Genomic DNA, 53,556 nt, shown 5'->3' on the forward strand with positions numbered 1-53,556 from the left:
ACATGAAACTCAAGAGCCTTCTCATCGGCTCCGCAGCTCTCGCAGCTGCTGCCACCGGCGCAAAAGCAGCCGACCCGATTGTCGTTCCCGAGCCGGAGCCGATGGAATACGTTCGCGTTTGCGACGTCTACGGCGCAGGCTTCTTCTACATCCCGGGCACCGAAACCTGCCTGAAGATCGGCGGCATGGTCCGTTACCAGATCAACTGGAACGAGAACGACGACGGCTGGCGCAAGTACGCTCGCGGCGAGCTCAACATCGACGCCCGCTCCGAGACCGAATACGGCACGCTCGGCGGCTTCATCAAGCTGCGCGCAACGTCCACGACCGGTGCGACCGCTACGTTCCCGGCTGCTTGGGACGTCAACGACGGCAACGCCTACTCCACGGGTGTTGGCTCGACCGTTGGTCTGCAGCAGGCAATCATCTCGCTCGGCGGCCTCTCCATGGGTCTCTCCGACACGCTGTACGACGCATCCATCTCGGGTGAGTTCGACAATGGCGGTGGTGATCGCGTTCACTTCATCAACTACACCTTCGCAGCAGGCAACGGCTTCACCGCCACGCTCGCTCTCGAAGAGGCTGACAGCAACTACGACTACACGCCGAACTTCGTCGGTAAGGTTGGCGTTGCTCAGGGTTGGGGCACTGCAGACTTCTACGCTGCTTACGACGCAACTGCAGAAGAGTTCGCTCTTAAGGCAATCGTCAAGGCTGACCTGACCGAGCGTCTGTTTGCACAGGCAATGGCGATCTACGAAAGCGGCATCAACTTCTACTCGACCGATCCGTTCGATCTCGGCGGCTTCGGCACGCCGAACGTTGCTCGCTTCGGTTCGGAGTGGTCCGTTGGCGGCCTCATCGGCTACAAGTTCACGCCGAAGCTGAAGGCTTCTATCGGTGCTCAGTACTACGACGCCGTTGGTCATGACTTCATCTCGAACCTCGCAGGCGGCGACGTTGATGTCATCAACGCTGGTCTGACCGTGGATTACGAGATCGTCGAGAACTTCGACGCGAAGCTCGCAGTCAACTACACCAACATTGATGCGCCGGCTGGTACTCCGATCATGGACGACCACTGGAGCGGCTTCATCCGCTTCCAGCGCAACTTCTAATCAGAAGTTACGATGTTTTGGGAAAGGCCCGGCATTCGCCGGGCCTTTTTCATTTTGTAGAGCTTAGAATGCAACAGACCCAAAGGTTGTTCCTGTCACGATCGCTATTAAGTAGAAGCGCAAACACTCGCCCTCCCCTTATGCCAATTTTGATTTGTTGCAGTGGCATCAGATGTCCTGCTTGAGCTGAAGGGCGAATAGCGGGCACGTTGCATCTCCGATGGTGCCTCGTGTGTCTGTGTCACTTGCTGCATATTTGCTGCGGCTTCCATCCTGGGTGTCGGAACCGAAGCAGCCCGTGCGTCCTAGGGGGAGTCTAACAAGGAGACCATCCATGAACGCACTCAAAAACAAGCCTTCATCAGCCATTGTAGCGGTAAGCGACATCGATAGGGCGAGGCGCTTCTACAGTGACGTTCTGGGACTTGAACTCTATGACGAAGGCATGAAAAGTGTGCTGGTCTACAAGACAGGTGCGACGCACCTTGTCGTCTACCCTTCGGAATCTGCTGGCACCAACAAGGCCAATGCGGTGGTGTGGGACTGCGGAAAAGATATCGACGCCATAGCTACTGATCTGAGTGCCAAAGGTGTGACGTTCGAGCGCTATCAGATGGAGGGCGTATTATACAAGGACGGGATCCATGACGCGAACGGGTTCAAGATGGTCTGGTTCAAGGATCCTGACGGCAACATTCTCCATCTGAACAGTGCATGAGCGTTTCGTTGATGCAGGGAGCGGATGACATGACGCGCAACGATTTCGACGTTAATTCGGTCAGACCAAGCGAAAGCGCACCTGCGCAAGCAATCCTCTTCGATCCAGGTACTGAGGGCCCTTGGCGTGGCTCTTTGTCGGGTGAAGCGCTCGGAGCACCTGTGACCGTACTCACTTACGGCACCGACCGTACTGGTGAAGGCCCACGTCTTCACGTGCATCCCTATGACGAAGTGTTTGTAGTGATCGAAGGTCGGGCCCGCTTTTTCGTTGGAGACACGGTTCTCGACGCGACTGCCGGACAGGTAGTGTTCGGCCCGGCCGGCATCCCACACCGGTTCGAAAATCTGGGACCAGGACGCTTACAGACCATTGACGTCCACCATTCGCCGCGCTGGATCCAGACCGACCTCGACTAGATGAACCGGCGACGAAGCAAACCTATTTGCCTCAAGTTCGGCAGGCTTTGTCGGCCGTGAGCCACTCTGCGCCCGCGACCGCCTGCCGTAAGGAGATCGCCACGACGACAGCAAGGAAGAAGCGTCGCGCATGCTGGAGTGGGTCTATACGCTGTGCGTTAAGGACCGATAAGGCCAAGCACCTGACGTGCGGGGATCATACTTAAGCTCACCACCCGTCGCCATGTCCACGATGAACTTGGCAAGCTGGTTGGCGTCTCTGGGTCTCTTGGGCTTGTTTGTCATGATTGATTTTTCAAAACAGCCGTATGAAAGTCGCGGGTGCCTTTCCATCTGTAAAGTTCGCCGCCACAACCCGCGCAGCATAGAACCCCTTTGTCTCTCTCAGGGTAGTCTGTGTAGCTGACTACGTTCACCGCTCCGCAGTGTTCGCAGGTCATATCTGCTTTGCCTTGCTCCAACATGAAACCAAGATAGGGTCAACAAGATCGTGACGCAAACGGAACCTCGCAGGCGTGTGAGGACTAAGTTTCAAACTGCCCCACTACCCAAAAGAACGCTGACTACCACAAGGGCAGCCGGGCTTTCAAACGATGCCCTGCCACTCTGTTTCCATCAATCTTCAGTGCGCAGTCGCACGAATCGGCCTGCCCGGACGCGCCGTCTGATCCAACTCACCATCGCGAACAACAAAGCCTCCACCGACGATCAGATGACGGACACCAGCCGAATGCTGCCGTGGATCCTCGAATGTTGCCCTGTCGATGATGGTTTCGGGATCAAAGACAACGATGTCCGCGTCTGCACCCTCACGAATGCGGCCCTTGTTCTTCATGTCGGGCACGGTTTCCTCCAGCAGCCTTGCAGGAAGGAGGCTTGAACGACGGATGGCCTCGCTCAGGCTCATGAGCTGACGTTCACGGACGTAACGGCCCAGAACGCGCGCGAACGTGCCAACCGAGCGGGGATGGGATATGGCCTCTTCTGGCAGCGGCCAGACGGGATCAAGAAGCTCTTCGCCGTCCACTGTGAATGGCATGGCGTCGCTGGCTATGATGCCGTCGGGGAAGATGACGGCCTTGTCGATCAGCGTCGCATCTTCCTCTATGCCTTCGTCAAGGTAATGGATGATGGACAGTCCCATCGGATCTGTTTCCTGTATCTCGGTCAGGCGTTCGTCGCTCTCTGGACGCTCGCCTGTCTTGAGATAGACGATGCTGTCGTGTTCCAGCCCTACACGCTGAAGTTCGCGTGCGCGCAGGAAGGGCGCGGAAATCACCGTGGACCCGGCACCATAAGGATAGGATTCCGTCGTCACACGCAGCCCCTGTTCCTGCGCCTTCAGGATCATCCGGGAAACCTCCGGAATGAAACGGGTCGCTGAACTGCTGAGATGGCAGATATGCATTTGAGCACCCGTCGCTGCCGCTGCTGCAAGCACCTCGCCATAGCCCTCGATTGCGTGGCCGGGCTCGTCGTGGAACTTGCCACGCACGTGGGTAAAGGTGGGAACATTGTAGCGCGCGGCGAGCTTCGCCGCTTCATAATACTCGACCCGGTTTGTGTTCGGGACATAGCCTGGAAGAAGGCCGATGCCGATGCCCCCCTGTTTGAGCCCATCCTCAATGCGCTCAATCACCTGTTCTGAAACGTCTGAAGTCACCCTCTGGTCGAAGTTCTCCCCGAGGATCTCCATTCGGACATCGATCCAGCTGACGGCAAAGCCGTAATTCAGCGGCAGACCATTCTCTGCAACATTGTCGTAGGCCTGCTCCAGCGGCCATGCGCCCCGCTCCAGTTCCAGCGTGGTTGTCACACCATCGAAGGCCTGCATCCATGCGGACGGGATATTGAGGGCATGTGAATGAAGGTCGATAAAGCCGGGCGCGACGACCAGTCCCGTTGCATCGACTTCTTCTGCGCCGTCAAGCGGCTCTTCGGAGACGACCACCACCTTGCCGTCGACAATCCCGACATGCCGCGTTGCGTCCAGCGCCGATTCCGGGTCGATCACGCGGCCGTTGGCAATCACCAGATCATATACCGGCACGGCCTCCGCCCCCGCAATGTTCAGAGTGATGAGGGAGCAGCTTACGGCTGCCGCAGTGAGAAGAACGCTGTGTCTGGTTTTCATGACGTTTCCCTGTCTTTTGCCCGTCACAGGCTGCGCGTCCCTGTGCCTGGCCTGCGGATAACAGGCAGGCCGGAAACGCTGGGACGAATTTTAGAAGCTGATGGAGAGTGTCGCGTCGAGAGTGTGTCGCGCAGCGCCACGGGCAACCTGCCCCCCATAGGCTGCTCCGAGCTTGGCGGCATCGCTCAATGCAAACGAGAAGCCTGCCTCCAGAAGCAATGTGTCTGCCGCAATGGGCGCACCGGCAACGCTGAAGGCATCGCCTCCCGCCAGTGCATGGCGCGCCAGGGCCACTTCATTGTCAAATGCATGCTGCCAGCCGATCGCCCCGTGTAATGCGCCGCTGAAGACGTCGAGACTGACATCGCGCTCCATGCGCATTCCCAGCGTTGTGAATGTGACATTGCTGGTCTGCGCGAGCGCCTCCAGAGCTGCAGCGCCGCCCTCTTCCGCATAACCGCCAGACGAATGGGAGATGTGAGCAATCCCGGCAAAAGGTGTGACCGTCGCCACAGGCGTCTCTACCCGATAGCCCAGCTCTCCAAAGCCCTGCGCCGTTCCGGCGTCATACCCTGCAGACAGGGCATCGCTGAACCCCGCAAACGCGACCGAGCGGCGCACATCCACTTCATGTCGGGTATAGGCGAACCCGCCGCTGAACGTGAGCGCCTCCCACTGGCGTCCACCATAGATGCCGAGATGGTAGTTATCGCCGCTGCCAGCCGAAGCTCGATCTGCCGAGCGAAGGGATGAACGGCTGTACCCCGCCATGAGCCCCAAATTCCAGCCAGCGACCCCGGCGTCAGCCCCCAGCAACAGACCACGCGTATCATGCGTGTATTGCGCCGCGTTCCCATCGCTGGAAAAGTTCTGCCAGGAGCCGAAACCCATGCTCCAGAACTCCGGCGCAGATGCGGGCACCCCGATCCCGAATGCCCTCCGGACGCGCTCCGAAGCCGCGTCCCGCAAAAAGCTGCTGTCGGCGATGAAGCCGCTTCTGATCGATCCGTATATTTCTCCGGAGATCGCGTCGAATGCACCTGGCGCCTGAGCGTCACTCAGGCCAAGAATGGCGTCAAAAAGCTGATTGCCGCTCCCCAGTCCTTGCGCTCCAATGGCTGCAACACGCTGATTGTGTGTTTTTGCCAGTTCGGAAAAGTTCGTGTCATTGCGCGAAAGAGTGAGCAACACAGCGTCGGGATCGTAGGCAAGCGCGGCATCAAGGAAGGCGAAATTCTCCGTCACTCCACTGAACGCACCGCTCACACCGCCCGTTGCGGTGAGGATCGTGTAGGTTGTCGCGGGATCATAGGTGGAACCGTCGTCTGTCCCGTTTTCGGCGCGCACATTCACTGTTCCACCATTGATAAAGGCATGGCCCCAGACCGCCAGTCGATCGCCGCTTCCGGCGTTGTCCACTTCGACTTCAAAGAGTGAGCCGTTTTCGAAGGTCGCGTTTCCGGAAACGCTTTGCGTCCCGATGGAGTTGCCAGGTTTTAGAACACCACCTGAAGCCACGGTCAGCGCTCCCAGGTCGCCGGATCCGCCAAGCACCCCTCCATTGAGGACTTCAACCGCGCCACCCAAAGCGCCATTGCCGCCCACTCCGACGATCAGCGCACCATCGACAACCCTGGTTGTTCCGTCAAAGCCGGAGCCATCGCCCGTGTAAACAAGCGTTCCCGCCCCCTGTTTCTCAAACCCGCCGGTTCCTGAAATGCTGCTGGCGAGAACGGAGCTGTTGCCGCTTCCGCCGGTGAACAGCGTGTTGGCCTGCAGACTGATGTGCGCACCAGCAACACCGGCAAGTGACCCTATCGTTTCATCGTCATCAAGCCGAAGCACGCCGCCCTGAAGCTCGACCGCGCCCGTATCGGCAAGCGCGTCACCGCCCTTGAGAACAAGCGTTCCCGCCTCAACAATCGTGCCACCGGTATGAGTGTTCGCGCCGTGAAGCGTCAGAGACCCGTTGCCCTGCTTGATCAGGCCACCCGAACCGCCAAGAGCGTAAGCGCTGTGAACCGAGAAGCCCTGCGTGTCGATGTAAGCGCCACCCGCGGAGATTGTGACGTCACCCACCTCAAACCCGGCAAAAAGGTTGTACTGATTGGCAGTAAGCCGCAGAACTCCGCCATCGAAAATGAGGCTTCCTTCCCCGGACGTTTCGCTGACCTGCTCCGTTTCCAGAACGCCTCTCGCCCCCGCCGCGCCAGAAAGCCTCAGCGTACCAGACCCATTGCTGAACATGCCCAGCGCGACCCGGTCGGCAGAGACAAGCGCGCCCTCGGAAATTTCGAGCATCCCCTCACCGGCGCGGCCAACGACGAGGTTCCCGTCAACCTCCCAGTGCGTCCCGGCACCTGAAACCAAAGCCGTCCCACGACCGGTTGCGTTTGTCCCGAGAAATGCAGAGCCGGACTGTACGACGCCGCCATCCTCAATGGTCAGCGCGCCTTTGCCAGTTCGACCGACCTCCAGTCCGTCATCCAGACGCCAATTCGACCCAGCTCCGGAAACCAGCACCTCGCCAACTGCGCTCTGGGCGTATCCGATGCGCGCATCGCGGCTTTCGACAAGTCCACCATTTTCAATGGTGAGCCCACCCTTTCCGAAACGGCCAATCTCCAGCGTTCCGGCGCTGAGCCACGACGACCCGGCACCAGTGACGAGAGCCTTTCCGGTCGTCCCGGAACCCCACCCGATCTGACTGTTGTAGCCGCTGACTACGCCTCCATTGCTGATAATCAGGGACGCATCATCCCCGCCGGACGCAGCCACCACAACGTGCCCAGCCGTATGGGTAATGCTTCCGCCATCGACCGCAAGTACACCTTCATAAACGGTCGTTCCGGATTGATAGCGATTGTGTCCGGTGAGCGTCAGCGTGCCCGAGCCACGCTTGAGCAGACCGCCAACACCTTCGAGACCAACAGACGTCGCAACCGAGTGTTCCTGCGTGTCGATATAGGCATTCGAATAGCCGATTCTGATGTCACCATCGTCAAAGCCCGCAAAGAGGTCCGCCTCATCGCGCGTCAGGCGAAGAATGCCGCCGTCAAAACTGATCGTTCCGCCGCCCGCACCAACACTGACCTGACCGGTTTCAAGCACGCCGCGATCAGCTACCGATCCATGAAGCCAGAGCTGCCCCTCGCCCGAAGCCCTGTCTCCAAGCTGCACGTCGGTCGCAGACGCAAGGCCTCCGTTTTGCAGGATCAGCATTCCCGCACTCAGATCACCAAGGATAAGGCTACCAGGAAGCAGCCACGGGCTCGGTTTGGTTCCCGCGCCATCGCCATCCACGGTCTCCATGGAGCCATCGATGATTTCCTGCGCTTGACCGTGTCCCACCACCGCAACGACACTGAAGGCGACCAGGGCCGTGCTTGCCCACAGCCGCCTCTTTCTGATCGCCTCCGCGCCGCTGGAAACACGACCGCTCGATAGCGTTTTTAATTTCATGGGACGCCCTGACTTTCCGGTATTCGCAAATTACAAATTCGACCGGAAGCTACTGGCAGGCGTTTTATTTAGCTACATGAATTGATTATCACTTTCATGATGACTTATCATTTTCATTTCTGGTTTCAGACATTCAGCCAGCGCGCAGTTTTCCACGTTTTCAGGGGCAGAACGATCAATGCAGCAAAATGGAGATGCACCGGAATGGCGCATGGTCGGAGGCAATGCGATTGCCATTCCCGGTGCACATGGAAGGGTGGAGCGCCTGACATTCGACAATGGTGTCGCCATCTATCGGTCGGAGATCGAAGCCGAAGCGGACTGCCGTTTTACCGTGACAAACCGGTTGCCCCAGCCGTGGATCGGCTTCTCTGTCCAACTCGCCGGCGGCGCAGATTTCAGCACGCCCATCGGGACCACGGGCCCCATGGCCGAGAACACGCTGAGCCTCATGAGGGTTGGGCCGTCCGGCTTCATCCTGGATGTTCGCGCTGGAACGTTGATACGGCATACCGGCGTGGCCATCTCGCTACGCCTTCTCAAACGCCAGCTAAACGGAATTCAGCCGATGAGGCTTGCCCCCTTCATGGCGCGTGGCAAATCACTGGAGCGCCTTGAGAGCATTCCGCTTCCAGCCGGCGTCAAGACGCTGGCCACAGGCCTCTTCGGCCCCAGCATAGATGGCCCATTGCGGGCCATGACCATTGAAGGCCTGGGAAAGCAGCTTTTCAGCCAGGCGATGACCGCTTTCTGCGAATATGATCCTGACGGCGAGATGTTTACCGAATGGGAGCTTATGCGCTTCGATGAACTTGTCGCCCATGTGAAAGACAATCTGAACGACGGTGCGGCTGCACGAAACTTTGCAACGCGCGCAGGTCTCAAGATCGCGCGGGTGGAGCAGATGTTCAAGGTGTTGCGCGGCGTGAGCCTTGCCGCCTTTCTGCGCACCGAAAGACTGCGCACGGCCCGCCGCCTGCTGCTCGATGAAAAGTGCCAGGTCAGCGAAGTGGCCTACCGGTTGGGATACCGGCATGTTGCCAATTTCTCACGCGCCTACCGGGCTCAATTCGGAGAATCACCGGCAACGACACTGCACAGGCCGAGAAACAACCGTAACAGGTAAACAAGTCAACCTTGCGAAGACCTCGACCCTCCATTCACAGCCCGTGCCGTGTCACCTAAAGAGGCAATGGCTTCCTAACCACCTAGCCCAACAGCGTTGTCGAGCCCGTGCACAAGAAGGCGATGCCGGTCATCCTCACCACCGAGGACGAAATGACCGCTTGGCTTACAGAGCCATGGGAGGATGCGAAGAAGCTTCAACGCCCCTTATCCGACGACAAGCTTATGATCGTTGATGCACCGGAGGCACCCGAATGAATGCGTTGCCGTCGTGAGAGCTGCCGTTATTCTGAACAGGCCAACACTCGGCCAGCGGTGGTTAGCAGTTAGTCTGCTATTAGGACAGAATTTAGAAACTCTGACATCAAACAATCGCCCAATGACATCAATGCAGATTGTCTATTGCTTCACTTCGTTTAGGAAGGTCCGCATCGCCTTCCGAAACTGGAATAGTGCTTCAAAGCCTAATTGGAGCTGATCGCCATCGTTCGGAGGCGGATAGACGAAGGCCCTGATAACCTCGATTGACTTTCTGTTCCAACGACTACTCGCGTGGCACATGACATTTCGGGCAGCGATGAGTTCTAGACAGCCATGCTTGGCCCACTCGAACTTTGGATCAAGATGCGTCGCCAGCTTCTCAACTTTTGACTGCGGAAAACCCCCACCACGTTCACCTCGGGCCGCCAGGATGTCGTCCATCATGCCGTCGAGAATGACGACAAGATCTTGGATCAACATCTGGATTACTTGTCCGGCGATGCTCTCGAAGTGCTCGTTCGGATCTCGCCGGAAGATAACTGTCTTCTGCCCCATAGGTTGAGCAGCCAGGACCGAGTTGTATGACCACCCTGTGGGAAGCCATGTTTTAGCTTCTTTGATGCGATCAGCCAGAGTATCCAATTCACCGAAGCTCTGCTCCTTTGCAAGGCTCAGAGAGTGGATCAATGTATAGAGGGTATTCGTCCAAACGTTTACGCGATCCCAGTTCATCCCTTGCCCCTCTGTGCATCAAACAGGGTCTCGTGTATCCGATAGTTGCGCGCTGAGATAGTTGATCGTCCGCTATGGAGGTGAGGTTTTAGCTTAAAACGAATCAGAAACAGTGTCGAACTGAGAACAGCCAAGCAGACAACTGACTAGCGCCATTTGTTGCCTGAAGCTCTGCGGTGACTACCTTAGAAAATCCCCCACCAAGGGAGCACGGCGGTGACGTCCATCGGGTACTCCTTGCGGATCAAGGGGACACCACATTCACGAGCCACTTCGGGCAAGCCGTACCCGTCAAATTTGTCTGCAGTGGCATGACGTAGAACGGCCAGGAAACCTGCCTTGTCTGTTAGCGCGAGAGTTTGGTTCAACTCTTGAACGGACGCGAATACTACACGGCGCATGTCCTCATCCGTAATGTCTGGATCAACGCCCGCGAGTTCTTGAGCACGTGCCAACGCATTATCCCGGAGATCCTGCGCCATTTGCATCCAACCATCCATCGTGAGGACTACGCCTAATGCGTCCGGCGACACGGTATGGTCGACGTAGACCTTGCGCCTTACATGAGAAAAGAAGCGCCACAGCTGGAAAATCCCCTTTGCGATCTGCTCAAATCCCTTTGCGGCTGAGACTTCAGGGTTCTCGGCGAATTGTGCCTCAAAGGTCAATTTCGTGGTCTTGCACTCGATGGTGAGAACCACTGTTTCTCCATCTTTCACTAGGCAATCCGGCGGATCTATCCGCCGACCTTTGGGGCCATAAGCCTCTGCCTTCATCGCCTTCAGGTCAGGCAAGTAGCCTGTTACAAGAGATCGGATGTAGCCTTCGAACCGGGCGTTGGCTTCAGTCAGTAGATTAACGGGCCCCTGCTTGATATCATAATATAGCCCCGCTGTTGCTCGGTTCATGACCAGATCTGGCAACGGAGCAATGTAGGTGGGCCGCTTACTATCCACGCGGATAATCGGGTTCAGACGTAGGAGGCTTGGCATGTAGGCGACGCGCAATGGGCGCCCAAGGCGCTTGGCCGCATCCGTATTCAACTGAACCGCATATGCTCGAGCGTCCGGTAGTTGAATGCTCAGTAAGGCGATGACCCTTTCCATTTGGTCTTTAGTTAGGCCGATAGCCTTAGGGTCGGGCGCTTCCGTCCACGGCTTTCCTCGCAGAACACTGAAGAGGACAGTGCTCAGGCATAGGAAATCGGAGACCGACACTCCGTGAGTTTGCTCGAAGAATTCAGCACAGGCTCCCTGCCCATAAACGTATGCAAATCGATAGAGCTGCTCCGTGTTTGGCCCACGCTGCCACGAAAACTGACGCTGACCGATACGATACATTTCTTCCATGATATCTTCGGGACGGCTTCGCAGCACATACTCCGCACCTTCCATGTCACGAAGAGTATTCGTCAACATGGCGGCGGAGGCAAAACTGCTGCAGTTCGACACATGGTATCGGCCTTTACGGGGCCGGTCTTTCCGAGTGGTCATCAAAGAAGTGACGAAAGTTTCCAGTTCCCATGGGTAAATGGCGTACTCTCCCGAGATGGCGTCCGTTGCCGCCTCCTTAGGGTAGTTCAGGAAGCTGGCCGCAGCAGCTGCATTGCCTGACTGGAGAGCACGTACCGCCCAGATCATGGTCAGGCATGCGACGTCGTCAGCTCTCCCAAACCATTTGAGATAACGTTTACGCAGGGTGTAAAACTTGACTCGGGTTGCGGCACGCGATGGCTCCTTGCGCGTTTCGTAGCTATCCAACGGCTGAGTCCCTGTAAGGTCTGGTCCGGCGATCACGACACTAGCTAGGCAATGCCAGATCGTCCAGCGATGGCAACTTCGACGCGATACGTGAGATTGAGGAGTCAGTTGGAATCTTGATACCTCTGGCGGGTTGCCGGAACGCTACGCTACTCCGCGTAGTATCGCCAACGCCGACATCGGACTATTCCCCACGCGGATCGTCTGGATCGAGAGGCGGGGCAACGCCAGCCGCGGCTCCGGAAGTTTCTTCGCCGGTTCTCTGATGTATTTGGGCAAGAGCTCGAACCATCGATCATCATGAACCGAGAAGCCGCCCCGAATGATCTTAGCGGGACATCACCAATGGCCGACGGCAAAACCGGATAGACTGTTTGAGATCCAAAATCTCCCTGCAAAATAATCATTCCTTTAGGATCGCCGCAGCATGTTCCTTTCGCCCGAAAGGGCCACGGGTGCGGCATTGATCCTCTGGTGTGTCGAACGGGATGGCGCCAACCATTCCCCGTTGTTTCGAAGTTCGCGCTTCGGAGCCTCCCGTGGATTCTGGAGGCAAATTTGCATTCTTGCTATCATGGCTCTCGCCCTCGCTGAGCAGCTTCAAGCCGCTGAAGGATCTCGCGGGTAACCCGCATGTCTGCGGCCAGCCCGTTCAGCGTGCCTTCGACGGCGCGCATTGCTGCGGCCGCGTCGCTGGCCTGCTTTTCGACATTGCCAAGACGCAGCTCATGATTGTCGAGGCGGCGTGCATCCGCCTCGAGTTTTGTCAGCCGCAGATCAAGCCGCTCGATATTCTGGGAGTTCACCTGCCGGCCGGACTGCAGTTCCTTGAGCGTCCAGCCCCAGGCCACCAGCCCGGAGGCAAACCCGATCAGCACGGCAATGGTGTTGATGTTCCATTCCCAGCGGAACTTCGGACGATGCATCGGCTTTTCCTCACTCACGCCCCTGCTCCTCAATTGCGTTGACTGCCTCGGTGAGCGCAGCCTTGCTGCGCCCACATTCCCCCAGATTGCGGCGGTCCACCGCCCAGAGCCGCGCCACCTCCGCCGCGCCAAGCGCCCGATCCGGCAGGCGGACCACGGGCCTGCACGGCACTTTCAGGCTCTCGGGCACCCTCGCCCGCTCGCCCCTTTCAGCGACCGATACCGTCGAGTTGGTCCCGCAGGCTCCGACCAATAAAAGGGCGCACAACGCAAGCATCACGTGAGGCTTCCGCATCGGCCTTCTCCTGTTCTGTGATGGCTTCTTCCAGCGATCGGATGCGTTCGGCATCCTGATCGCGCGCTTCGAGATACTCGCGCTCTATGACCCTGATGGCGGTCTCGGTGGCGCGCCGCTCTTCGGCCATGCGGGCCAACAGCTGCCGCCGCGCCTCTTCCCAGCGCGCCCTTTCCTGCTCCGTGCCGGCGCGCCACACCCGGTCCACCCGCCCATCCACGATGCTCTCAAGGCCGGGGCCGAGCACGGGCAGCAGCCGAAGTGGACCGAGCGGCAGGCCTTCGTAGAACAGGATGGTTGCGGCGACGGCAGCGGCCGCAACGAAGGGCGGAGAAGCAAGCACCCGATATCCGCCGAGCAGAGTGAACATCATTCAAGCCCTGCAAGGCAAAGCTCCAGCTCGCCGATCCGCTGCCGGTCACCATACTCGCGCCGCCGCTTGAGCCCTTCCACGACCTTGCCACCGGCGCGGTTGAACCAGGTCATGGCGTGGCAGGACCCCACAAGATCGCCGCGCCGCGCGCGCTTTGCTGCGGTCGACCGGCACACGGCGGAGACACCGACATTATAGGAAAGGTCAAGCGCCGCTGCCTGCCAGCTCAGCGGCTTGTCGTCGAAACCGGCGATGCACTTCTGCAGGGGCCGGTGGTAATCCCGCTCCATGCGCTCATAGAGCTTTTTGCTGCATTCCTCGTCGGTCATCACCATGCCGGGCGTGACACCTTTGGTCTCGCCCGCACAGATCGTCCAGACCTGCCCGAGACGATCCCAGTAGGCGCGGTTTTCCATTCCCTCCCAGGGCAGCGTCAGATAGGTCACGGTGAGTGCGATCAGCCCCAAACCGGATGCAAGGGCAGACCGTGCGCGGCGACTAGCCATCGGAAATCTCCTTTTGTGCGATGATGCGTGCGATGAAGGCGGCGGCCACGGTCACGAAAGACAGCGCGGCAAAGATGCCGGCGGGGATCGGCAGGAAGCGCTCGATCAATGGAAGCGCGACTTCTGCCCCGGAGAGGGCAGCGGCGAGCGCGATAAAGCGGATGCTCCACGCATAGCGAAGCACCGCCTTCCAGTTGGGAAGAAGGCGCATGGACTCTTGCTCTGTAGGTTGGATACGGGTTGCTGGACTTGGCCGTCAGCGGACCCAGACGACGGGAAGGATTACGCGATCACACCAATGGTGCGATCACACCACTCTGCTACCTTGGATTGCCGACGAGCGAGGTAATCGCCCTTGAAGCCCCAAGCTTGAAGACGTGAATTAGAACGCCCTCGCTCGTCGGCGCTCACCGCCACCACTTATCGTCAGCGAAATCACCCGGGATCGGATCAGCATCTTTGAGCGTCCGAGCAGCAAAGATATGAGCCTGCTTGTGCGCCATTGCAGCCTGCCCCAAGGCATAGACTGTCTGCGCATCCATGGTATGCATCGTGTTGTCGGCAGCGATCCATGCGAAGTCTTCCGCACCGCCGTGCCATCGCAGATCTCCCGGCTGCGCGCCGGCCACAATAGCGCCCAGCGCCGCCGTGGCCGCGCCCGCGATATTCTCACGGTCCTCCGGGCGCGATTGATATTCGACGCCCTCGAAGATGAAGCCGCCGTTGATGCGACGGTCTCGCTCGGCGTCAACGGCAGACTTCAGATGAGCCTGCTGCTGTGCTGCCTTCATCTCGGCCGTGATGAGCCTTGAAACATCGATGTTCATTCTCCCGCCTCCACCGGTTCATCGGAAGGCAATTCAATCGGCCCATCGTCGTTGACGGTGATCGGGTGCGGAAACGCTACTGCCTGCGAGGGGTTCGGACCGTGCGGCAGAAACAGCGAGATGTGCAATTCGCCGCCAATCCGCTCGACGGGACCGGCAAACCAGTCGCTACTGATCGCTTCTTGAGGAAGGGTTGCGCCGTCCGGCACAACGGAAAGGTCGAACGCTTCACCGTTGACGGTCAGCACGTCGCCCAACTTGGAGAGAGAAAGAGACGCATCGCGCCGCTGCGGGGAATAGGAGATCTGCATCAGTACCACCTTCCGATAGCCATGGCGCTAATTCCTGTCCCTGTCCCGGTTGGGCGGGATGAAATATCATAAGATCGCAACGTCGCAGAAGTCAGCGAAAGAGTGCTTATCGCGGCCCATGACGCACTAGTGCCCCACTTCAGATAGGAGCATGTCACTGCGGGTAAATCACCGACAAACGCAACAGGGTAAGCCCACGCGATAGCACCGATAAACAAGCTTCCGTAGGCGCTATCAATCGCAAAGCTTGTGGTTGTCCATGTACGCCAACAAATCAAAGTACCGTCTGCGTACTTCACCCACGAACCATTTGCGTTGGAGCCTTTTTCAATAATCGCGCCTGTGGGAGTTCCACCACCCGAAACACTAACCGTTCCGACAACGTTGTCTTGTCGATAAATGTATTGACCTTTCCAAATAAGATCCGCTTCATCGACCTGAAAAAGAGTTCCAAACGATGAACGAATTTGAAACAGTTCTGCATTGAAACGGGCTAGCGCCAGAAATTCGCCACCGGTTCGCGGGCCAAAATTCAGTTCGCCGTTATCGGGAGCGTTCAGCCAGCCTCTACTACTCCCGACGCTACCTACATTGTCACTGTAGAAGCCGTAACCTTGCTGAAGGTCAATAAGCTGATTGGAAGCGCTGAGTGAAGTGTTGAAGGCCAGAGCGCCTGTAAGGGTGCCTCCTGAGAGTTTCAGGAAATCATTGAGCGACTTCCCGCCATCCTTGATCAGCTTCCCGGTCGCCCCATTGAAGACCGCAACGTTTCCGTTTGTCGCTCCCGCAGGGCCGACCACATCGCCCGTCCCGGCTCCGTCAGCACCTTTCGCTGCAACCAGATCCCAATAAGTTTGCCATGAAGCGCCGACGCCCGGTTCGCTTGCTGCGCCAGACGTGTGCGCCGTGGTGCAGATGTAGGACGAACCGCCATTCTCCACACCGGCCAATTCCGCATAAGCCGTAGCGGTAGCCCATCCGCCCTGCCAATCATCCCACGGAGAACCTGTGTCACCCTTTGGGCCGGTCAGATAGGCGGGATCGCTCCAATCCGCTGCTGTTGCGCTGCTCTTGGTGTATATCCCCGAACGGCCGTCACCGACATCGGCAACAAGCACGGTGAAGCCTGCCGCCTCGTTGTCATATGCGGCGCGGCCCGCTAAATCCGCCACCTGCACATCGAAGTTCACACCGTTGATCAAGTCTTCCTTCGCGATGAGGTCCAGCGCGCCGGGTCCGGTGAACATCGGTATCCTGTTTGCCGCCCCGACAAGCCCCGCCAGCGCCGACACGTTGCCACTCGACAGGAGCTGCCCGATTTCCTGCAATGCCTGCCGGTAGGCTACGTGATAGGGCGTGAAGGTCACGCGATACGGCGCAGCGGCCTGAGTAGGCCCCGGCCACGGATAGGCCAGTGTGATCTGCGTATCGCTGTCCACCGACGCAATCGGGATCGGCATACCCACATGCTTGCCGAAATCATCCGCCGGCCGCACGATCTGCGACCAGGCAGTGCCCTGCCCTGTCACAACGGTCTGGCCCTGCGTGATGGATGCAGTGCCGGTCCCGTAGTAGCCCTGTTCGTAAAGGTTACCCGCCATTCTGCGCACCTTTCTTGTCAGCCTTTGCAGCGGCGTCCTGCAGCTTGCCGTTGATCTTCGTCAGCCGGTCAATCTCCTGCTGTCCGCGCTCCAGCGCGTCGGCAAGCATCAGGGTGCGGTTTCGATAGAAGTCGACGAGCGCGGTCAGCTCGACGGCAAGCGCCATCGGGCTGACCTGCTTCTTCTGCTGGTCAGTCATGGATTGTCCGATTGTGTTGGTGGTTTCAGAGGTGCGCGATCAGCGCCTTGATGTCGTTGCTCGAAGCGGCAGCCCGTACCGCGGCCTTCAGGTCGCGGCGCTCACGATCAATTGCCGCCAGCTCTGCATCCTGTTCCTTCGCGCGTTCAAGGATGGCTTCCCGATCCGCGACCAACTCACCTGCCGGCACGATGCGCTTCAGCATGTACAGCGCCGCCATGGGGCCGAGAACGGCATCAATGCGCGCAGCGTAATGCCTGTCGATAAGATCCAGAGCCTTCTCCCGGTGGAGCTTCGACCTACTCAGTTTCAACATTGAACACCTCCTCCAGAAGCGGCCAGGGCGGGGTGACGCAGATGCGGACGGGACCGGGTTCATCAACCTCGAAAGAAAACTCGCCTGCCGCCTCCACACGCGCCATGCTGCTCATGTCTTCTGGATCGAGAAGAATGGACAGCGCAGATCCTTCAGGCAGACCTGTCAGGGTGACCACACGGCCGGTCGCGCTCACTCCACAGCCGCTGGAAGGCCGGCGCACGATCTCCCCGTCGACCACATGGTCCGTCGAGAGGTCGCATTCAGCAAAGCAGAGGCCAGGCGATTCCAGAACGGGTTCGCCGTCGTGATCAAAAAGCAGATGCCCCGTATCGGGGTCCCGCTTCTGCACCTCTGGCTGTGGCGTCGGCGGCAGATCGAGAAAGGTCTGTCCGTTCTCTCGCATCAGCTCTGCCAGCCCTTCAGGAACAGGATCACTGATCACGTGAAAAATCCGCCCTGCCTGATCATATTCGACAATCATCAGCCTAACCCGTGATCCCAGATTGCGTAGTAGACCCGCGCCCGTGTCCAGACGCCGTTCTCAGAGAAGCTTGAATTGATCTCGACCGTGAACCGGTCGTTCCTGACGTTCACGACATATCGAATGGGCGGGCTTGGATTGTAGAAAGCGAAATAAGCAGCCGTCCCGATATGGTGGCGCGGAATCCCGCCAGAAAGGCCAACCGAGTTGTTGAAGCCATGAACGATAGAGAACACGAGCGGCCGGTAGGTGAAGCTTTTCCCGTACAACACCGTATGGTTGGCGGGGAAATCTCCTGCCCCTGGAACCGCAATATCGAACTGACCGAACAGCAGGCGCTTCATCGCGCTCCAGCGCGAGTTGAACAGCAACTGCCCTTCGGTCGCGGTCTTCACGTCGTAGCCCAGCTTTGAGACGCGCACGCCCGACGCGTCCAGCAACACCCTGTCAGGCACTGGCGATATCCTCCCGCAGGACAACGTAAAGCGAATAGTTCGTGTCGGAGATGTTGTTCTTTTCGACGTTCAACCGAATGCTGGTCAGGGACAGATAGTCGACCCAGTGAAATATGTGTGAGCTTGAGCCGACCGACACGATGGCATTTGCGCCCCAGTCGGACTGGATGATCACCTTCGGGTAGTATCCAAGATTGGGGACCGTGATCGTCACCGGGTTACCGGTCGTCAGATAGACGCGCGCCGTCTGCACCACCTGCAGGGTTTCGAAGCCCGGCGTCGTTCTGAAAAGAAGCTGCTCGTCAGAGGCGACATTCACGTCGAAGCCCGGCTTCGAGATGAACAGGCCGCTCTGCGCGCCTCGCTTTCCGAGGATCACCCGATCAACCATAGAAGTTCTTCATGACTGTGTAACGGAACGTTCTTGGCGAAGGGCCAACGTAACTGTCGTCGTCCTTTACGACCTGAAACCGATCCTTCCAGACATAGAGCATGACGTTGAAATCGTAGTAGCAGGCGACATCAATCAGGAACCACTGCGTAAGATCGTGGTTCGGCCCCGACATATGCAGAATGACCAGAGGCGGTTGAGCGAATGTCGTCCCGAAATAGATCGTCTGAGCTATCGTCGCGCCGGACTGAAAACTGCCGCGCATCAGGATGTTCCCGATCTCCGGCCAGCGGCTGTCAAAGGCTAGCCGCTCCGGTGACAGGGCGGTGTTCTTCACATCGAAGCCGGGGCGCGAAGCACGAAACACATGCGTGCCATCATGCGCGCCGATGAGAACGCGATCCGTCATCAGTCGGCGACCAATATGCGACTGTTGTCCAGTTCAATGCGCATCTTGCCGTCATTGCCCTGCACCAGACCCGCATTGACCGTGCCGATGTTCGCCACGTTCATACGCCACTCGCCGGCAGAATAGATCAGCGGGTTCAGCACACTGCCGCTGCTCAGATCCCCGAAATAAAGGCTCTCCGCATCGAGAACCACGCGGCTGCGCGGCGAGCCGCTGGTGCGGGCATCGAGGAAGATCGACGCCTGCTCGAAGGTCACACCATCGTCGGCGCTCACCTGCAGGACGGCCCGCGCCCAGCCACCGCCCGGTGACGCGCCCGCCTGAACACGAAACGTGCCGTTTGCCGACACGTCGTCAACCTGAGCGCTCACCTGAGTAATAGCGTCGGAGATGGCGGTAACCTGCCCCTCGACCAGTTCAATTTCCGTTGTGAGCAGATCGACCGCCTGTGCGATGTCCTCATCAATGGTGACTTCCAGCACCTCGATGCGCTGCGCTATGGCAGACCCCGGCCCCACGGCAACCAGAATGGCTTCCTGATAGGAGGCCCTCAGATTGCCGGCTGTTACCGCCGCCTCGCGCCGCAGTCGCTGGATCTGACCATATTGCTGGTCGAAATCAGCCATGTCGGAGGTGGCGTTATCGAGGGCGCGCTCAATGGTCTCGCGCGTGTTGAACTCGACGAACTCGGTGCGCTCGCCGATGGCTTCGTTGAGCCCGTCGAGATCGATGTCGAGATAAACGTCGAACTTCACATCAGGTGTGCGGACAGCCAACCAGCCCGACCAGAGGCTCGGACGGTTGGAGTATGGCAGGTAACGGCCGCGCACCTGGTAGTCCATGGCGGGCAGCAGCCCCTGCGAGATCAACAGCTGCCCGACCAGAACCTGATCGGTGCGACCGCGATAGACGATCTCGGCCGTGGTGGCGAGCCGCACCTCGAACTCGACGCCCTGCGTATCCTGTATGTCGCCATGCCAGCCAAGCAGGATGGCCGGGCGGCGCGGCTGCCCGTCATTGTCCGGCACGGTCGCGGGCGCAGCCGTCCAGTCATACATGACCTGCGGCTGCGGCTCGATTGGCCCCATCGGCCCGACCGAATAGGGCAGCTCGTCCGTTGCCGGCGTCCAGACGTAATCGCCCGGATCCACCTCCTGTATCGACACGGCCTGATTGGAGTTTTCCAGATCGTCCATCGACGAGATCAGAAACAGCTTGTTCGCATAGCCATTGCGCGCGCTTGTCCAAGACACCGTGTCGAGCGGTTCGAGGAGCCACGCCTCCGGCGGCAGCGTGTGGCGATGGCGCCTGAAACGCCGGTTGTCCTCCATCAGGGATTTCTGCAGACGCTGCACCTGGATCGGGAACGGCACCGCGTTGAACTCGATGGCCGCAATCAGTTCACGACCGTCATCCTCATCGACAAACGCCTGCGAGATCCGCCGCGGCGCATCCTTCATCGCCCATGCCGCCTGCGGCTCGGGATAAGTGGCGCTCACACCATTGTAGGTCTGCTCAAGCCCCGGGAACGGATCGAATGACTGATCCTGCGTGATGGCGATGCTGTCGTCGCTAAAGAAGTAGGACGGAAGTGCGGGCGCACCGACATGGATCTTGTAGACGCCGCCAATCTCGGCCATGCGTCCATTGCAGGATTTGAGCAGCTCCTCGATGACGGCGAGCGGCGACTGCTCGAACGGCTTGATCTCATAGCCGCAGCGGAACTGCCGGTCGCCATCCACCAGCATGTCGCACTCGTTCATGGCGGCAAACCATGACGAAAGCGGCAGCCGGCTTGCCGGGATCGTTCCGCCGAAGACCAGCTCACCTTCAAAGAAGATGCCGCGCAGAATGTTGTAGATGATCACCGCCGGATTGTCGGTGAACTCATAAGTGTCCGGATCGCCCCAGACATGGGTGCCCGAGCCACCCACGGCAGCATCGCGGCGCGGATCGTAAAGCGGCAGACCGGACACCTGCCAGATCGCTTCGGGCACATCCCGAAACAGGTCACGGTTGAACTCGGCCGTGAGGATCACATGGGCGACACCGCGCCCGACCATGCCGGCATCCCATGCGCGGGTACCGGCCCCTCCGAAGATCGTAAGCAGTTGCGAATCCGCAGTGGTGGCGCCACCGTCGATATACTTTGCGAAGAGCCAGTAGATCCCGGCGTAGTCACCATGGGTGAATTCGCTGAACGGATAGCTCCCCTCACCGAACCACGCGAAGGATCCGGGCTGGTCTCCAACGCCCGGATCGCGGTTGATCTTGCGGCCGCGCATCCAGACTTCATCGGAGATCGCAGAGACCGGCAGATCAGAAATGCTGATGACCTGCGCAAGCGCGGCGTTCGGGGTCTTTCGGACCTTGCCCCATGTGTTCGCGTAGACCAGATGCCCCGCCGTCGCGTAGGTGCCGACGATGAACGACATCGACTTCTCGCCACCGACCCCGACCCGCGTCTTGATCCCCGGCTGTGTGGGCTCCTCGTCCTTCATCAACAGGCGCTGCAGAAGCGACATGCCGACCTTGAGCGCCACAGACAGGATCAGCTTGCCGATGGTCGTCGATGTCAGCAGGCCGACAAGCCCCGCGAGCGGCGCAGCATGGGCGTGCGCCGTCGACGCCAGGATGATCCAGGCAGTCCAGAAGATCAGATGAAGCATGGTCTAAACCCGAAAGGCCCGTTCGGCCTGAAGAAGGTCTGTGGTTCCGAGCCCGCCTTCCGGGCGCAGGAAGACGACGCGCGCGCCCTGCACGACACCGAGCGCGAACAGCCCGGCATCGGAAACGGCGATGGCCGCGATGTCGCCGACCTGCGCCTGCGAGGGGTGGATCTCGACAAGATGCGCGGCCGCGAAATCCGCATGGGTTTCGAAGCCTTCAGCCCGGAGCAGGCGCAGTCCGCCGGCAAGCGTGGTGTACGCCCCACGATAGCCCTTCGCGAAGTCGACACCCGTCATGGCCTCAACCGCGCCGGCGGCAAACAGCGCGCAGTCGAACGAACCCCATGCAAAAGGTCGGCCCTGCACCTGGCTGAAATAGTCGGCAAGCGATGGCCGCCAGAACGAGCGTCGCTTCATCCTATCGGCCCCGATTCCTCGCCCCATGCGACTTCCCACTGTCCGGCAACATCCGTGTATCTGTAAAAGCGATCACCGAACCGCCGCCGCTGATACTCGTCGGATTTCCGCGAGGGCGTCTTCTTGGTCAGCGTGCGCGTGTGCGACACCAGATCGAGCCTGATGCTGCCTTCCGCGCCCGCCTTCGGCGTGGTGATCGGCGTGGCATTGATGAAGCCGAGGAAGCGCGACACGGCCGGCGCAATCGGCAGCCGCGTCTCTCGGTCGAGATAGAGCCGATGGATCTCCACCGGCCCGTTCCTCGGATCGAAGCCCCGCACGGCCTGCTCGATTGCGGGATCAAGCTGGCTGAACCCGATGGAGATCTTGCGCACCGTCAGGTCCGAGACAAGCGGGATCGGCGGCACATTCAGAAGACCGCCCAGCCCGTAATAGGTCCGGGTTACGGTCGCGCCGGTTTCCCCTGAAACAACCGCGATATCCGCATGATCCTGACCGGTCCACAGTCCAATGCTCTCGGGCGCTCCAGTCGCCCGGTTCTTGGCGGTGATCCAGACCAGATCGCGGTGGATTGTGCCGTTCCGCTCCTGCAAATGGGCAGCGGTTGCGGCATCGATAGCGCGCACCATGAAGCTCTCCGGAAGTCAGGGGTGAAGGCGCTGCAGCACCGAGAAGCTGATCGCCACAGTGCCGAAGTCATCGGCCTCGCTGACCGACAGGCTATCGGGAACGATGCGCATGAAGGCGGCCGGTTTGATGAGCTCGACCGCGCCCCCGGCGGCTGCACCCGGCCCGAAATGCGGCCTCACCTCAAATGGCGCAGTCTCTCCCTGCGCGTCGGCCACCACCGGCTCCGAGAGCCGGTGCAGGGTACGCCGCGCGGGGTTCGCCCCATATTCGAATGCCAGCATGTCGCCGCGCGAGAGCTGATACCCCGCCGGCAGTCCGCCGAGCCGCATCGACTTGTTGTCCGCCTCAATCGATAGAACGACCGGAGCGGCGCCGGCGAGCAGCGCGCCGTTCGGGTCGAGCCTCGGAAACGCGGTACGCGGATCGTAGAACAGGAAGGAATGCAGCGAGCCGTCGAGCGTATCGAGCAGCGCCTGGATCTCCAGGCCGTCATCATGGAAGGCCGCATTCAGGCGCACGCTTGCAGACCACAGCGGCGGGGCCAGCTCATCGGTCAGGAACTGGCCGCTGCCGAGCCCCGACATCTCTTCGAAGCGCTGCAGACGAAACGGTGCCGTCGCCACATTGATCGCGTCCTGGAACGCGGCAAGCGACAATGGAAAGGTGAGCGCCATCAGCCTCTAGCCCTCGGATCATTGCTGATTTCCTGAACCCGGTCGGGGAGACCGGCATTGAACCGGCCAATCGATTCCTCGCTGACCTGCACCGCCACGTTCTCGCTCTCGGCGCGGATGGTGGGCCGGAACATCGGCCCCTCCTCTCCGATCACCCGGAGCGTCACAACGCCATCACGGCCCTGCCCTGTCGACGCCATGCGCTCAGGCATTGAGAACATACCAATGTTGCGACCCGCATTCATGGCCTCAAGCATCGGGCGATACTGCCCGGCAGGCCCCGACCGAACGACGAATTCCTCGTTATGGACCAGGCCGGCAACCTTCTTCGGGTCGCCATCTCCCGTCCAGCCGCCCGTGTCGAAGCCCGTGACACTCCGCAAGCCAGACCATGGATCGACGCCGCCACCTCCAAAGAAGCCACCACCGCCGAACAGGCCGGCAAGCGGACCGGTCCCCAGAAGAGCGGCCTGGGCAGCGGCGAAGGCAAGCTGGATGGCGAGGCGTTTGACCGCGTCCTCGGCCCGGCCGGAATTGTCGATCATGGCAAGGAAGGCGTCTTCGCCCGCCTGAAACAGATATTCGATGGACTGGGTGCGGGCTTCCTGCGCGGCCTTCAGCTGCTCCTCGGCAGCCCGCTGCGCTTCGATTGCCGTCACCAGCGCGCTGATGCGCTCGCCCTCGCGGGATGCTGCATCCGCACCGGCATTGCGCAGCTCGTTCGAGATCCGCTTCTGGACATCGCTCTTGCCCATCAGCGAAAGCTCGTGCTCCAGTTCGGAGATCACTCGACTGATCGCCTCGGCTTCCTTGTCGCTTGCCTTCGAAGCGCTGGAGGAAGAGCGCTCCGACTCCCGTCGCATGATGGTCAGTTCGGCCAGTTCGCGCGCCTGCGCTTCGGTGAGCGTTGCACCCTGCGAAGAAGCATCGTTCAGAATGCGCTGCGTCTCGGCCGCAATGGAGCGCTCGCGGTTCGAGAGCGCAAGTTCGTCGCGGAACTGGCGGATATAGTCGACGGAGGTGTCGATGGTCTTTCCCGCCGTCGGCGACGGGCGACTGCCTGACCGCTCGCTGAGAATGCGCTCCCGCTTCTCATTGCGCTCGGTCAGACGCGCAATTTCCTCCTCCCGATCCGCAATGATCGTCTGAAGCTGGCGACGCTCCAGCTGAGCGGTTGCCCCCGTCAGTTCATCCTGCTGGCGCTTGAGGTCCAGAATTTCGTTTTCGAGCTCGAGGCGACGCTGATCATCCTCGCGCGCGCCGATTGAAAGCGTGTCGCTCTGCTGCTGCTCAAACGCGTTGTAGCTGTCGAGGAACGTGAACCATGCGCTGGTCGCATCGATGATGGCGCGCTTCATCGACGTGCCAATGGTCGAGGTGATGACGTTGAACTTGCGGTCAACCTCCTCAGCCTTGCGGATCATCTCCGCATCCATGACCACGCCGAGATCACGCGCCGCTGCGATCTGTTCGCGTATGCCCTCTTCGCCCTCATCGATGAGCTCGACGAACCGCTCGCCCGCCGAGCCGCCGAACAGTTCATCTGCGATGCGGATCCGCGCCGCCTGATCGAACTGTTCGAGCTTGCCGATGATCTCGGTCAGGAGTGCGGACGGGTTCTTGAGCTTGCGCGACAGCTCCTCGGACGAGAAGCCCAGCCGCCCGAAAGCCTCCGACGCCGAGCCGCCGCCCGTGGCGATGAACTCGTCTGCGCGCAGGTTCAGTTCCTTGATGCCATCGGTCAGGATATCCACGCCGATGCGGTTCTGCTCGGCAACGAACTTAAGCTCCTGAAACGACTCGACATCGATGCCGGCCTGCTTTGCCTGCCTGCCGATATCCGCTACCGCTTCGGCCGTCTGCCTGATTTTGGCAACGACAGCCGTGGCGCCGACCGCTGCAAAGAGCGCCGGCATGGCGCGCAGTGGGGCCATGACGGTTTCCACGCCCGTGCGGGCGCGGCCCATGGCGTTGTTGATGCCCGCCCCGGTGGACTGCGCATCCCGCCTGATCTTTGCCCAGGCAGAGTCGATACCCGATGTATCGCCCCCGATCCTGTATCTCAGATCATCTCTGGACAATGCCGTCCCCCTGGTTCAGGCGTCTGCGATCACGGGCCGCCAGGGCTTCCTTGGCGGCCTCATAAGCTTCACGTGTTGGTGGCTGCGTCACGTTCTTCTTCACGCCGCTGGAGATGGCCCAGCCTTCCCAGGCAGCCCGGAAGAACGCGAAGCCGGTCTGCCAGAACTCCGCCTCCGTCCAGTGCAGGACGCCGCCGGCGAACTTCATCCACTCTCCGAATGGGAGGCGCTCGATTGGCCGATTGCGCGCGCCAGCAGGCCGAGCGCCATCGCCTGCAGGTCCCTTTCGCTTTCGGCTTGGGCTTTTTTTGCTTCGTCTTCCTCTTCCGGCGTCAGCCCGGACACGGCCCCCGAGATCGCCGCATAGACGCGCGTGAGGCCGACCGCACCGTTGACATGCGGCCAGAGCGTTGCCGCCTGTTCCTCACCGATCAGAATGGCGAGTGCCGCGCGCAGCATCTCGGGCTTGCGCGCCTGCAATGCATCCTGCAGGCCTTCCAGCGTATCGGACTTCGTCTCGGCCATCAGGCGGGCGATGTGATCGAGCGACGCCGCCAGATTGACCGGGGCAGCGCCCGGCAGGGCGAGTTCCCGCTCGCCCCGCCATGCATTCTGCGCCGCCATCAGAGCGCCGTGTAGACGATCTCGCCGGAGGCCTGAACCTCGGTCGAGAAGTTCATGTCATTGTCGAGGTCGCCGGAGAACTCGAAGTTCGAGACCAGCCAGTCGCCCACGAAATCGCCATAGCCGGGCACGAACACGCCATACCCTGCAAGCACCGTCTGGTTGACGGCGGCATCGGCCAGAAGCTTGCCGGACGCATCATCGTCAAAGATGCCGGAACCGGAGAAGTTCACATCCTTGCCGCCATATTTGCGAACCCGGATCGGCGGCTGTGAACGATCGGCGCAGTTTGCCCGCTTGGACTCGATGATGTCGTTGAGCATGCGGAAGTTCGTGGTGTTGATGCCGCAGACATTCTCCCAGTCATCCGGCGCAGGCTGCCCGGTGGGGCGCCGGATGATGAGAAGGCGGCCGAGCTGTGTCGACATGGCAATTGCTCCTTGGCAAGGGCGGGATCAGGAGACCCGCAGATTGTAGGTGAGCGAAAGTTCCCACACCGTCTGCTCCCCGCCGGGGACCGGTGTGATGGTGGTTTCGATATGCGTGCAGTCCTGGCAGACACCGCCAAGCGACGGATCGGCGTCGAGCGCCGCCTCAATCCAGACGGACGCATCGTCGCAGAGATCGTCCCCGCCCGTTCCTGCGGCGATGTAGGCAGTGACGGTTAGCTGCGGCTCCCGGCGCTTGCGCTGCGCACCGCGTTGAACCGGCTCACTGGGGATTGCAGGCGTGATGCAGGGGCAAAGCGTGATATCGGGAAGCGGGCGTCCGTCCGCCTTGCGCACCGTCCATCCGGCTGGCGAAGCACCTGCCAGGATCGACAGCACGCTGTCACGGATGAGCTTTCGCGGATGCGGCATCAGACGCGCTCCAGCTCGCAGCGCACCATGCCGCGCCCGTCCGGCAAAGGCTCATGGATGATCCATGTGACGCCCATGAAGGTGAACCGGTCACCATCGGACAGCCCCGGAACGTCTGCCTCGGCGAACGAGGCTCTGGGCGACATGCCGTTGACACCCGGCTCACCATACCCGCCGCCATCGACGACACCGCCGAACGGACCGCGAACAATGGCGCGTACCGGCTGTGGCAGGGGAACGCCCCCGATGGTCAGCTCGCCGGTCTCGCCGAACGCGTCCAGAAACGCGTCCGGCATTTCGGCAAAGACGGGATGCGCAGGGATCGTCATGACCTACTCCGGGCTGGGCTCTGCCGCGCGCCTGGCAACCGGCTGCGCCGGATCAGGCAGGCGGCCAAAGCGCGCGTCGAACTCATCGGCCCGCGCCTTGAGAACCGTGGCCGGTTCACCGGGCGCGACACGCGTTCCTTCGTGGTCACGCACGGCGACGGGCCAGCGACCGGTGACGGTCTCAGCCTTCTTTGCCATTCTCGCCTCCGTCGGCGGCCGGCGCTTCCAGTTCCTTCAGCCGTTCGGCGAGCAACTGGTTGTCTTCGGCCAGGGTGTCCCGCTCGGCCGAGACCTCGGCAAGCTTCTGCTCAAGCTCCGCGACCCTGTCGGAGAGCGCCTTGGCCTCCTTTTCAAGGGCGGCAATCGCGGTCGCCGCCTCCCCGTCCGGCCTCGCGGCGTTCTCGCTACCCTTCCAGACGCCAAACTCCTTTTCCAGTTTGGCGACCTCCTCGGAAGAAAGGCCATTCTTGCCGCCAAGCGGCACATCCGCACCGGGCGGAAAGGTCTTTGCACCGAGGCTGACCGTGGTGTTGAAGCGATGGGATTTCGACATGTGGATTCTCCTTGGCTCTGTTGCGGACCTCCCGCAGCCCTCCGCCGCCGCACCAAATGTGCGGCGGCGAAGGGTTGAAGGCGGCACGCGGATCAGCGCACCAGCGCGAACAGGGATGCGTTCGGTTCAGGCATGATCGGCAGCGGCGCTGCCTGCGTCTGCACCACGGTGCGGCTCGGGTTCTTCTCCGGCCACATGTCGGGGAAACGCTCCATTGCCAGGAGCGCCTCATTGTCGAGGATCGCGCCATAGGCGAAATGGCCGTTGAAGCCGAACGGATCGAAGATGCCGACGCCGTAGCCCGGCCAGAAATTGTTCTTCACGCCGCCCACGGTGTAGGGCTGCGAATACTGAACGAAGGTGAGCTGGCCAATCGTGCCGAGAACGGTGTGGTAGACGCCCTCCGCACCGGTCGAGACCGGGCCGAGCTGGAACTTGCCGCCATCCTGCCGGCGATTGTCGAGGGCAGCGAGGAAGCGCTCGGACTTCTTCAGAAGACCAGCCGCGCCCGGTCCGAGCAGAACGGTGCGCGCGGTAAACCCGTCCGTATCGGCCAGAAGCTGCACCCATGCCTCGATGTCGTCATAGGGATCGACACCGGGCTCACCCCAGCGGGCGGCAGCGGCAAGCGCAATGCTCAATGCAGGATCACGCCCGAAGTCGACCGTCTGGGTGGGGTAATCCTCGCCCTCGACAATCACGGCACCATTGCGCAGCGCCTGACTGCACATCGCCTCTTCGCGGCGCGTGATGCGCAGATCCTGATCATCGATCAGCATGGCGAGGTTGTAGGCGTAACGCTGCTCGGGCGTCATATCGCCGGCAATCCGTTCGCCCGGGATGCGGATCATGTTCTGGCGCGGACGCAGCGTGTTCTGCGGCTTCACATAGGCCGGCGTGAAGCTGGTGGCCTTGAAGCCGCGATTGGCCGAATCCTTGCCCGGCACATCGGGGTGCACGAAGGGTGCCAGCTCACGATCCGGAAGGATCTTGTCAAAAACGATTTCCTCCAGATCGGAGAGCACCACGGTGCTGAACATGGTGCTGCGCAGGAATGCTTCGGGACGGTCGCGCGGCGGAAGAACGGCGACCAGTTCCGCAGTGTTGAGAAGAATGCTGCTCATGGGGGTGACCTTTCTGGTTCGAGCCCTGTGTCCGCCCGGTCGCAACCGTCAGACAGATGAGTGGATGAGATCAGGCGAGCTTGCGCACGAAGAGCGAAGCGTCTGCGGCCCGGAACGCCGCTTCGACACTGTCGGCATCGTGGCCGGCGCCGAAGGTGAGTTTGCTGGCGTCAAGGCCGGCAGAGGCATAGGCGGCGACAACGACATCGCCGCCCGAAGCATCGGCATCGAAGGCGAGCACAAGTGCCGGCACTTCCGAACCGTCGGCCGCTCCGGTTGCGGAGATCGTATACTTGTCGGTCGCCGTGATGCGGCCCAGCACCGTGCCGCGCTCATAGGCACCGCCGGTCAGGGTGATGTTGCGCGTGACCACCGGAATGTCGGAGACAAGCAGGTCATTGGGCGCAAAGGTTGCAGTGTTCATGACTGTCTTCCTCGGGTTCTGGCCCCAGCGGGGCCGGGTTCAGGAATGGCCCGGCCTTGGCCGGGCGCTGATCAGGCGTTGTCCGGCTTGCGCCCGTGCATGGCCTGAATGGTGTGCTTCACATTGGCGATGAAGGACTGGCGCGCACTGGCCGGACTGGCCGACACGCCGCTGCCGATCTTCGGGCTGCGGCCGGCCATGCGTCCTGCGAGCTTCCCGGTTCCGCCACTGGATTGTTCGAGCAGCGCGGACGCGTCCTTTGCGGAATAGAAGCGCTTACCAAAGGCGAGTTCGGATGCGAGACCCGGGTTCGCATCGGCCCTGGGATGGGTCAGGATCGCGTGAATGCGCCCCTGCTCCGCGCGGCGCACACGCTCGGAAGAGGCCTGTGGCTTCGGCTCATCCTCTTCGGTGTCTTCGGGACGCTCATCGGCCTCGGCATCGGTGTCGTCTTCATCGGTCTCTGCCGCCGGCACCTCTTCCTCGTCGCCCTCAGCGCCGGTCTCGGTTCCCGTGGTCTCGTCTTCGAGATCCTCGGCGGGCTCGTTCTCAAGGCGCGAAGCCCTGTTGCGTCCCCGCACGGCGGCGAGAACGCTTGCAGTGAGATTCGACATAAGTGTCTCCTTTGTCGCTGGGTTCAGCCGGCCACGCGGCCGAGCTCTTCTTCGAAAGCGGCGAGCACCTGGCTTGGCCGCGCAACCGCATCGGCAAGGCCTGCCTCGACGGCTGCCTGCCCGCGAAAGCACTTCGCTTCCGTCGCCATGGCGGCGTCGAAGCTCAGTCGCCCGGCCCGAAACCGCGCAACGGTTGCCGCGAAGTCCCGGCGCATCGCTTCCATGTCGGTGAGCGCCTCTTCGAGAACTTCCGGTGGGAGCGGCTGGTAGGCGTTGAAGTCGGCCTTGCGCGCGCCCGCCTTCAGGATCGTGACCGAGAGGCCCTGATCCGCGAGCCATTTGCTGGCGTCGACATGCATGGAGATGACGCCGATGGAGCCGGCCTGACCATTCTGCGGAACAACAATCTGTCGGGCAGACGCTGCGAGCAGGTATCCCGCCGACAATGCGTGATCGGTCAGGATGGCAATCGTCGGCTTTGCCTGAGACAGTTCGTAGAGACGCTCGGCGCAATCGAAAGCGCCCGTCACCTCGCCGCCGAAGCTGTCGATCTCCAGAATGACGCCTTCCACCGAACTGTCGTCGATCACGGCATTCACCTGCGTGATGATGCCTTCATAGGTGGTCTGGCCCGATGACTTGCCGATCCACTTGCCCTTGTTGATCAAGGACCCCTCGATCTCGATCACGGCGATCCGCCCATGGCGACGCGGCTCATAGCAGCGGTCACCAGACTCGCGCCACTGCCCCATCTCGTCGCCGACAATGCCCATGCTGACGCCCGCCGCCTGAACGTCAATGTCTGGCGTGCCAAGCACACGCGGGCCGAAGGCACGAGCGATCACATTGCCCTTGCCCTCGTGCAGCATGAGCGGCGTGTTGAACATGCGCGCCGCGATTTCGGGATAGTGCGCCGCCATGCTCATGCTGCCCTCCTGCGGATTGCGGGGATGCCAAGCGGATGACGCCGCGCCGTCTTGCGCGGACCGTTCACCTCTTCCTCGACTTCCTCGTCAGGATCCTTGGTTTCGGTGATCGTCTCGCTCTGTGTGCGCGTCTCGGGCTGCCCGACATCAGGGTCGAGGCCGAGTTTCAGATAGTAATCGCGCTCACGCTTCTTCTGCTGCGCGTTCATTTTCCAGTCGCGCCCCTGTTCCGCCGCTTCCTGCTGAAGCGTCGAGAGGTTGGAGGCGATGCGAAGGCCTGCCGCTGCCGCCTCTCGCTGCGGGTCGATCCAGCCACGGCCGGGGCCGATCCACTCGGCATGGCACCATGCGGCGGGGTTGTCCTCGAAGGGCACGGCATGCGCCGGGAGCTGGACCAGCCCCTTGTCAAAGATCTCTTCTAGAAAGGCGCGATAGATCCGGCCCATGAACTGGGCGGCAAAGCTGTTTTTCCGGCTGGTCAGGCCCTTCCAGACTTCCAGAAGAGCAGCGCGGGCCGACGAATAATTGACTTTTGACCAGTCCATGGTGAGCTGCTCGTAGGAGAGCCCGACCGCACTTGCGACTTTGCGTAGCGCCGCATTCACGAACGCCTCAAAATTGACGTTCGGGTGCTCCGGTCTGGTGAACTTCGCGGTCTCGCCGGGCTGAAGCGTGTTCACCCGGACGCCCGGCAGATCAATCGGCGCGGCGTTGTAATAGGCGTTCTGCGCCTCGGCGATGGCCCCATACATGTTGCCGACGGCCGAGTTGCCGTCCACGCCGAGCGAGTCCATCAACTCGTCCGGATCAAAGGGCGTTTCGATGAAAGCCGCCATCACCGCATTGAGCAGCGCTGCCTGGCTCTCGAAATCCTCATAATCCGTCGCCTGCTTGATGGAACGGATCACCGGTGCCCAGTTGGAAGCCCCGCGCGTCATGCCTGCGCGCGACGGCTCGAACGCATGCACCACGACGGGGCGGCCCCATTCGGTTTCGCGCTCGACACGATCCCATTGCCACTGTTTGGCACCGCCGGAGAACACATCGCCCGGATGCGCCCTTCGGAAATGATAGGCGACGGCCGCGCCGTGCTCGTCGACCTCCACACCATCGCGCAGGGTCTCGCTGTCCATCCGACCATGCGGGTTCGAGCAGCGGCCCGGATCAACGACCTGCACTGCCGTTTGGAACCCCGGTGCGTCTTCGCGCCAGATGAGGGTTGCCATGGCTTCCCCGTCCGCGCCAAACCGGTGACGCGCCGCAAGCCCCAGAATACCGGTCATGTTCTTCGAGCGCTCGGCATCACACCACATGTCGACATCGAGCGTAAAATCGCGCCAGAGCGCCTCGATCCGGTCGGCAATCTCCTCGGCCTCGTCATAGGTGAGGTTGAGCGATGCGTAGTTCGGCTTGGCCGAAAGGATCCAGCCCGAACCGATGATGTTGTCGACAAGCCGCGAAACGCCGGCAGACGCCCAGCCGTCATTGCGCGCAATGTCGTTCAGCCGGTCGACCAGCTGCCCGCGATCCCAGCGCAGCGCCGAATGACCGGACCATGTGCGCGGACGCCATTTGGCCAGAGACGGATTGTCGTAGCCTGCGCCCTGATAGGCCGTGGACGCCATCATGCGGTTGCGGGTCATCTTCGCTCTGGCGGCACTGCGCACGGCAGCCGGAAGCGGCGCGCCGTCTGCACCCATCAGCACCGGTGCCTGGCTGGAAACAGTCGGTTCCATCAGAACGTCACTCCCCTGCTGCGCGCGCGTGCGCTCCGGCGCAGACCAAGCTGCGCTTCCAGTCGGCGGATGAAGCTGCGCAGCGAGGCCCGGTTCGCCGCCGAATACGTCACCTGCTCGCCCTCATAGGAGACGCTCGCCCGCAGGCTGCCGGTCTCGAGCTTGAACTCGGCCGCACGGGCCTGATCGAGCTGCGCCTGAAGCGCCGCCCGCCGTTCCTCGGTCAAAGCCATGGTGTTCCTATCGGTTGCGGCGCTTCGCGCGCTCGGCCCGCTGCAGGGCTGCAGCGATCAGGGCTTCCTTCGAAGCCGCCTCTTTGCTTTGGGATGAGGCCTGCTGCTCGCTCCCGACAGGAGTGATCAGGTCCTCAAGGTCGCCCTGTGCGGGCTTTTCCATCTTCGACAGACGCTCGGCGAGCATGTCCCACTCTTCGTCTGTCCAGTAGGTGACGCCCAGCCGGATCGCGCCGGCATGCGCCTGGTTCATCATGTCGAGCGCTTCGTTGCGCTGACCGGACGGCAGTTTCCAGACATAGCGGGCATGGCCCGACCGCGTCCGCTCCTCGACCCGGATCTCCGACGTGACCTGCTGATAGAAGTCATCACCAAGCCCCACCGCGAACCGGATGTAGCCGGCCTGCTCCGGGTCTTCCTTCTTCATGTCGCGGTAGAGCCCGATTTTCATGATCGAGGCGTTGAAATTGAAGAACCGCGACGTCCATTTCTGCTTCTTCGGCTTGCCCTTGCGGTCGAACTCGCGGACCTGCGACAGGAGCCGCGCAGTGTCCCGGTTGTCGCCGCGCACCATGATGACGCGCGACTTCGGGTGTTTGCGCACCCAGCCCCAGACATCCTCGGTATAGGCGTTGCCGTCGATGGCGACGATGTCGGCCGAGCGCTGGTTTCCCCATTCGTCCGCCCAGGTCCGCTTGATCAGCCGGTCGAGCGCGGCGCGAACCTCCGGCTCACTGATATGACCGGAATGGACGCGATAGCCCGGCAGGTGGCTGCCCGCGCGGTGATCGACAACGCCACGGTCGATCACGCACCGGAAGCGATTGCGGCCATAGCCGATCAGCTGCCATTCAACGCGGTCGCCCTGAACGTCCATGCCGATGGCGAGGGCCAGCGCCTCAGACGGGATCAGGCCCCGCTGGAAGCCGGTTTCCTCGCCCCGGTCCCGAAGGTCTTCCCAGTCGACTGCCTTGTTGTCCGCCTCGAAAGGCAGCCCAAGCCAGTCATTGTAAAAGACCTGCTCGGCCCCCGCGCCCTTCTCCTTGTCGTCGGGGCCGCCCGTCTGCACCTTCAGCCAGGCGCGCGCCAGCGCTTCCCAGCTCTCCAGCGGCGAATAGGCAACCCAGATATGGAACGAACGGTGGAACCGCGCCCGGTCGGGATATTTTGCCACCCAGCGCGCACCGTTCTCCGGCGCCACCATCCATGTACGATGGTGTTCGCGGATCTCGCAGCCGCAATGGATGCACACGAAGTGCGCATCCTCTGGCTTCTCGGGATCAATGTGATCCCGCATGTTCTCCCAGCGCAGCTCCTGCAGTTCTTCGCAGTGCGGGCACGGGACGTGATAGCTCTCCTGCGTCCCCAAGTGATAGTTCGTCGTGATCCGGCAGCCGGGCGACACCAGCGGCGTCGAGATCTTGAAGACCTTCCGGTTGAAGAATGCCTTCGACCGGCTGTCAGCCTGCGTTTCCGGGTCGCCCGCCTCGTTCATCGACCATTTGGCAAGATCGTCCTGAACCTGCTTGCGCGGCGAGATCATCGACAGGCCGGCCGGCGAGTTCGCGCCGGCTGCCTGGATGGCCCCGCGACCATCGATCCGCTCCTTGTAGAGGATCGAGTTGCCGCCATCGCGGCTGGTTTCCGAGAACAGCGCCCGGATGGCGTCCGTCTCCCGAACGAGCGGCATCAGCTTGGTCTTCGACCAGCGCGAAGCGTTCTCCTCGGTCGGATGGACGTAGAGGAAATCGCACGGGTCCATGTCCATGGTCCCGAGCGTAAAAATGTTCGCCAGAACCGTACCGCCAACCTGCGCGGACTTGCCCAGCGTGACGATGCTGCACGGGTCTTCCGGCGAGAGCGCCTTCAGGATCTCCGAGAAGAATGGAAACAGCGCCTCGTTATAGGCACCCGAGAACGCAGAGATGCGCTCCGAAAAGACGATGTTCTGCTTGGCCCATGCCAGATAGTCGACCGGCGGCGGTGGTGTGGCGGCTTCGACGAGCGCTTCGTATTTGAGCCGCTCTGGATTGAACAGCATCGTCATGACGCCGACCGCAGCTCCTGTTCCTCGACGTCCTCGACCATGGCGGGCGTTGCCTCTGCCTGCGCCCGGTAGCTTTCCGCCGCCTTCGCGCGAACCATGCGGAACGACTTCTGCAACACCTGCTGCGCATCGCGTTCAGGGATCGAGAACTCGGCGGAAAGGGCATTGGCCATGTCTCGCAGTCCCTGCTCCATCACCTTGAACGCTTCTGCAACGGCGCGCCCCATCTCTCGCCGCGCGGCCTCCGTCAGCATGTATCGGCCCACCGCAAGCGCTTCCTCGCGCTCGGCCTGCGCCGTCTTGATGCGCTGCTGCTTCAGGCGCTCGGTGGCCAGCTCATCATGCACCGGCTCCGGAACCGAACGCAGCGAGGAGCCGGCACTCTGTTCGCGCACGGCCGCGCCATTGCCGCCCAGGCGCTGCGAAGGCTCCAGCGATTTGTAGAGCTGCGCGCGCGCCACGTCGGGGCGGATGCGGGCAAGCCTGCCCTCACCGTCAATGGCCTCTCCGAAGATCTTGCCCTCGGTGATGTATTGCGACACGCGTCCGGGCGAGACGCCGATCAGGCGTGCAAAGTCGCCCTTCGCCATCGTCTCGACTTTAGCGGGTTCGCTCATCTTTAGGCTTCGACTTTAGGCTTTCAAAATTGGCTCAGACTGCCGAAACCCCGCGGTACGAATTACTCGCTGGTCGGGGTTGCCCAGGAAGGACCCATCGCGCGAATGGGCCACCGGGTGGGGCCGGATCGGCCCGTTGGTCGCGGGGTCAGCGGTTCGGCCGACGCAGGATCTGGTCAGCAGAGCGCTTGAAGTTGATCGGCATGCGGGCACGCGCCGTGGCGTCAGCCCAGTTCTTCCAGTCGAACACGTCGGCATAGTCCGGCACGCGCTCCACGAAAATGAAGACCGGCGAAACCGAACCCCGGCGATCACGCTGCCATATACCCCGGGGCAGACTGCTCGGCCTGACCCCACCAATGCGGGGTGCGTCCTTCCCGTAAGACACGAAGTATCGCGCCGCCCCACGGCGCTGCTGGACTGCCTTGCTTCTGCGGCTTTCGTTGCCAATGCCGCTGTCGCCAATCTTCAGCTGCGCAAGGATCTTCGCATAGACACCGCGCGGGACATTGCCATACCGGTTCAGCTTCAGCGCCTTGCCCGGCATCGCGTATTCGTTCACCCGCATGACGCCTGCATGGATGAGGCGCTTCTCCCACCGAGTGTGTGGCCGCCGCCCGCCCCTGATCTGCGTCAGCAGATACTTGCCGGCAGGCGTTCCCTTCGGTGCGAAGTCCTTGAAATAGACCTCCGCAGTCATCTGTCGCTTGGTCGCAGGTTTCACGAACGCCGCGTTCAGCGTCCATCGCGTAGGCCGATCAAAGACCCGGAGCATCCACTTCTTCGAGTTCTTCTGGATGTCCTTCGCGGTCCAGGTCGCTGCCCGAGCGGCTGCAAACGGCAGATCACGGCCAAGGTCGCGAGCAAGCTGCTGCTCGAAGTCACGCTGGTTGTACGAAACGGATGCTCTCACGTCAGCTATCCCCTTGCCATAAGGCTGACTATGACGATCAGGGCCATTCCTTCGAGCAGCTCGCGCATGCCAGGACACCACATACGAGAAGCCCCAGCGCATGGCTGGGGCGATGACAGTCAGGACGGGCCGGGCGCTACTCCGGCTGAGGGCCTTAATTGCAGACTGGCCCTCCTACCCCTCACGCGATGGCTTCCTGCACGTCCCCGCCGTTACACTCGGTCGCTATGGCTTCTGCTTTCAGCCACGCCGGTCACGACAAGCGAGAGTGTAGAGCGCCGCCATATCGCATAGGCAGCGCTTGCGAATCCAGACGCTAGATCAGCCAGAGCACCTAATCATCCATCAGGTCGCGTTGGTGAGCAGAATTTCAGGAATTGGTTTAGCGCTGTTGGGTGGCGGAGACGGTGGTTGCCTGTGTTCATAGTCGATCCCTGCCGCGTCAAAGGCGGCTAGAATTGTACTGGCGTCTTCCGGAGAGGGGCCGTCCATCGCGGCCGTTATAGCGATACCGCTCTTGGGCGGGTTTCCGACGCCAATCGCCATGCCGGAACTCACCTCCCATCGCGACTGCCGAAAGATGGCCTCCAACTGTGCCTGCATCTTTGTCGCGTCGGCGCTAGCCATGTCCTTCACAATCTGGACAGAACCAACCGTCTTTGAAATCGCCTGCCGAAGTCGATCTAGTTGCTCTGGAGTAAGCGACCGCGGCTCCAAAGCATCCAGCCTTTTCTCCAGTGAGGCAATCATTCGGCGCGCCTCGTCTGGGGATGCACCGCTTAGTTTGTCGGCATATTCCTTCAACCGGTCATCTTTGAGGCGCAGGCGTTCATCAAGGCTGGCTAGTCTGTCACTAAATTGATGTCGGACAAAAGCGTAGGAAAGCGCCCCAATAACCAGCGCTCCGGTTAAGAACGTGACGGGCGCTTGGCTAATCACGAGCCACTCGCCCTTGAGGTAGGCAACAAGGTCCATCCCTCATTCGTATCAGCGCGTAGTTGTGATGTCACCGGGTTTGTCCAAAGATACAATCGCGTCCTGATCTGGTTGCAGCGGGCGGATTTGAACCGCCGGTCTTCTGGTTATGAGCCAGACGGGATAGACCACTTCCCCACGCTGCTGAAGCTGATACCCGTCGCCTTGCCGAACGCCTTCCTCTGGTAGCCATCGGCCGCTTCGATCCGTTCGATCGCCAACAGTCCAGCTACCACCGCCGCTACCAGCAGCAGGATGAGTGCAGGCCACCACGACCAATCTCTCGAATGCGGCCAGATAGGAGCGACCGCGGCCACAAGCCCGACGACGATGGCACCTATCACTAGGATCATGCCGCTTCCTGCTCCCGCTTCTTGGCTTCCCTCTGCCGCCGACGCTCATTGTGCTGCTCCGCCCAAGAGAAATCCGCCGTATCGTTCGAGAAGTAACTGGCAAAGCGTCGTCTGAGGCCCATGATGTAACGCCTCTTTCCTCAGAGCGCTCGTCTTCGATGTTGGGCTCAATATGCCCGTTTTCCGGGGGAACAGGGAACCCCCTCAGATCGCCGGTTTCGCAATTCTGGACGCCCCTGCGAACCACATCACCGGAAAGCAGCATCACAGGCCGTTTTTCTTCAACTGCCGAGCCGTTCCCTTGGGATGTGGCATCGGCATCACGCCACCTCATAGGTCAGTTGGGTTTCGATCGCGCTGGGTGCGCCGTTCTCGACAATCCTCTCTCGCCCGATCATGGCAAGCTCGTCGGCCCGCTCATTGCCCTCAATTCCGGCATGGCCCTTCACCCATTCCAGAGTGACCGGAACCATTGCCAGCGCCGCGTCCAGTTCCTGCCAGAGCTCGGCGTTTGCCAGTTGCTTCTCCGGGCCGCGCTTCCAGCCCTTTTCCTTCCAGCCGTGACGCCAGGTGTTGCAGCCATTGACCACATACCTGCTGTCGCAGAGCAGGCGCACGGGCTCGACAGCGCCGCGATCACGAAACCACTGGAGCGCCATCAGCACCCCGGTCATTTCCATGATGTTGTTCGTGGTATCGGGATCGCCCCCACAGTCGGCGTGGATCTCGCGGCCGTCGCGGTAGACGGCAAATCCCCACCCACCGGGGCCAGGGTTCGGATCACATGCGCCATCCGCGAAGATCACCAACCCCTCCGATAAGCCGGGTGCGCTGACCGGTGCGGGTCGAGCGCCGCTCTTGCCACCACGCTTGCGCGGTGACCTGCACTTCTTCGAGCCGTCCAGAGCGCCGGCAGCCTGATAGGGCAACGCCTTCTGGATCTGCTGCAGAACCGGAAAGCAGGTTGCCCCCTTGGCCGGGAACCTGAAACGTGTCCCGGCAAGACGCTGCGCCATGAACGCGGCCTGCCTCTCGGTCTTGAAGGCGGCTACGTCCATGCCCTGAGCTCGGAGCCAGTCACGGAGGCGGTGCAGGCCCTCAGGAAACTCATACATCGCGCGCCTCCCCAAAATGCTCGGGCAGCGCCTCGTGCAACTCCGTCAGGGCCTGCTTCCTGAATTGCTCCACAATCGGCAGCACAACCTTGTCGGCGCGCGCCTTGATCTCCCGGTCGGCACGCTCGCCAATCTCGAACAGGCGATCACGTAGAGTCAGCAGCTCCTTCTGATCGCTCGAGAACGCCACAACGTCCTCGCGATATCGCCGACCGGAATACGCCTCGCGCCGCGCTCCATGGCGCAACTCGCCTTCGGCCAAAAAGGTCTTGGGCATCACCTTGGCAACCCTGAGCACGGGCATCATGGCTTCAGGATCATCACGATCCCAATTGCTGGTGAAGTCGTAGCCACAACTCGCAAGGACGCTGAGGTTCTCGGAGATGTCCTTGCTCGGGTCGAAGTGCGCATCATCAAGAACAAGCGCATAGCCACCAGCTTCAATGTCTATGAATTTCGTCATGTCGCGTCTCCGATCAGGTTGTCGTAAACTTGGCATTTCCATTCTTCTGCCAACTCATGCGCGGTCAGGATCGCTGTCTCGTAATTCGCACCCTCCCACATACCGATCCGGGTGCCGTCTTCCGCGATCACGTCCACGAAGAAACGCATCTGACCGATGCCGGAGAAATCCAGTCGACGGCCGGTAGCGCTTATGATCATCGCCGCTTTTGTGACCGTCCCACCGACGATTTCGACGCGAACCGTAACCGGGGTTTCGATTAAATTCGTCACGCCGCGCCTCCTGTGTCACATGACCAGTAAAGGCGCTCCAATTCGGACTGAACCGACCGGGCGAAGCGATTGACCTGACCTCTCGCTACGTTTTCGCAGAACCCCTGCGCTTGAAGCCGGCCAAAGAGACGGTTGCACTCTGTTTTCCAGAAGCGCTCGGCAGCCTTCCCTTGTTTCGATGAAAGCTGAAGCGCCACTTGCCGAACAAGCGCAGATTGGCGCTCCACTGGAAACGGGATCAGAAGGCCGCCAGGACCATTCTCGAATAGTTCCATCTGCTTGGTGTTCATGCTGCGTTCCCTTCTCCCTCGCTCCTCCCATGGGGCTCTGCCCCTTGGCACCCCGCTGGGGGATGATCCCCCAGACCCTCAGCATCTGTTCCAGCTTCGCTCGAACCGATGGATTGGCCGGGAGAACGGCTAGGCATCCGCAATACCTTGCAAGCCGCCGTGCCATGATTTTGGGAGGTTTCCAGATTTGGATTTGGCACAAGTGTGTCGCACTTAGTATCTATATCTACTCGCGCCACACCTGTGCCACGGCGTCGGTACCACGTGCGGCGTGAGATACCTTCGGCGTCCCACGGCCTTTGACCGGACAGAGATTGCGCCTCATAGGACTTGCGATTTTTCCGGCCCTCGGCCTTGCGTTTTGCTGCCTTGGCGTTCCTGTCTCGTTCCCTTTTTCGATCCTTTGCCAAGCGAAGCCGCTCCGCTCGAGTGACATCGCACGCGCCAATGGTTTTTAAGCCTACAGCGATGTTCTCTTTCAGCGTCACGTTCAGGAGGCCAGCAACGCCATCTGATCGCATCATTCGCTGCCGGTTCCGAGCTGCTGAAACGATCGGCAGTATGTCGGCGTCAGTTGCCCAGGGCGCCCACACTCGGCACCAAGCTGCCATGTCTTGATCGCTCGAAGTAAATGCAGCCGCTCGGACATAATCCAGACAGGTCTCGCGATCATCGGTGTCACCCGGGTCGGGAATGCGATCACCGTGCCGGTGCTTGATGACCTTTTCGATCTCGCGCATGCGCAGCAGTTCCAGAGAAAAATCTTCATCGTTGCGCCTGCGCTTTCGTCTCCCGGGCTTCTCGGCGTAGATCACGCCGTTAAAGATCATGTGCTCCGTGCCGTCGCGACTTTTTCTGATCTCCATAGAACTCAAAGCGCCCTCCCACGGATCAGGCACGCCTGCGTAATCGCCTCGCAAGCTTCCTTGGCACTCAGCCCGAAGCGCGCCCGGAGAGCGGGAACAACGGGATGCGGCTTCATGTGATCAGGCGTCGTCGCCAGCCAGCGGGCGGCCTCTTGGACCGCCTCTTTGTGTTCGTGGTCGGTGCCGGTCATGCGCCCCTCCCTGCGATTTCGCGTGCAGAGCGCATCCGGGCGTCACATTGTTCGACATGCCACCGGTAAAGGGTGGAATGACGCCGTGCCCTCCGTGCGTGGAAGAGGGCCAGCAGGCTGTGAAGAAGACGCATCATGCACCTCCTCGCATATAAGCCCCTTGGACTTCCTCCCAGACCCGTTTGACCTCCTCGGCCTTCTCCAGCATCAGGCGGACCGCATAGAGACCGGTATCCGCCTGTCGCGCGGTAAGCGTGACCTGGTTGGAGACGCGGTGCCCCTCCAGAAGGCCGTGAATGATCTCTAGGGTGACATGCGCCATGTCGACGACATCGAAGACAGGGCATTCCAGATCGGCGTGGGTGGTGTTGGCGCTCATGCCGCTGCCCTCCCGATATTGCTGGAGCGGAACGCAACGCCGTGATTACGCGCGACTAGGCTGGCAGCCAGCGCGCTGAAATCGGCGAGATCATCCGTGAGCCAGACGTTCAGCTTGAGAAGTAGCCATGCGCGATGCTCATCCATATGGGGATCGACAGGATCGGACGCGGTCGCGATCTTCCGAACCTCATCGAACAGCACATCGAAGAACTCCACGACCTTGAAGACCACCTCCCCGGCGGGGTTGAGGCCATTGTCATCGTTGCGATATCTCGGCTCATTGCCGATGCCGAGCAGCGCCTCGCGCCCTACGAAAAGCGCATCGGTTACATGGTGGAGGTGCTTTGCAGTCAGGGCCGACAGCTCGGCCCTACTCAAGGTGACAGTTGCGGCAGCGCCTGTGGACGTGCTATCGGTCTTCCCGTTCATATCTGATCCTTTGGTGTGGTGAGGGTTAGAACCACGGCTCGGAGAGGTTGCCGCCTCTGCCGGGCCTTTTTGTTTCTGGGTCATGCTGCGTCATCCTCCATGAAGAAGGCGATCAGCTTGCTGCGGCTGACGACGTAGCGCTCACCGATTTGCTTCACCATCGGCAGCTTGCCGCCTGCGATCATGTGATAGGTCTGCTGGTAGGAGCGGCCGATAATGTCGGCGATCGCCTGCACGCCCCAGACCAGATCTAGTTCCTTCGCTTCGCTCATTTTAAGTTTCCCTAAACCATGTTTGTCGTTGCTGCTTGCACGAATGATATCCAATGGACATCATTGATCATCCTTATATCCATTGGATATTATTGACGCAAGATCGAAAATATCCAAAGGACATCGCAAATGTGGAGAAGTGAGATAGATGGCCGAAAACAGGAGCAAGTCAGACGGGTTTATGCTCCGCTTTCCAGACGGCATGCGGGGGCGTATCAAGGCTGCCGCTGAGGCGAACAACCGGTCGATGAACGCGGAGATTATCGCTACTCTAGAGGAGGCTTACCCAGAGAACGAATTTGATCTTGCTGCGCTCCTTTCAAAGTTGTCTGCAGTTTTGCATGATGATGTAAGTGAAGAAGAACGTCGGCGGGCTGTTGAGCACGCAAATGCCGAACTTAAGGCAAGCCAAGCGGGCTGGCGGCTTGAAGTCTCTACTCGCAACGGTCAGAAGCAACTTACGTTCGAGGCCATTCTCGATGATGAAGCTTCTCTTCCATGAGCATCCGAAAGCGCACATGGGTCAACGGCAAGGGCGAAGAGAAAACCGCCTGGGTCGTTGACTATGTGGACACCAAGGGCAAGCGCCGGCTGAAGACCTTCAAGCTGAAGAAGGAGGCCGACCAGTTCGCGAGTACCGCTTCGGTTGAGGTGCGCGAAGGCACCCACGTCGCCGAGCGCGACACTGTAACGGTCGAGAAGGCTGGTGAACTGTGGATCAAAAGCGCATCACGCAGGGTCGAGCGCGGCACGCTGGTGCAGTACCGGCAGCATCTTGATTTACATATCGTCCCCTTCATCGGAGAGAGCCTGCTCTCCCGCCTGACCGTTCCGGCCGTACGCGATTTTGAGGACAACTTGCTTGACGCAGGGCGCTCGCCCTCGATGGTGCGCAAGGTGCTCGTCAGTCTTGGATCGCTGCTCGCAGACGCACAGGAGCGAGGATTAGTTATTCGCAATGCGGTTAGAGAGAAGAGCCGCGCGAGGCACAAAGGGCGTGACAGGCGTCACGAACGCCGTCAGCGGGGCAAGGTACAAGTGGGGAGAGACATTCCCACGAGAGAAGAGATCAAAGCCATCATTGGCGCGCTGCATGGGCGTTGGCGCCCTATGCTGCTGACCGCCATCTTTACCGGCCTCAGAGCTTCGGAGCTTCGCGGCCTGCGCTGGCAGGATGTCGATTTCGATCAGGGGGAAATTCAAGTTCACCAGCGGGCCGACAAATTCAACAGCATCGGCAGGCCGAAGTCAGAAGCTGGCGAGCGAAGAGTGCCTATCCCGCCGCTGGTGGCGAACACACTCAGGGAATGGCGTTTGGCCTGCCCACGGCCCAAGACAGCCCAGAGGGACCAAGACGGCAATGCCATCATGGAGGAAATCGCACCGCATCAGCTGGTGTTCCCGAACGGCCAGGGGAAGGTCGAGGCGCTGTCCAATATTGTGAAGCGAGGGTTCCTGCCAGCACAGGTCGCAGCAGGTGTTTCGCTCCCGACTGAGGAAATCGGCAAGGATGGGAAACCCATCATGAAAGGCAAGTACACCGGCCTGCATTCCCTCCGCCATTTCTATGCGTCTTGGTGCATCAACCGGAAAGAGGACGGCGGCTTGGGATTACCGCCGAAGATGGTGCAGGAACGCCTTGGCCATTCATCGATCACACTGACGATGGACACCTACGGACATCTGTTCCCCCGAGCGGACGATGCAACGGAGTTGGCCTCTGCCGAAGCCAGCCTGCTCGGATAACCCCAGAATCAACGCAACATGGACGCAACATGAAGATCTCAAACCCTTTTAACAAAAGGATTAGAGGAAGCTTCCTAATCTGAGGGTCACAGGTTCGAATCCTGTCGGGATCGCCAGCTCTCCCTTGCACTGAACCCGCGTTTTCCGGCGACACCCTTTTAGCGGCCCAGCCCGTCGCGCAGCCGCGCCCAGGCAACGGCCGCCGCGACCGCATAGCGGCGCATGAAGTAGAAGGGGATGGGCTTTACCTGCGTCACGGGGAAATCAAGCTCCGCCTCCGGCACGCCGCGCGCGGCGTCCGCGATCACCTTACCCAGCGCCGTTGCCATCGCCACACCGCGCCCATTGAAACCGCAGGCCGCCCAGACATTGTCGTCCATGCGCAGAAGCTGCGGGTAATGGCTCACGGTCATGGCGACGTAACCACCCCAGTGATGCACCCAGCGCGCCTCCGCCAGCTGGGGGTAGAGCCTGACGCTCGCCTTGCGCAGCACCTCGAACTGATGCTCCGTTCCGCCCTGCGAATAGTCACCGCGTCCGCCCATCACGAAGGAGTCGCCCGGACCTTTGCGGAAATAATGAAGGAGCCGCCGCGTGTCGGAAGCCGAATGCCCCTGCGGGAAGATCGAACCGGCAATCTCCGCCGGCAGCGGCTCTGTCGCCACCTGGATGGAGCGGATCGGCACCACCGTCCGGCCAATCGCGCCGGAAAACCCATCGGCATAGCCATTGGTGCAGACGAGAACCTTGCCGGCACGCACCTGCCCCTTTGCGGTGTGAATGCGCACACCGCCGCCTTCATGCTCCCAGCGCTCCGCGCGGCTGTGGCCGTGGATGCGCGCACCGGCGCGCGCCGCAGCCTCGGCCAGACCAAGCGCATAATTCAGCGGATGCAGATTGCCGCCGCGCTGATCGAGCATGCCGCCAAGATAGGCGTCGGTTCCAAGAAGTGCAGCGGTTTCCTCGCGGTCGAGCATGCGCATGGCGGCATCGCGCCGCCGCCACTGGTCGAAGCGCTTGCGCACGGTGGTGCGGGCTGCCTCGCTGTGGATCGGCTGGATCCAGCCGGCGCGCGATGCACCGCAATCAATGCCCAGACGCTCGATCAGGTCGAAGACGAAATATCCTGCATTGCCAGACAGCCGCACCATGCGCCCGCCCAGTTCGGAACCGAAGCGCCGCTCGATCTCATCGGGGTCTTCCTTGAGGCCCGGAACAACCTGTCCGCCATTGCGGCCCGATGCGCCCCAACCGGGCGTCTCGGCCTCCAGAAGACAGACGCTCACCCCCGCCTCCGCCAGATGGAGCGCTGCGGAAAGCCCGGCAAACCCGCCGCCGATCACAGCCACATCGCATTCCTGCTCGCCGACAAGCGCCGGATAGTCTTGCGACGGATTTGCCGTCGCATTCCAGAGCGAGCGTGAAATGAAACCCTGTTCGTTGGCGATCACGGCTTCGGTCATGAACTTCCCCTCCTCAACCTTTCCGCAGCATCTCGCGAAAACCGCCGCTGCATCATTAATCTGGATTACCCATGTGCATCCGGACGGACGCCTGGCGATCCAGAGCGCTTTTGCGCAATTCCGGACGGAAAACCGGTTTCCACTTTTCCTGGAATTGCTCTAGTAAACCGCTGGCGTGACGATCCAGAACGCTTCGGTTTCCTCCTGCCCCTCACACCAGAACCGGATCAATGCGCTTGCCGGAAAGGCGAAGCTGTCGCCCGGCTTCAGAAGCACGGTGCGGCCGTCAATCTCCAGTCCCAGCGTTCCGTTCAGCACCGTTCCGCATTTGGCGCCCGTCTCGTGGCAATAGGGCGTGTCCCCCGTCGAACCGCCCGGCTGGATGATCAGCCGCATCATCTGGATGCCGGTGATGTCGTCCGGCGTCATCAATTCCTTGCGCATGCCCTTTGCGCCAAGATCGAGCACACGGCGCTGGTGCGCGCGCACGACATACCGCTCCTGCGGATTGCCACCCGGATCGAACAGCCAGCTGACGGGCATTTCGAGCGCATTGCAGATCGCGCTCAGGGAATGCACCGAGGGCATGGTGAGGCCGCGCTCGATCTGACTGAGAAGCCCGATGGAGACATCGGCGCGTCCGGCCACGACCTGCAGGGAGAGACCACGCACCTTGCGCCTTTGCCGCAAACGAGCGCCGATCGCATCGCTGCTCCATTCGGTCGTTTCCGCTCCGCCCACGGGCTTCTCCCCTGTTTGCTTATCGTCTGAAACTCTCGACTGAGCCGCTGCGCGATCTCCGACTTTATCGATCATGCCGTTGACAAGCCTCCGTTTCTTCAAGCATCATGAAATAATGATCCAAAAATTTCAATCCGAGAGTAAAAAAATAACGACTGCCCTCGGATTGGCGCTTCAGGAGAGGAGAGTAGCATGAGCTTGAATGGCTTTTTCACCAACCGTCGCGGCCTTATCGGTCTGGGCGCGGCCGCCCTTATCGCGGCATCGGCAGCATGGGCGCCGGCCAGCGCAGAAACCCCGACCTACAAGGTGGGCTCGACCCCGACGGGCGTTCCCTTCACCTTTCTCGACGTGAAATCCAACAAGATCTCGGGCGTGATGGTCGACATCATCACCGCCATCGGTGAGGAGGAAGGTTTCACGCCGGATGTGAAGGCAACCCAGTGGTCGGCGCTGATCCCGTCGCTGACCAGCGACAAGATCGACATCATCGCCGCCGCGATGTACGCGACCGAGGAACGCGCCAAGGTCGTCGATTTCACCGACACGGTCTATTCCTACGGCGAGGGCCTGTTCGTCTCCAAGGATGACGAAACCGAATACAAGACCCCGCAGGATCTTGAAGGCAAGACGGTCGGCGTGCAGGTCGGCACCGCCTATATCGAACCGATGAAGGCGCTTGGCGTCTTCAAGGAAGTGAAGATCTACGACAGCATCCCCGACATCATGCGCGACGTGCAGCTCGGCCGCATCGATGCGGGCTTCGGCGACCGGCCCATCGTCGCCTACCAGCTCTCGCAGGGGGCTGCGAATGTGCGGCTGGTGAAGAGCTACGACTCCACCATCACCGGCGATGTGGCGATGTCGGTGAAACCGGGCAATGACGAACTGCGCGCCTCGCTCAATGAGGGGCTCAAGAAGATCAAGGCTTCGGGCAAGCTCGACGAGATCCTCACCAAATGGGGCCTGAACTGATTTCAGGGCAATTGATCTGAACGGCGCGGGAGTTCGTCTCCCGCGCCATCCGTTTCTTCGAACATTACGCAGGAAATACCATGTCCGAGGCTCTCTCACGTGCCGCTGACTATCTGCCAGTCCTGATGGAAGGTGTCTGGGTCACCATTGCGGTCACCGTTCTGTCCCTGCTCGTCAGCACGGTTCTGGGGCTCTTCTGGGCCATTCTGGGCTGGACCAAGGTGCGCGCATTCCAGATGATCAGCCGGACCTTCATCACGGTCATTCGCGGCATTCCGATCATCGTCCAGCTTTTCTACATCTATTTCGTGATGCCCGATATCGGCATCAACCTGACGGCCTTTCAGGCCGGCGTGATCGGCATGGGCATCGCCTATTCCGCCTATCAGGCAGAGAATTTCCGGGCCGGCATCGAAGCCATCGACCGGGGGCAGATCGAGGCCGCCCAGTCCATCGGTATGAGCGACAATCTGATCATGCGCCGCGTGATCCTTCCGCAGGCCTTCCGCATCGCCCTGCCGCCCTATGGCAACACGATGATCATGATGCTGAAGGACAGCTCGCTGGTGTCGACGATCACCGTGGCCGAACTGACCCGTCAGGGCCAGCTCATCGCCTCGTCCACCTTCGACAACATGACTGTCTTTACGCTGGTTGCGCTCATGTATCTGGTGATGGCGCTGCCCCTCACCTACCTCGCCCGCCAGCTTGAGAAGAGGTACAAAAACGCATGATTGAGGTCAGGGACATCCACAAGAGCTACGGCCCGGTCGAGGTCATTCGCGGCATCAGCTTCGATGTCGAGCCGGGTGAAGTCGTCTGCATCATCGGTCCGTCGGGTTCTGGCAAATCCACCATCCTGCGCTGCCTCAACGGGCTGGAGACCTACCAGAAAGGCGAAATCCGGATCGACGGGCAACGCGTCGACCCCGAGGACAAATCCATCAAGGCGATCCGCCAGCGGGTCTCCATGGTGTTTCAGCGCTTCAATCTCTTCCCCCACCGCACGGCCATCGAGAACGTGATGGAAGGGCCGGTCTACGTGAAGGGCATGTCCCGCGCGGAAGCCCGCGAGATGGCCGCCGGCTACCTGAAGAAGGTCGGCCTCGAAGACAAGATGGAGAGCTATCCCGGCAATCTTTCGGGCGGACAGCAGCAGCGCGTGGCCATTGCCCGGGCGCTCGCCATGCAGCCCGAGGCGATCCTGTTCGATGAACCGACATCGGCGCTCGACCCCGAACTGGTGGGCGACGTGCTCAGCGTGATGCGCCAGGTGGCCGAGGAAGGCATGACGATGGTTGTCGTCACCCATGAGATGGGCTTCGCCCGCGAGGTGGCGGACCGGGTGCTGTTCCTCGAGGGCGGCGTGATCGTCGAACAGGGCTCTGCGGAAGAGGTGCTGCGCAATCCGCAGGAGCCGCGTACCCAGAGCTTCCTCAAGCGGGTGCTCAATCCGCTGATCTGACGACAGCTATCCTGAGCGGATGGGAGACATTTTTCCCATCCGCGCCACGATCCGATCCATTTGCGTTGCTATCGAGATCTCGTTTTGAGACCTTCCCTGACAAAATCAGGCAGCGTGGAGACGGACCGTGACATCGAAGAAACCCCAGAATGTGACCCGCGAGATCGCACGCGCCGCCCTGTTCGGCGCGTGTTTCGCCTTTGCATCAGCCGCTCAACCGGCCTTTGCCGAGGTGGCTGACAGCGGGCGAATCGAAGCGATCACGCTCTCCTCCGGCGGTCTGGCCGAGATCCGGCGCACGGCCCGGATTGATGGCAACGGCACGCTGCGCATCGAAATCCCGCTCGACCAGGTGGACGATTTTCTGAAAAGTCTCGTGGTCCGTGACCCGTCGGGCACAATCGATGCGGTGACGCTGGACGGTCTCTCCCCCGTCGAGGAAACATTCCGTCGCCTGCCCTTCAACGCCAGCGAAATGGGCTCCGTGCCGGCGCTGGCAGCCGCGCTTCAGGGCGTTGCCGTGCGCGCCACATCCGGCGGGCGCACGGTGGAAGGCATGATCCTGGGCGTCGACACGCAACAGGCCGGCAGCGAAACAGCACCACGCACCGAGCGCGTTCTCTCTGTCATGACGGATGCCGGCACGGTGGAGATGCTGAAGCTTGGCACAGACACCGAGCTCGACATTCGCGACGAGGCGATGCGCGAGAAGCTGCGCCAGGCCGCAAAGGTGAGCGGGCGCGGGCGCACCGACACGATCCGCTCCGTGGCAATCGACCTGACAGGAACCGGCGCGCGCGACATCACGCTTTCCTATGTGGTGCCCGCACCGGTCTGGAAATCCGCCTATCGGCTTGTTTCAGGCGAAGGTGAAAAGGCGCGCCTGCAGGCCTGGGCGGTGATCGAAAACGCCACTGGCGAGGACTGGAGAGGCATCGGCCTGACGCTCTCGTCCGGCGCACCCGTGACGCTCGCGCAGCGCCTGCACCAGCGTTACTGGAACGAGCGACCGGAGATCCCCGTCGCCGTGGGCAACGCCGCGCCACCCCGCCCGGACGATGCCAGCGCCATCGAAATGTCCGAGATGGACGCAATGCCGCTGCGCAAGCGCGCCTTTGGCGCAGCACCCGCGCCGGCCATGATGGCCGACATGGCAATGCCCATGCCTTCGGAACCGACCGACCGCAGCCTGCCGCGCGAGGGCGAAACCAGCGCCACCTATCGCCTGCCGAACGCCATCGATCTTGCCGCGGGGAAAAGCCTCTCCGTGCCCTTCGTGGATGCGGAAATCCGCGCCGAGCGCGTCTCGCTCTTCCAGCCGGAGGGCCGCAGCATCCACCCCGTTGCAGCCGTGTTCCTGAGCAACGATACGGAAGCGAGCCTGCCGCCCGGCATTGTTACCGTCTACGACACGGCGAGCGGCTATGTGGGCGATGCGCAGCTCACGGGCATTCCTGCCGGTGAAAGCCGCATGGCGAGCTTTGCCAGCGACCGCAAGGTCGAGATCGCAACGGAGACCAATCCGGACGAACGCGTGAGCGAGGTCTCCATCGTCGATGGCACGCTGCACACGACCACCGTATCGCGGATCACCACCAGCTATGCGATCAAGGGCGCACCGGACGCGCCGCGTACGATCCTGATCGAGCACCCGCGCCGCGACGGCTGGAAGATGGCCTCGACCGCCCTCGACAGCGCCACGCCGTCGCATTATCGCCTGCGCGCCAAGGTGGACGCCGGCGGCAAGGCCAGCGTGAAAGCCGTGATGGAACGCAGCCGCACGGAGAGTTTTGCCCTGTTCGACGCCAGCGCAGACGCCGTCTATGTCTGGGCGGGAACGGCAGCCGACACGACGACGACAGAGCGGCTGAGAACGCTTGCAGCCATGAAGCGTGAGGCCGCAACGGCGGAGCGCAAGGTGGAGAACATCCAGCGCGAGCTGGAGCGCACGAACGGCGATCAGGCCCGCATCCGCGACAATCTCGGCTCGGTTCCCGGCGAAAGCGCGCTCGGCCAGCGCTACATGCGCATGCTGGAAGAGCAGGAAAACCGCATCGCCGGGCTTTCCGACAGGAGAAGCGACGCGGAAGCAGAGCTCCAGCGCCTTGAAAAAGACATGCGGGATTTCATCGCCAAGCTTTAGAGCATCTTAGGGTCAGGGCCTGGGATGAGGGGCCGTGCAGGATCGCGCTATTTGCGATCCACCGCCCCGACATCCAGCAGCGGCGCGGCATCCAGCGCGCCGGCGTTGAGCATTGCGCCGACGCGTTCCAGCGCGGCAACGATCATGCCCTGCTCCCAGTCGGGCAGGGCCTGAAACTGCTCGGAAAAAGTCTTCTGGAGCGGGTCGGGCGCGGCTGAAAGAAGAGCCTTGCCCTCCTCCGTCGGCGCAACCCAAACGACGCGCTTGTCGCGCTCGCTGCGCGTGCGCGTCACCAGCTTGCGGGCCTCCAGCTTGTCCACCAGCGATGTGGCGGTGGCCTGCCCGACACCGGCCTTGCCGGCAATGTCCTTGGGCGTGGCGCGACCGGCGGCCACGACGATTTCAAGAACGATGAGCTGCGGCGTGGTCAGCCCCGTGGCGCGCGCCAGCGTGCGCGCGTTCAGCTCGGTTGCGCGCAGGATGCGCCGCAGCGCGATCAGGCTTGTTTCCGTACGGTCTTCCATGCCGCCATTCCCCAAAAAACGCGGTGGCCACTCGGCGATTCTCTGTCGCCCTCCCCATCAGCACATGGATAGCAGAGAAAATATAATTTGATTAGCGAATAAAACTTCGCTGCAAATTCCCATGTAATTCAATTATTTGCAGATCACACGGAACCATTTTTGATTCCGGCGGTTGAAATATCCTTCGATAGTCATAATATCCGGCGCGCTATGAGGAGACCAATGGCCATCACTGACATCAAGCTTGTACGCAAGCGATCGCCCGAAATTGTCTATCGTCCGCCTGCCAAGGAAGACGGCGCGGATGTGTGGCGGCTCATCCAGTCCTGCGAGCCGCTCGACGAGAATTCCCTCTACTGCAACCTTTTGCAGTGCGACCATTTCGGCGACACATGCATCGCCGCCGAAAGAACCAGCGACGGAGCGCTGGTTGGCTGGGTATCCGGCTATCTGCTGCCTGACGAAGACAACACTCTGTTCGTCTGGCAGGTCGCCGTGGACCAGAGCGTCCAGGGTCAGGGCGTCGGCAAGAAGCTGCTCGCCGCGCTGCTCCAGCGCGATGCCTGCGAGAATGTGCGGGCGCTGAAAACCACGATCACCTCCGACAACAAGGCGAGCTGGGGACTTTTCAACTCGCTTGCGCGCTCCCGGGGCGGCGAACTCAGCCATGAGCCCTACTTCCGCAAGGATGCGCATTTCGACGGCAAACACGCCACCGAACATATGGTGACGATTGCATTCGCAGACGACGCGTCTGCGGGCATGCGCGGAAACTGGGTTTCCCTGCGCAACGCCGACGAGGCCCGGAGCGACGATGCCGCCTGATGGCGGCATCACAATCTGCCTCCCCCGATTCGCCCCTTGCTAATTCGCACGACCGAACAAAAATCCGAAGGAAAACAGATGACGACCGTTACGACGGACGACAAGCAGATTTTCACGCGACGCGAATCCGAAGCGCGCAGCTATTGCCGCAGCTTCCCCAGCGTGTTCGCCAAGGCCCAGGGCGCGACCCTGACCGACGCCGAAGGGCGCGACTACATCGATTTTCTGGCCGGCTGTTCGACCCTGAACTACGGCCACAACGACCCGGACATGAAGGCCGCGCTGATCGAGCATATCGAGCGCGATGGCGTGACCCACGGGCTCGACATGCACACCGACGCCAAGGCCGACTTTCTGAAAGCCTTCGAGCGCATCATCCTGCGTCCGCGCGACATGGACCACCGCGTCATGTTCACCGGCCCGACCGGCGCGAACGCCATTGAGGCGGCGCTGAAGATCGCCCGCAAGGCGACCGGCCGCCAGAACGTGATCTCTTTCACCAACGGCTTCCATGGCGTCACGCTCGGCGCGCTGGCAGCAACCGGCAATGGCTACCATCGCGGTGGTGCCGGCGTGCCGCTGAACCACGTCACGCGCATCCCCTATGACGGTGCGATGGGCGGCGACATCGACACGGCGGATCTTCTGAACCGCATGCTCTCGGAACCCTCCAGCGGCGTCGACAAGCCGGCGGCCATCATGTTCGAGACCGTGCAGGGCGAAGGCGGGCTGAACGCCGCGTCGCGCGAATGGGTGCGTCGCGTCAGCGAGATCGCCAGGGCGCATGGCGCGCTGCTCATCATCGATGACATTCAGGCGGGCTGCGGCCGCACCGGCCACTTCTTCTCCTTCGAGGAGATGGGCATCTCGCCGGACATCGTCACCATGGCGAAGTCGCTGTCGGGTTATGGCCTGCCCTTCGCAGCGCTGCTCGTGAAGCCGAAATACGACGTGTTCGGCCCGGCCGAACACAACGGCACGTTCCGCGGCAACAACCACGCTTTCGTCACCGCGCGCGTTGCGCTGGAGAAGTTCTGGGCAGACGACGCGTTCCGCGCCACCATCGCCGAGCGCAGCGCCTATCTGGAAAAGCGCCTTAACGAGATCGCAGCGCTCCTGCCGGACGCCCGTGTGAAGGGCCGCGGCATGATGATGGGCGTCGATGTGGGCTCGGGCGAAACGGCAAGCGACATCTGCAAGCGATGTTTCCGTGACGGCCTCATCATCGAGACCTCCGGCGCCTATGACGAGGTCGTGAAGATCCTCTGCCCGCTCACCATCGAGCAGGACACATTTGCGCGCGGACTGGACATCCTCCAGTCTGCCGTCGCTGAGACAACTCAGAATACGAAAATTGCAGCGGAGTAACGAACATGATCGTGCGCGACCTTAACGAAGCGAAGAACACCGAACGTCACGTCCATTCGGAAGGCTGGGACAGTGTCCGCCTTCTCCTGAAGTCGGATGAGATGGGTTTCTCCTTCCACATCACGACCATCCATGCCGGCGCTGACCTGACCATGCATTACAAGAACCATCTTGAGTGCGTCTATTGCGTCGACGGCACCGGCTCGATCAAGGATCTGGCCACCGGCGAAACGCATCAGATCAAGCCCGGCGTCATGTATGCGCTCGACAAGCACGACAAGCACATTCTGCGCGCCGACGCCGACAAGCCAATGATCATGGCCTGCGTCTTCAACCCGCCGGTCACCGGCAATGAAGTGCACCAGGCTGACGGCTCTTACGCGCTGGAGGACGCCTGATCCAATAC

At 61.1% G+C, this 53,556-nt stretch carries 66 protein-coding genes and 1 tRNA gene; 13 read left to right on the plus strand and 54 right to left on the minus strand.

Annotated elements, in window-relative coordinates; translation table 11 throughout:
- The 3 genes from ACRTG1_RS19595 to ACRTG1_RS19605 all read left to right on the plus strand — a co-directional run.
- Positions 1-1,118: porin (locus ACRTG1_RS19595; protein WP_432516646.1), on the plus strand; the 1,118-nt coding region annotated here is incomplete at its 5' end.
- Between the two features lie 334 nt (positions 1,119-1,452).
- Complete coding sequence (locus ACRTG1_RS19600) at positions 1,453-1,836, plus strand: VOC family protein (protein WP_432516875.1); 384 nt, start codon at positions 1,453-1,455, stop codon at positions 1,834-1,836.
- Between the two features lie 29 nt (positions 1,837-1,865).
- Positions 1,866-2,255 carry a cupin domain-containing protein gene (locus ACRTG1_RS19605; protein WP_432516876.1) on the plus strand — a complete coding sequence of 130 codons (390 nt, stop codon included), beginning with the start codon at positions 1,866-1,868 and terminating at the stop codon, positions 2,253-2,255.
- A gap of 622 nt (positions 2,256-2,877) precedes the next feature.
- On the opposite strand, the gene ACRTG1_RS19610 is transcribed toward ACRTG1_RS19605, so the two are convergent.
- On the minus strand, positions 2,878-4,389 hold the full coding sequence (locus ACRTG1_RS19610) for an amidohydrolase family protein (protein ID WP_432516877.1): 1,512 nt from the start codon (positions 4,387-4,389) through the stop codon (positions 2,878-2,880).
- Between the two features lie 90 nt (positions 4,390-4,479).
- Positions 4,480-7,851, minus strand: a complete 3,372-nt coding sequence (locus tag ACRTG1_RS19615) for an autotransporter domain-containing protein (protein WP_432516878.1) — start codon at positions 7,849-7,851, stop codon at positions 4,480-4,482.
- A 427-nt stretch (positions 7,852-8,278) separates the two neighbouring features.
- Here ACRTG1_RS19615 and ACRTG1_RS19620 point away from each other — a divergent pair, with 427 nt between their 5' ends.
- Complete coding sequence (locus tag ACRTG1_RS19620) at positions 8,279-8,977, plus strand: helix-turn-helix domain-containing protein (RefSeq protein WP_432516879.1); 699 nt, start codon at positions 8,279-8,281, stop codon at positions 8,975-8,977.
- Between the two features lie 398 nt (positions 8,978-9,375).
- Here the strand turns inward: ACRTG1_RS19620 and ACRTG1_RS19625 are convergent, their stop codons facing one another.
- The 49 genes from ACRTG1_RS19625 to ACRTG1_RS19865 form a co-directional block, all read right to left on the minus strand.
- Entirely contained in the window at positions 9,376-9,969 is a 594-nt protein-coding gene (locus ACRTG1_RS19625) for a hypothetical protein (RefSeq protein ID WP_432516880.1), read from the minus strand.
- A 185-nt stretch (positions 9,970-10,154) separates the two neighbouring features.
- The gene (locus ACRTG1_RS19630) at positions 10,155-11,729 is read right to left on the minus strand and encodes a hypothetical protein (protein WP_432516881.1); all 1,575 of its coding nucleotides are present in this window, start codon (positions 11,727-11,729) and stop codon (positions 10,155-10,157) included.
- A 572-nt stretch (positions 11,730-12,301) separates the two neighbouring features.
- A complete protein-coding gene (locus ACRTG1_RS19635) occupies positions 12,302-12,673 on the minus strand; it encodes a hypothetical protein (protein ID WP_432516882.1) in 372 nt (123 codons plus the stop codon).
- Positions 12,666-12,845 (minus strand): hypothetical protein, encoded by a 180-nt coding sequence (locus ACRTG1_RS19640; RefSeq protein WP_432516883.1) that lies wholly within the window; start codon positions 12,843-12,845, stop codon positions 12,666-12,668. Before ACRTG1_RS19640 ends, ACRTG1_RS19635 begins: the two co-directional genes overlap by 8 nt.
- A 19-nt stretch (positions 12,846-12,864) precedes the next feature.
- The gene (locus tag ACRTG1_RS19645; RefSeq protein ID WP_432516884.1) at positions 12,865-13,323 is read right to left on the minus strand and encodes a hypothetical protein; all 459 of its coding nucleotides are present in this window, start codon (positions 13,321-13,323) and stop codon (positions 12,865-12,867) included.
- Complete coding sequence (locus ACRTG1_RS19650) at positions 13,320-13,829, minus strand: lysozyme (RefSeq protein ID WP_432516886.1); 510 nt, start codon at positions 13,827-13,829, stop codon at positions 13,320-13,322. Before ACRTG1_RS19650 ends, ACRTG1_RS19645 begins: the two co-directional genes overlap by 4 nt.
- Complete coding sequence (locus ACRTG1_RS19655) at positions 13,822-14,040, minus strand: hypothetical protein (RefSeq protein WP_432516887.1); 219 nt, start codon at positions 14,038-14,040, stop codon at positions 13,822-13,824. Before ACRTG1_RS19655 ends, ACRTG1_RS19650 begins: the two co-directional genes overlap by 8 nt.
- Positions 14,041-14,236: 196 nt before the next feature.
- Positions 14,237-14,656, minus strand: coding sequence for a DUF4376 domain-containing protein (locus ACRTG1_RS19660; RefSeq protein ID WP_432516888.1), 420 nt, complete (start codon positions 14,654-14,656; stop codon positions 14,237-14,239).
- A complete protein-coding gene (locus ACRTG1_RS19665; protein WP_432516889.1) occupies positions 14,653-14,967 on the minus strand; it encodes a hypothetical protein in 315 nt (104 codons plus the stop codon). Before ACRTG1_RS19665 ends, ACRTG1_RS19660 begins: the two co-directional genes overlap by 4 nt.
- Entirely contained in the window at positions 14,967-16,568 is a 1,602-nt protein-coding gene (locus tag ACRTG1_RS19670) for a hypothetical protein (RefSeq protein WP_432516890.1), read from the minus strand. Before ACRTG1_RS19670 ends, ACRTG1_RS19665 begins: the two co-directional genes overlap by 1 nt.
- The gene (locus ACRTG1_RS19675; protein ID WP_317560965.1) at positions 16,558-16,767 is read right to left on the minus strand and encodes a hypothetical protein; all 210 of its coding nucleotides are present in this window, start codon (positions 16,765-16,767) and stop codon (positions 16,558-16,560) included. The genes ACRTG1_RS19670 and ACRTG1_RS19675 overlap by 11 nt, the downstream gene beginning before the upstream one ends.
- A 25-nt stretch (positions 16,768-16,792) precedes the next feature.
- Positions 16,793-17,083 carry a hypothetical protein gene (locus tag ACRTG1_RS19680; protein ID WP_432516892.1) on the minus strand — a complete coding sequence of 97 codons (291 nt, stop codon included), beginning with the start codon at positions 17,081-17,083 and terminating at the stop codon, positions 16,793-16,795.
- Positions 17,067-17,567 (minus strand): hypothetical protein, encoded by a 501-nt coding sequence (locus tag ACRTG1_RS19685; protein WP_432516893.1) that lies wholly within the window; start codon positions 17,565-17,567, stop codon positions 17,067-17,069. Before ACRTG1_RS19685 ends, ACRTG1_RS19680 begins: the two co-directional genes overlap by 17 nt.
- Positions 17,567-18,022, minus strand: coding sequence for a hypothetical protein (locus ACRTG1_RS19690; RefSeq protein WP_432516894.1), 456 nt, complete (start codon positions 18,020-18,022; stop codon positions 17,567-17,569). Before ACRTG1_RS19690 ends, ACRTG1_RS19685 begins: the two co-directional genes overlap by 1 nt.
- On the minus strand, positions 18,015-18,413 hold the full coding sequence (locus tag ACRTG1_RS19695; protein ID WP_432516895.1) for a hypothetical protein: 399 nt from the start codon (positions 18,411-18,413) through the stop codon (positions 18,015-18,017). Before ACRTG1_RS19695 ends, ACRTG1_RS19690 begins: the two co-directional genes overlap by 8 nt.
- Positions 18,406-18,822 carry a hypothetical protein gene (locus tag ACRTG1_RS19700; RefSeq protein ID WP_317560970.1) on the minus strand — a complete coding sequence of 139 codons (417 nt, stop codon included), beginning with the start codon at positions 18,820-18,822 and terminating at the stop codon, positions 18,406-18,408. The genes ACRTG1_RS19695 and ACRTG1_RS19700 overlap by 8 nt, the downstream gene beginning before the upstream one ends.
- A complete protein-coding gene (locus ACRTG1_RS19705; protein ID WP_432516896.1) occupies positions 18,822-21,491 on the minus strand; it encodes a phage tail protein in 2,670 nt (889 codons plus the stop codon). The genes ACRTG1_RS19700 and ACRTG1_RS19705 overlap by 1 nt, the downstream gene beginning before the upstream one ends.
- 3 nt (positions 21,492-21,494) lie before the next feature.
- Positions 21,495-21,908: a DUF6950 family protein gene (locus ACRTG1_RS19710; protein WP_432516898.1), complete on the minus strand. Its 414-nt coding sequence runs from the start codon at positions 21,906-21,908 to the stop codon at positions 21,495-21,497.
- Positions 21,905-22,537, minus strand: coding sequence for a hypothetical protein (locus tag ACRTG1_RS19715; protein WP_432516899.1), 633 nt, complete (start codon positions 22,535-22,537; stop codon positions 21,905-21,907). The genes ACRTG1_RS19710 and ACRTG1_RS19715 overlap by 4 nt, the downstream gene beginning before the upstream one ends.
- Before the next feature lie 15 nt (positions 22,538-22,552).
- Positions 22,553-23,212 carry a hypothetical protein gene (locus tag ACRTG1_RS19720; protein ID WP_432516900.1) on the minus strand — a complete coding sequence of 220 codons (660 nt, stop codon included), beginning with the start codon at positions 23,210-23,212 and terminating at the stop codon, positions 22,553-22,555.
- A complete protein-coding gene (locus ACRTG1_RS19725) occupies positions 23,212-25,293 on the minus strand; it encodes a tail tape measure protein (RefSeq protein ID WP_432516901.1) in 2,082 nt (693 codons plus the stop codon). The genes ACRTG1_RS19720 and ACRTG1_RS19725 overlap by 1 nt, the downstream gene beginning before the upstream one ends.
- The gene (locus ACRTG1_RS19730) at positions 25,280-25,501 is read right to left on the minus strand and encodes a hypothetical protein (RefSeq protein WP_113154784.1); all 222 of its coding nucleotides are present in this window, start codon (positions 25,499-25,501) and stop codon (positions 25,280-25,282) included. Before ACRTG1_RS19730 ends, ACRTG1_RS19725 begins: the two co-directional genes overlap by 14 nt.
- Positions 25,498-25,917: a hypothetical protein gene (locus ACRTG1_RS19735; RefSeq protein ID WP_432516903.1), complete on the minus strand. Its 420-nt coding sequence runs from the start codon at positions 25,915-25,917 to the stop codon at positions 25,498-25,500. Before ACRTG1_RS19735 ends, ACRTG1_RS19730 begins: the two co-directional genes overlap by 4 nt.
- Complete coding sequence (locus ACRTG1_RS19740; RefSeq protein WP_432516905.1) at positions 25,917-26,345, minus strand: phage tail tube protein; 429 nt, start codon at positions 26,343-26,345, stop codon at positions 25,917-25,919. The genes ACRTG1_RS19735 and ACRTG1_RS19740 overlap by 1 nt, the downstream gene beginning before the upstream one ends.
- 27 nt (positions 26,346-26,372) lie before the next feature.
- A complete protein-coding gene (locus tag ACRTG1_RS19745) occupies positions 26,373-26,777 on the minus strand; it encodes a hypothetical protein (protein WP_432516907.1) in 405 nt (134 codons plus the stop codon).
- Positions 26,777-27,106: a head-tail joining protein gene (locus tag ACRTG1_RS19750; protein WP_432516908.1), complete on the minus strand. Its 330-nt coding sequence runs from the start codon at positions 27,104-27,106 to the stop codon at positions 26,777-26,779. Before ACRTG1_RS19750 ends, ACRTG1_RS19745 begins: the two co-directional genes overlap by 1 nt.
- Positions 27,107-27,109: 3 nt before the next feature.
- Positions 27,110-27,304 carry a hypothetical protein gene (locus ACRTG1_RS19755; protein WP_432516910.1) on the minus strand — a complete coding sequence of 65 codons (195 nt, stop codon included), beginning with the start codon at positions 27,302-27,304 and terminating at the stop codon, positions 27,110-27,112.
- Entirely contained in the window at positions 27,288-27,659 is a 372-nt protein-coding gene (locus tag ACRTG1_RS19760) for a hypothetical protein (protein ID WP_432516911.1), read from the minus strand. Before ACRTG1_RS19760 ends, ACRTG1_RS19755 begins: the two co-directional genes overlap by 17 nt.
- 92 nt (positions 27,660-27,751) lie before the next feature.
- Positions 27,752-28,783 carry a major capsid protein gene (locus ACRTG1_RS19765; RefSeq protein ID WP_432516913.1) on the minus strand — a complete coding sequence of 344 codons (1,032 nt, stop codon included), beginning with the start codon at positions 28,781-28,783 and terminating at the stop codon, positions 27,752-27,754.
- 70 nt (positions 28,784-28,853) lie between these two features.
- Positions 28,854-29,207, minus strand: a complete 354-nt coding sequence (locus ACRTG1_RS19770; protein ID WP_432516914.1) for a head decoration protein — start codon at positions 29,205-29,207, stop codon at positions 28,854-28,856.
- A gap of 71 nt (positions 29,208-29,278) precedes the next feature.
- Positions 29,279-29,821 carry a hypothetical protein gene (locus ACRTG1_RS19775; protein ID WP_432516916.1) on the minus strand — a complete coding sequence of 181 codons (543 nt, stop codon included), beginning with the start codon at positions 29,819-29,821 and terminating at the stop codon, positions 29,279-29,281.
- A gap of 23 nt (positions 29,822-29,844) precedes the next feature.
- Positions 29,845-30,747 carry a S49 family peptidase gene (locus ACRTG1_RS19780; protein WP_432516918.1) on the minus strand — a complete coding sequence of 301 codons (903 nt, stop codon included), beginning with the start codon at positions 30,745-30,747 and terminating at the stop codon, positions 29,845-29,847.
- Positions 30,744-32,483 carry a phage portal protein gene (locus ACRTG1_RS19785; RefSeq protein WP_432516920.1) on the minus strand — a complete coding sequence of 580 codons (1,740 nt, stop codon included), beginning with the start codon at positions 32,481-32,483 and terminating at the stop codon, positions 30,744-30,746. The genes ACRTG1_RS19780 and ACRTG1_RS19785 overlap by 4 nt, the downstream gene beginning before the upstream one ends.
- Complete coding sequence (gene gpW / locus ACRTG1_RS19790) at positions 32,483-32,716, minus strand: gpW family head-tail joining protein (protein ID WP_113154773.1); 234 nt, start codon at positions 32,714-32,716, stop codon at positions 32,483-32,485. The genes ACRTG1_RS19785 and gpW overlap by 1 nt, the downstream gene beginning before the upstream one ends.
- Positions 32,717-32,723: 7 nt before the next feature.
- Positions 32,724-34,763 (minus strand): phage terminase large subunit family protein, encoded by a 2,040-nt coding sequence (locus ACRTG1_RS19795; RefSeq protein WP_432516922.1) that lies wholly within the window; start codon positions 34,761-34,763, stop codon positions 32,724-32,726.
- Positions 34,760-35,380 carry a hypothetical protein gene (locus ACRTG1_RS19800; RefSeq protein WP_432516924.1) on the minus strand — a complete coding sequence of 207 codons (621 nt, stop codon included), beginning with the start codon at positions 35,378-35,380 and terminating at the stop codon, positions 34,760-34,762. Before ACRTG1_RS19800 ends, ACRTG1_RS19795 begins: the two co-directional genes overlap by 4 nt.
- Before the next feature lie 148 nt (positions 35,381-35,528).
- Positions 35,529-36,293 (minus strand): hypothetical protein, encoded by a 765-nt coding sequence (locus tag ACRTG1_RS19805; protein WP_432516926.1) that lies wholly within the window; start codon positions 36,291-36,293, stop codon positions 35,529-35,531.
- Between the two features lie 345 nt (positions 36,294-36,638).
- The gene (locus ACRTG1_RS19810; RefSeq protein ID WP_432516928.1) at positions 36,639-37,268 is read right to left on the minus strand and encodes a hypothetical protein; all 630 of its coding nucleotides are present in this window, start codon (positions 37,266-37,268) and stop codon (positions 36,639-36,641) included.
- Positions 37,269-37,337: 69 nt separating this feature from the next.
- Positions 37,338-37,414, minus strand: a tRNA-Met gene (locus ACRTG1_RS19815).
- On the minus strand, positions 37,376-37,621 hold the full coding sequence (locus ACRTG1_RS19820; RefSeq protein WP_432517060.1) for a DUF3309 family protein: 246 nt from the start codon (positions 37,619-37,621) through the stop codon (positions 37,376-37,378). Before ACRTG1_RS19820 ends, ACRTG1_RS19815 begins: the two co-directional genes overlap by 39 nt.
- A 320-nt stretch (positions 37,622-37,941) precedes the next feature.
- Entirely contained in the window at positions 37,942-38,736 is a 795-nt protein-coding gene (locus ACRTG1_RS19825; protein ID WP_432516929.1) for a ribonuclease H family protein, read from the minus strand.
- Positions 38,729-39,199 carry a hypothetical protein gene (locus ACRTG1_RS19830; protein ID WP_432516930.1) on the minus strand — a complete coding sequence of 157 codons (471 nt, stop codon included), beginning with the start codon at positions 39,197-39,199 and terminating at the stop codon, positions 38,729-38,731. Before ACRTG1_RS19830 ends, ACRTG1_RS19825 begins: the two co-directional genes overlap by 8 nt.
- Positions 39,196-39,471, minus strand: coding sequence for a hypothetical protein (locus tag ACRTG1_RS19835; RefSeq protein ID WP_432516932.1), 276 nt, complete (start codon positions 39,469-39,471; stop codon positions 39,196-39,198). Before ACRTG1_RS19835 ends, ACRTG1_RS19830 begins: the two co-directional genes overlap by 4 nt.
- Positions 39,468-39,761: a DUF6074 family protein gene (locus tag ACRTG1_RS19840; protein WP_432516934.1), complete on the minus strand. Its 294-nt coding sequence runs from the start codon at positions 39,759-39,761 to the stop codon at positions 39,468-39,470. Before ACRTG1_RS19840 ends, ACRTG1_RS19835 begins: the two co-directional genes overlap by 4 nt.
- Complete coding sequence (locus tag ACRTG1_RS19845; RefSeq protein ID WP_432516935.1) at positions 39,758-40,627, minus strand: hypothetical protein; 870 nt, start codon at positions 40,625-40,627, stop codon at positions 39,758-39,760. The genes ACRTG1_RS19840 and ACRTG1_RS19845 overlap by 4 nt, the downstream gene beginning before the upstream one ends.
- Before the next feature lie 5 nt (positions 40,628-40,632).
- Positions 40,633-40,818 carry a hypothetical protein gene (locus tag ACRTG1_RS19850; RefSeq protein ID WP_432516937.1) on the minus strand — a complete coding sequence of 62 codons (186 nt, stop codon included), beginning with the start codon at positions 40,816-40,818 and terminating at the stop codon, positions 40,633-40,635.
- A gap of 133 nt (positions 40,819-40,951) precedes the next feature.
- Positions 40,952-41,197 (minus strand): hypothetical protein, encoded by a 246-nt coding sequence (locus ACRTG1_RS19855; RefSeq protein WP_432516938.1) that lies wholly within the window; start codon positions 41,195-41,197, stop codon positions 40,952-40,954.
- The gene (locus tag ACRTG1_RS19860) at positions 41,194-41,712 is read right to left on the minus strand and encodes a hypothetical protein (RefSeq protein WP_432516940.1); all 519 of its coding nucleotides are present in this window, start codon (positions 41,710-41,712) and stop codon (positions 41,194-41,196) included. The genes ACRTG1_RS19855 and ACRTG1_RS19860 overlap by 4 nt, the downstream gene beginning before the upstream one ends.
- Positions 41,709-41,900 carry a helix-turn-helix domain-containing protein gene (locus tag ACRTG1_RS19865; RefSeq protein ID WP_432516941.1) on the minus strand — a complete coding sequence of 64 codons (192 nt, stop codon included), beginning with the start codon at positions 41,898-41,900 and terminating at the stop codon, positions 41,709-41,711. The genes ACRTG1_RS19860 and ACRTG1_RS19865 overlap by 4 nt, the downstream gene beginning before the upstream one ends.
- A 148-nt stretch (positions 41,901-42,048) precedes the next feature.
- On the opposite strand from ACRTG1_RS19865, the gene ACRTG1_RS19870 reads away from it, so the two are divergent.
- Complete coding sequence (locus ACRTG1_RS19870; RefSeq protein ID WP_432516942.1) at positions 42,049-42,402, plus strand: Arc family DNA-binding protein; 354 nt, start codon at positions 42,049-42,051, stop codon at positions 42,400-42,402.
- Positions 42,399-43,646 (plus strand): tyrosine-type recombinase/integrase, encoded by a 1,248-nt coding sequence (locus ACRTG1_RS19875; RefSeq protein WP_432516943.1) that lies wholly within the window; start codon positions 42,399-42,401, stop codon positions 43,644-43,646. The genes ACRTG1_RS19870 and ACRTG1_RS19875 overlap by 4 nt, the downstream gene beginning before the upstream one ends.
- Positions 43,647-43,804: 158 nt before the next feature.
- Here the strand turns inward: ACRTG1_RS19875 and ACRTG1_RS19880 are convergent, their stop codons facing one another.
- Both ACRTG1_RS19880 and ACRTG1_RS19885 read right to left on the minus strand, forming a co-directional pair.
- Entirely contained in the window at positions 43,805-45,109 is a 1,305-nt protein-coding gene (locus ACRTG1_RS19880; RefSeq protein WP_432516945.1) for an NAD(P)/FAD-dependent oxidoreductase, read from the minus strand.
- A 159-nt stretch (positions 45,110-45,268) separates the two neighbouring features.
- Positions 45,269-45,850: a helix-turn-helix domain-containing protein gene (locus ACRTG1_RS19885; protein ID WP_224873555.1), complete on the minus strand. Its 582-nt coding sequence runs from the start codon at positions 45,848-45,850 to the stop codon at positions 45,269-45,271.
- Positions 45,851-46,042: 192 nt separating this feature from the next.
- Between ACRTG1_RS19885 and ACRTG1_RS19890 the strand changes: the two genes are divergently transcribed.
- The 4 genes from ACRTG1_RS19890 (at position 46,043) to ACRTG1_RS19905 (ending at position 50,433) form a co-directional block, all read left to right on the plus strand.
- Entirely contained in the window at positions 46,043-46,825 is a 783-nt protein-coding gene (locus ACRTG1_RS19890; RefSeq protein ID WP_113153348.1) for an ABC transporter substrate-binding protein, read from the plus strand.
- 80 nt (positions 46,826-46,905) lie between these two features.
- Complete coding sequence (locus ACRTG1_RS19895; RefSeq protein ID WP_206546067.1) at positions 46,906-47,559, plus strand: amino acid ABC transporter permease; 654 nt, start codon at positions 46,906-46,908, stop codon at positions 47,557-47,559.
- The gene (locus ACRTG1_RS19900) at positions 47,556-48,290 is read left to right on the plus strand and encodes an amino acid ABC transporter ATP-binding protein (protein WP_206546066.1); all 735 of its coding nucleotides are present in this window, start codon (positions 47,556-47,558) and stop codon (positions 48,288-48,290) included. The genes ACRTG1_RS19895 and ACRTG1_RS19900 overlap by 4 nt, the downstream gene beginning before the upstream one ends.
- A 127-nt stretch (positions 48,291-48,417) precedes the next feature.
- Positions 48,418-50,433, plus strand: a complete 2,016-nt coding sequence (locus tag ACRTG1_RS19905) for a DUF4139 domain-containing protein (protein ID WP_432516946.1) — start codon at positions 48,418-48,420, stop codon at positions 50,431-50,433.
- 47 nt (positions 50,434-50,480) lie between these two features.
- Here ACRTG1_RS19905 and ACRTG1_RS19910 read toward each other — a convergent pair whose 3' ends face one another.
- Positions 50,481-50,957, minus strand: a complete 477-nt coding sequence (locus tag ACRTG1_RS19910; RefSeq protein ID WP_113153351.1) for a MarR family winged helix-turn-helix transcriptional regulator — start codon at positions 50,955-50,957, stop codon at positions 50,481-50,483.
- A gap of 222 nt (positions 50,958-51,179) precedes the next feature.
- Between ACRTG1_RS19910 and ectA the strand changes: the two genes are divergently transcribed.
- The 3 genes from ectA (at position 51,180) to ACRTG1_RS19925 (ending at position 53,548) form a co-directional block, all read left to right on the plus strand.
- On the plus strand, positions 51,180-51,782 hold the full coding sequence (gene ectA, locus ACRTG1_RS19915; protein ID WP_113153352.1) for a diaminobutyrate acetyltransferase: 603 nt from the start codon (positions 51,180-51,182) through the stop codon (positions 51,780-51,782).
- A 78-nt stretch (positions 51,783-51,860) separates the two neighbouring features.
- Entirely contained in the window at positions 51,861-53,150 is a 1,290-nt protein-coding gene (gene ectB / locus ACRTG1_RS19920; RefSeq protein ID WP_206548444.1) for a diaminobutyrate--2-oxoglutarate transaminase, read from the plus strand.
- Positions 53,151-53,155: 5 nt separating this feature from the next.
- On the plus strand, positions 53,156-53,548 hold the full coding sequence (locus tag ACRTG1_RS19925; RefSeq protein ID WP_113153354.1) for an ectoine synthase: 393 nt from the start codon (positions 53,156-53,158) through the stop codon (positions 53,546-53,548).
- Positions 53,549-53,556: the final 8 nt, after the last annotated feature.

The sequence above is a fragment of the Nitratireductor sp. PBL-C9 genome (assembly GCF_050877045.1).
GTDB lineage: Bacteria > Pseudomonadota > Alphaproteobacteria > Rhizobiales > Rhizobiaceae > Nitratireductor > Nitratireductor aquimarinus.

Coding starts and splice junctions, on each gene's coding strand:
- ACRTG1_RS19600 (WP_432516875.1), top strand. CDS start 1,453: ATGAACGCACTCAAAAACAAGCCTTCATCAGCCATTGTAGCGGTAAGC.
- ACRTG1_RS19605 (WP_432516876.1), top strand. CDS start 1,866: ATGACGCGCAACGATTTCGACGTTAATTCGGTCAGACCAAGCGAAAGC.
- ACRTG1_RS19610 (WP_432516877.1), bottom strand. CDS start 4,389: ATGAAAACCAGACACAGCGTTCTTCTCACTGCGGCAGCCGTAAGCTGC.
- ACRTG1_RS19615 (WP_432516878.1), bottom strand. CDS start 7,851: ATGAAATTAAAAACGCTATCGAGCGGTCGTGTTTCCAGCGGCGCGGAG.
- ACRTG1_RS19620 (WP_432516879.1), top strand. CDS start 8,279: ATGGCCGAGAACACGCTGAGCCTCATGAGGGTTGGGCCGTCCGGCTTC.
- ACRTG1_RS19625 (WP_432516880.1), bottom strand. CDS start 9,969: ATGAACTGGGATCGCGTAAACGTTTGGACGAATACCCTCTATACATTG.
- ACRTG1_RS19645 (WP_432516884.1), bottom strand. CDS start 13,323: ATGATGTTCACTCTGCTCGGCGGATATCGGGTGCTTGCTTCTCCGCCC.
- ACRTG1_RS19650 (WP_432516886.1), bottom strand. CDS start 13,829: ATGGCTAGTCGCCGCGCACGGTCTGCCCTTGCATCCGGTTTGGGGCTG.
- ACRTG1_RS19655 (WP_432516887.1), bottom strand. CDS start 14,040: ATGCGCCTTCTTCCCAACTGGAAGGCGGTGCTTCGCTATGCGTGGAGC.
- ACRTG1_RS19660 (WP_432516888.1), bottom strand. CDS start 14,656: ATGAACATCGATGTTTCAAGGCTCATCACGGCCGAGATGAAGGCAGCA.
- ACRTG1_RS19665 (WP_432516889.1), bottom strand. CDS start 14,967: ATGCAGATCTCCTATTCCCCGCAGCGGCGCGATGCGTCTCTTTCTCTC.
- ACRTG1_RS19670 (WP_432516890.1), bottom strand. CDS start 16,568: ATGGCGGGTAACCTTTACGAACAGGGCTACTACGGGACCGGCACTGCA.
- ACRTG1_RS19675 (WP_317560965.1), bottom strand. CDS start 16,767: ATGACTGACCAGCAGAAGAAGCAGGTCAGCCCGATGGCGCTTGCCGTC.
- ACRTG1_RS19680 (WP_432516892.1), bottom strand. CDS start 17,083: ATGTTGAAACTGAGTAGGTCGAAGCTCCACCGGGAGAAGGCTCTGGAT.
- ACRTG1_RS19685 (WP_432516893.1), bottom strand. CDS start 17,567: ATGATTGTCGAATATGATCAGGCAGGGCGGATTTTTCACGTGATCAGT.
- ACRTG1_RS19695 (WP_432516895.1), bottom strand. CDS start 18,413: ATGGTTGATCGGGTGATCCTCGGAAAGCGAGGCGCGCAGAGCGGCCTG.
- ACRTG1_RS19700 (WP_317560970.1), bottom strand. CDS start 18,822: ATGACGGATCGCGTTCTCATCGGCGCGCATGATGGCACGCATGTGTTT.
- ACRTG1_RS19705 (WP_432516896.1), bottom strand. CDS start 21,491: ATGCTTCATCTGATCTTCTGGACTGCCTGGATCATCCTGGCGTCGACG.
- ACRTG1_RS19710 (WP_432516898.1), bottom strand. CDS start 21,908: ATGAAGCGACGCTCGTTCTGGCGGCCATCGCTTGCCGACTATTTCAGC.
- ACRTG1_RS19715 (WP_432516899.1), bottom strand. CDS start 22,537: ATGGTGCGCGCTATCGATGCCGCAACCGCTGCCCATTTGCAGGAGCGG.
- ACRTG1_RS19720 (WP_432516900.1), bottom strand. CDS start 23,212: ATGGCGCTCACCTTTCCATTGTCGCTTGCCGCGTTCCAGGACGCGATC.
- ACRTG1_RS19730 (WP_113154784.1), bottom strand. CDS start 25,501: ATGAAGTTCGCCGGCGGCGTCCTGCACTGGACGGAGGCGGAGTTCTGG.
- ACRTG1_RS19735 (WP_432516903.1), bottom strand. CDS start 25,917: ATGGCGGCGCAGAATGCATGGCGGGGCGAGCGGGAACTCGCCCTGCCG.
- ACRTG1_RS19740 (WP_432516905.1), bottom strand. CDS start 26,345: ATGTCGACACAGCTCGGCCGCCTTCTCATCATCCGGCGCCCCACCGGG.
- ACRTG1_RS19745 (WP_432516907.1), bottom strand. CDS start 26,777: ATGCCGCATCCGCGAAAGCTCATCCGTGACAGCGTGCTGTCGATCCTG.
- ACRTG1_RS19750 (WP_432516908.1), bottom strand. CDS start 27,106: ATGACGATCCCTGCGCATCCCGTCTTTGCCGAAATGCCGGACGCGTTT.
- ACRTG1_RS19755 (WP_432516910.1), bottom strand. CDS start 27,304: ATGGCAAAGAAGGCTGAGACCGTCACCGGTCGCTGGCCCGTCGCCGTG.
- ACRTG1_RS19760 (WP_432516911.1), bottom strand. CDS start 27,659: ATGTCGAAATCCCATCGCTTCAACACCACGGTCAGCCTCGGTGCAAAG.
- ACRTG1_RS19765 (WP_432516913.1), bottom strand. CDS start 28,783: ATGAGCAGCATTCTTCTCAACACTGCGGAACTGGTCGCCGTTCTTCCG.
- ACRTG1_RS19770 (WP_432516914.1), bottom strand. CDS start 29,207: ATGAACACTGCAACCTTTGCGCCCAATGACCTGCTTGTCTCCGACATT.
- ACRTG1_RS19775 (WP_432516916.1), bottom strand. CDS start 29,821: ATGTCGAATCTCACTGCAAGCGTTCTCGCCGCCGTGCGGGGACGCAAC.
- ACRTG1_RS19780 (WP_432516918.1), bottom strand. CDS start 30,747: ATGAGCATGGCGGCGCACTATCCCGAAATCGCGGCGCGCATGTTCAAC.
- ACRTG1_RS19785 (WP_432516920.1), bottom strand. CDS start 32,483: ATGGAACCGACTGTTTCCAGCCAGGCACCGGTGCTGATGGGTGCAGAC.
- gpW (WP_113154773.1), bottom strand. CDS start 32,716: ATGGCTTTGACCGAGGAACGGCGGGCGGCGCTTCAGGCGCAGCTCGAT.
- ACRTG1_RS19795 (WP_432516922.1), bottom strand. CDS start 34,763: ATGACGATGCTGTTCAATCCAGAGCGGCTCAAATACGAAGCGCTCGTC.
- ACRTG1_RS19800 (WP_432516924.1), bottom strand. CDS start 35,380: ATGAGCGAACCCGCTAAAGTCGAGACGATGGCGAAGGGCGACTTTGCA.
- ACRTG1_RS19810 (WP_432516928.1), bottom strand. CDS start 37,268: ATGGACCTTGTTGCCTACCTCAAGGGCGAGTGGCTCGTGATTAGCCAA.
- ACRTG1_RS19820 (WP_432517060.1), bottom strand. CDS start 37,621: ATGATCCTAGTGATAGGTGCCATCGTCGTCGGGCTTGTGGCCGCGGTC.
- ACRTG1_RS19825 (WP_432516929.1), bottom strand. CDS start 38,736: ATGTATGAGTTTCCTGAGGGCCTGCACCGCCTCCGTGACTGGCTCCGA.
- ACRTG1_RS19830 (WP_432516930.1), bottom strand. CDS start 39,199: ATGACGAAATTCATAGACATTGAAGCTGGTGGCTATGCGCTTGTTCTT.
- ACRTG1_RS19840 (WP_432516934.1), bottom strand. CDS start 39,761: ATGAACACCAAGCAGATGGAACTATTCGAGAATGGTCCTGGCGGCCTT.
- ACRTG1_RS19845 (WP_432516935.1), bottom strand. CDS start 40,627: ATGGAGATCAGAAAAAGTCGCGACGGCACGGAGCACATGATCTTTAAC.
- ACRTG1_RS19850 (WP_432516937.1), bottom strand. CDS start 40,818: ATGACCGGCACCGACCACGAACACAAAGAGGCGGTCCAAGAGGCCGCC.
- ACRTG1_RS19855 (WP_432516938.1), bottom strand. CDS start 41,197: ATGAGCGCCAACACCACCCACGCCGATCTGGAATGCCCTGTCTTCGAT.
- ACRTG1_RS19860 (WP_432516940.1), bottom strand. CDS start 41,712: ATGACCCAGAAACAAAAAGGCCCGGCAGAGGCGGCAACCTCTCCGAGC.
- ACRTG1_RS19865 (WP_432516941.1), bottom strand. CDS start 41,900: ATGAGCGAAGCGAAGGAACTAGATCTGGTCTGGGGCGTGCAGGCGATC.
- ACRTG1_RS19870 (WP_432516942.1), top strand. CDS start 42,049: ATGGCCGAAAACAGGAGCAAGTCAGACGGGTTTATGCTCCGCTTTCCA.
- ACRTG1_RS19875 (WP_432516943.1), top strand. CDS start 42,399: ATGAGCATCCGAAAGCGCACATGGGTCAACGGCAAGGGCGAAGAGAAA.
- ACRTG1_RS19880 (WP_432516945.1), bottom strand. CDS start 45,109: ATGACCGAAGCCGTGATCGCCAACGAACAGGGTTTCATTTCACGCTCG.
- ACRTG1_RS19890 (WP_113153348.1), top strand. CDS start 46,043: ATGAGCTTGAATGGCTTTTTCACCAACCGTCGCGGCCTTATCGGTCTG.
- ACRTG1_RS19895 (WP_206546067.1), top strand. CDS start 46,906: ATGTCCGAGGCTCTCTCACGTGCCGCTGACTATCTGCCAGTCCTGATG.
- ACRTG1_RS19900 (WP_206546066.1), top strand. CDS start 47,556: ATGATTGAGGTCAGGGACATCCACAAGAGCTACGGCCCGGTCGAGGTC.
- ACRTG1_RS19910 (WP_113153351.1), bottom strand. CDS start 50,957: ATGGAAGACCGTACGGAAACAAGCCTGATCGCGCTGCGGCGCATCCTG.
- ectA (WP_113153352.1), top strand. CDS start 51,180: ATGGCCATCACTGACATCAAGCTTGTACGCAAGCGATCGCCCGAAATT.
- ectB (WP_206548444.1), top strand. CDS start 51,861: ATGACGACCGTTACGACGGACGACAAGCAGATTTTCACGCGACGCGAA.
- ACRTG1_RS19925 (WP_113153354.1), top strand. CDS start 53,156: ATGATCGTGCGCGACCTTAACGAAGCGAAGAACACCGAACGTCACGTC.